The following is a 55,615-nucleotide window of genomic DNA, read 5'->3' as shown; positions in this document are numbered from 1 at the left end:
TAGAAAATTTTGTACGTTAATTACTCAACAAATAGTTATAAGATAAGTAACATAAGTTGTGGGATAAGAAATTAAAAATTTTTTGTTTGTATAGTTCAACTAACAAAAAATTAGGAGGGTAAATTTATGAATGCGCAACTATTAAAATTACTTAAGGGACAAATTGAGAGAATTGGACAACTGAAAAAGGAGGGTAAATTTATGGATGCTCGACTATTAGAGTTACTTAAGGGACAAATTAAGGAAATTGAACAATTGAAAAATTCTGAGAATTGGGGACCAGAATATCAAGTTTGGGAAAACACAACTGTAAAAATAGTTAAAAAACTTTTTGACGATGATTATTTAGAACTATTTAAGCGTTCAGATACAAGTGTATGTTCTCGTGTAGATTATGGTCTTAATCAGAAGCTATATCTTAAAGAACTTGACAAAAAGAAAAAACTTTTAGAAGGATTTGTAAGAGAAAAAACAAGGCTTGAAGCTGAATCATCTTTAAGTATTGGTAGGACGCTTGGCTTAAAATATTACGATTTGCATCATTCAATAAAAGAAGTAAGCCAGCAGAGATTTGAAGACGGTCATTATGCTGATGCGGTTGAAGCAGCATTTAAAGAAGTTATTAAGCGGGTTAAAGGATTTATAAGAGATAAAACAGGAGAAAATTTAGATGGCGATAAAGCAATGAATCGAGCTTTTGGATGTGAAAACCAAGTTCCTCTGATTAAGTTTAATGATTTACAACATGTTGGAGAAAAGGATGAGCAAAAAGGAATAATGTATCTATTTAAAGGCATTGTAGGTATTAGAAATCGTAAAGCACATGAAAATGTCATCTTAGATGATCCTTATAGAGCTATTGAATATTTAGCTTTAACCAGTTTATTAATGAGATTACTTGATGAATATGCAAAATAACTGGTCAACAAAAAATAAGAGAGATTTGCCAAATTATAAGGGTTGGTATTAAGCCTTATGCAAACTAAAATACAATATTGTGTTAACATCCAGATTTATTTAGAATGTGCTTAAAGAGATTATTTCTAAACAGAAATTTTAAAATTTTACATTGAGGTTTTTAAAAAATGGCAGTTAATGAGGAAAAGATTAACATAATCAACAAAGAGTTTGATGATTTGTGCAGAAAGTTTTCATCTTTTTGTGATAAATATGCAAAATTTTTAGCTATCCGTGGAATAATTGAAGACATTAGAGAAAAAGGAAGAAGTCTTCTTCTCCATGAAGGGAAATGGAGTAAATGGTGGAATAAGGGGAATGAATGGGATATTTGTGATGATTATTTTGTTAAAGAATTTATTGTAGGGAATTTTTGTACTTCCTGTATTATGAGTATAAGAGCTATAATATCTATGAATGACAAAGATCTAACAATTTGCAGAATTCTTAAAGACATTAAAGAGTTAGAAAATGATAGTATAACGTGTGAGATAGAAAAAATAATTTCTGAAATTAAAAAAGATTTTCATGAGGGTGAAGAAAACGAATATCATAAAATAAAAACTATTGCTAACAAAAGAATCGCTCATTTTAAATATAGTCCAGAAAAATATGAATTAGATATAAATGATATAAAAAAATATTATAAAAGAATACACGAAATACTCTGCAGAATTTATAGGTTACTTCTCACGAATAAATTACTTCGTGAGGATTACCATCCTCAAGCATATCTTTCTAATCTCTCTTCTTTCCAACCTAATATACTTGAATATTCTGATGAATATGAAAGCTTTAGAGAAGAATATAGAGAATGGTGGAAAAATTCTTAAAGATTCCTAGATTGTTGGGAAAATTCCCAAAGATTAGATTACTAGATTGTTAATAAATTATTAGTAAAGCCGGCGGGAAAAGAAATCGTTAAAAAATCAATGTAGATTTATATTTAAGAAGTGAAGATGATTATTAATATGGAAATATGAAAGGTTATCGTCCACTGATAGAATATAGTTAACAAACCAAAACTAGATGAATTTACAGAAAAATTGGATGTGATCAAAAACTACACCAGTAAGGCTTTTTTAAATTGCTGATAATAGAGCTTACACACTGAGGTTCAGGGTACTATGGTAGTGCTTAAGAACAAAAAGCAATACACCCCGAGCAAGATGCTCAGGGTACTATAGCTAATACTTCCACTTTATGGTATATTGCTTTAAACTAACTTCTTTGGGGGTATCACAATTTGGAAGACTTATTGCATGATGTAGATAGCATTAAGGATGCGCATGATAGATTCTTTAAGATGGTATTTTCAGAGGAAAATAACACAAGAACGTTTATAAAAAAGTTTTTTCCATATGAGTTAAGAAAAAACATAGATATAGAATCTCTTAAACTAATAGACAACGAAAAATTATCAAAAGAGTATAAGAAATATCAGTTGGATCTATCTTTTGAATGCAACTTTAAGGGAAATAAGTCTATGTTATACATAATATTTGAACACAAGTCAGACTTAGACAGATTTGTTTTTTAAGAACTTTTCAATTGAAGACATAGTCTCTATACTGAACTATATTGCTATAAATTATGGATTAGAAAGAACAAACCAGATAATATCAGAAGTTGGAGGTGATAAAAAGATGATTATGACCTTAACCAAGAAATGGATGATGGAAGGTGAAAAGAAAGGAAGAAAAGAAGGTGAAAAGATAGGAAGAAAAGAAGGTGAAAAGATAGGAAGAAAAGAAGGTGAAAAGATAGGAAAATTGCTTAGTGCTCAGGAAATGGTAATAAATGCTATTGAGGCAAAATTTGATACAGTTCCAGAAAATATTGAAAATAAGGTTAAGAGTATTTCTGATAGAGAAAGGCTAAAAAAAATATTAAAGGCAATGTTTAAGATAAAAAATATAGAAGAACTCGAAGATCTATTGTAATATAAATACACCCCGAGCAAGATGCTCAGGGTACTATGGCTCAACACTCTGCTTGGTAGCCCTCTTTTCGGTTAGCTCTGCACTTATGGTATATAGCACCACTGCTGAGGTAGCTTTGCCTTTATGGTAAGCCAAGCATCCTGCTTGGTAGCTTTTAAAAAATCTCAAAAGTAATACACCCCGAGCAAGATGCTCAGGGTACTATAAGGGCTTAGGAATATTGACTATTTATTATCGCTTTCTTATACTATTACTAAGCAGTACTTAAAAGGAGGTAAGAAATTATGAGATCATCTACTAATAAATCTGTTCTTACTAAAAAATCACAGGTTACTTTGCCAAAACAGATAAGAGATTTTCTTGGGGTCAAGGCTGGCGAGAGAATTTCTTTTGTTATAGAAGACAATACAGTTAAGATTGTTCCAATAAAGTCAAAACTTGAAGAAAATTTTGGAAAAGTAAAGCCAATACAAAAACCAGAAGATTTCAAACAAATCAGAGAGTTTGTCGAACAAAAAATTGTGCAAGAAGCTGCCAATGAAATCTAAAGAGAAATTTCTTGATACAAATATACTTATTAGATATTTTACAAAAGACGACGAAAAGAAAGCCTATGATGTTCTGGAACTATTAAAAAGAATAGAGAAAAATGAAGAAAAAGTTATAACCACTCCACTGGTAATCTTTGAAGTAATTTTTACTCTCCAAAACTATTACAAACTGCCCAGAGAAGAAATTAAAGAGTTACTTTTGCCAATATTGAATCTAAGAGGATTGAGGCTAACTTTTAAACCGATATTTGAAAAAGCTCTTGAAATGTATCCTCAGGTGAATATCTCCTTTGCAGACATTTTTAACTATTGTTTTATGCTTGAGGAAGGAATAAATGAAATATATAGCTACGATGGGGATTTTGATAATCTTGTAGGGGTGAAGAGAGTTTTACCATAAATGCGTAGAAAGAGTAAGCCAAGTATCCTTGCTTGGTAGCAGTAAGAGCAAAAAAAGCAAAAAACTGTCCACGAGCAGGATGCTCGTGATACTATGAAGAACGTCCACGAGCAGGATGCTCGTGATACTATGAAGAACGGCCGCGAGCAAGGATGCTCGCGATACTATAACTGAAGCCTCCTGTAGCACCTTTACATAAGCGCTATTGATTTAAATTGGTATATGATGTATAAATATGATGTCACATATAGATATCGAAAGGAGGAGGTATTATATGAAAGATGTTGCAAGTCTCACTATAAGGATTCCTAGAACATTGCATAAGAAGGTAAAAGAGATAGGAAAATTGGAGAATAAGTCTCTTAATGAAATAATAAGGGAACTTCTGAATAATTGGTCAAAAAAAGAAGAAGAAAAAATGCTTTACGACGCATTTAGCAAAGTTTATGAAGATGACGTGGAATATGCATTTCATGCACAAAAAGAAGTAGTTCTTAGCAATGAAAACTCTGAAGAGGTTTGAAATCTGGCTTGTTAACTGGAATCCAAGAAGAGGCTCAGAACAAGAAGGTTTAAGGCCATCTCTTATAATTCAGACAGATGCAGGAAACACAAACCAGAATTACCCAAATACAATTGTTATTGCAATAAGTACAAAAGGAAGAGATATTCCCTTTCATATTAAGGTTAGTCCTTCAAAGGAAAATGGTCTAAAAAGCGTATCTTATATAAAGTGCGAACAAATTATTACTATTTCAAAAGAAAGGCTTGTAGAAAAAATGGGGACATTGGAAGAACTATATAAAGAGAAGGTTGAAGAGGCCTTAAAATGTGTATTGAATTTAGAGTAGTGATTTCTAATCGCGAGCAGGTGCTCGTGATACTATACTCCACGAGCAAGATGCTCGTGATACTATAAGATGCTCGTGATACTATAAGATGCTCGCGTTACTATGAGATGCTCGTGGTACTGTGACCAAGGTGCTAGGGTATAATAATTAATAATTATTGTTGGCATAGATAACAATCCTTTTACGGGGTATTAGTACAATAAGTGGATAGAATGATAAATGATGATGACTTCTGGGAGTTTTTAAGTTTTTATAAAGAAATAGAAACGTATAAGCGTAATTTACCTCACTGGCAGCAAGGTAGTGTATGGTATTTTGTAACCTTTCGTTTGGCAGATTCTATCCCAAATCACATTAATGAGAAGATTTTATCTGAACGTAAACTCTGGATGAAGAAACACCGTGATTTAACAAAACTTACTAGAGAAGAAAAAATTGAATATTATCGATTGTTTTCCAAAAGAATTGAAAATTTATTAGATGATAATAGGGGTAGCTGTATACTTAAAGATAAAACGATAGCGGAAATTGTAGCTAGGACGTTACTTTATTTTGATAATCAAAGATACAAATTAGATGAATGGGTAATTATGCCTAACCATGTCCATGTACTTGTAAAACCTTTGTTAAATTATAAGTTGTTAACAATATTACATAGCTGGAAATCTTTTTCGGCTAATGAGATTAACAAATTGCTTGGTAAAAATGGACAGATATGGATGTATGAATCTTATGACCATATAGTACGAAACGAAAATGCTTTTGAGGCAATTCGTAAATATATTAGAGAAAATCCAACAAAGGCAAAAACTATAGGGTATAGTAGAGAAAATTTTGGTGAACTGTGAAAAACTTTTCGCGAGCAAGGATGCTCGCGTTACTATGAGATGCTCGAGATACTATACTCCACGAGCAAGATGCTCGTGGTACTATACAAAAAGCTTTTCGCGAGCAAGATGCTCGCGTTACTATGAGATGCTCGAGATACTATAATTTTTTAATTGCTTTTAATAGCTCATCCTTTTTCTTATATACATCTCCCAGATAGGACTCTTCGTGCGGGAGCTCAAATCCTAAAAGTTCTTCTTTGTTTAATTCCTTTTCAAATATATATTTGTTATTTTTAAAATCATAATGTAAAAGGCTAGTTTTCCCCTTGAGAACAATATCTCTCATAGTGCTCTTGCCTAAAATGTAGTCTAATATCACGAATGGACTTTGGGATAGAAACCAATTTTCGTGTTCATCATTGTCGTCGCACCAAACTAGAGCAGTGGTAGCAGTTCTGTCTATCATTACCCTAGGTCCATAATACCAAACTAATATTTCAAAATCTGCTTCTAAAACACAATTTCCTTCTTTATCTTCTACTTTTATTCTGTAATCAAACAAGTAAACTCCCTCACTTTTTTAATTTTGTATAAAAAGTATAGAACAAAAAGATATGGATGAGAAGAACATTTCGCGAGCAAGGATGCTTGCGATACTATAAATTGTCTGACAATATTTAAAAATAGCTATTTAATAGGATTTTTTAAAATATCAGAAATGCTTGACAAGTCTGACAATTAAATGTATCATTGTCAGACATACTTATGAAAGGAGGTTGACAATGTTAGATGAGATTAATTTTGCCTTTTTTGATTCAGAGGTGTCTTTATTTTGTGAATCTAATCTTAGGTTGAGTAACATTGTCAACCTAAGAGACTCTGCCAAAAAATTTTTGGAGGTGAAAGAATTATGCAAATTTTTCTAGATACTGCGAAAATTGACGAAATTAGAAAGTTAGTTCCTACTGGTGTGGTAGACGGCGTAACCACCAATCCTTCACTTCTTGCTAAGGCGGGTTGTAAGGATATTAAGAGTGCTATTCAAGAAATCTGTTCTATGGTAAAAGAGCCTGTTAGCGTTGAGGTTATAGGCACAAAGGCCGATGAGATGATAAGTGAAGCAAGAGAATATTCATTGTGGAAATTAAATACTGCAATAAAGATTCCTATGACAGACGAGGGCTTAAAGGCTGTAAGTGTCCTATCTAAGGAAGGCATTAAAACGAACGTCACCCTTATATTTTCCACTAGCCAGGGATTGCTCGCAGCTAAAGCGGGCGCTACATTTGTGAGCCCTTTTGTAGGAAGATTGGATGATATTTCTCATAATGGTCTAGAAGTGGTAAGAGACCTTTCTCACATATTCAAGATATATGGATTTAGTACCAGAATTATAGCGGCAAGCATAAGGCATCCAATTCACGTAATAGAGTCTGCAAAGGCAGGCGCTCATATAGCTACCGTGCCCACAAAGGTTTTAGAGGCAATGTTCAAGCATCCTTTGACAGACATTGGTATTGAGAGGTTTCTAAGCGATTGGAAGAGTCTTCAGGCTTCTAAATAGGCTTTTTACAAAATAAAAAAATATGAGGTGGAATTATGAATATTATGAATATTAAATATACGAATTTTTTGGATTTGAATTACGTCCCAGGCAAAAATGACGTTTTGGCAGCCTTTTATGTAGAGCCTGCTCCTGGAACAGATATAAAAGAGGCAGCTGGAGCAGTGGCTTCTGAGTCTTCTATAGGTACCTGGACAGATCTTGCTACTATGAAACAGTCAATATGGGATGAACTAAGGGCAAGGGTTTACTCAATAGAGGGCAATATTGTGAGGATAGCCTATCCTGACGTGCTCTTTGAGGCGAGTAATCTTCCTCAATTCTTAAGTAGCGTTGCAGGAAACGTGTTTGGCATGAAGGCAGTAGAAAATCTCAGATTGATAGATATTATGCTTACTCAAAAATTTTTAAAGGATTTGCCAGGTCCTGCTTTCGGAATAGATGGAGTAAGAGAGGTTCTTGGCGTGAAGGATAGACCATTGGTTGGCACAATTGTTAAACCTAAACTTGGTTTAAATCCAAAAGAACAGGCGCAGGTTGTGTACGACTCTTTGGTTGGTGGTCTGGATCTGGTAAAAGATGATGAAAACCTCTCTCATCAAGATTTTTCGAATTTTGACGAGAGGATAAAGTACTCACTTGAAGCAGTTGCTAGGGCTGAAAAGGAAACCGGTGAAAAGAAGGCATATTTACCAAACGTTACAGCACCTACAGAGGAGATGCTCAGAAGGGCTGACCTTGTTAAAAAAGAGGGCGGAAAGTATGCGATGGTTGACGTTGTGACTACTGGCTTTGCGGGCGTTCAAAGCTTGAGAAATGCAAATACAGGCCTGATATTGCACGCTCATCGCGCAATGTATGCAAGTTTTGCGAGAAATAAGAGACATGGCATACACATGTTAGTGCTTTCAAAACTCTTAAGATTTGCGGGATTAGATCAACTTCATATAGGCACTGTGGTTGGCAAGATGGAAGGGGATAGGGACGACGTTTTAGTTTGTCACGAGGCTCTTGGTGCTAGTAAAGAGATGAAGGTAAAGACCTATTTACCATATCAGAATTGGGGAAATATGAAGGGAGTATTTTCTGTAGCATCGGGCGGACTACATCCCGGGCATACAGCAGAACTTTATAAAATCTTTGGAAAGAACGCTGTTTTCCAGTACGGCGGAGGAGTTCACGGCCATCCAGAAGGCACTAAAATGGGAGCAAGAGCTGTAAGGGATTCGGTAGAATGCGCTGTAGCTGGTAAGTCTCTCAAAGAAGGAGCCAAAAGCAGCAAAGCGCTTGAGATGGCATTATCAAAATGGGGAGGTGCTTAATTATGGTTGATCCTGTCTTTATTGGTATAGCTGGAGATAGTGGAGCAGGAAAGAGCACCTTTGTAAAGGATATTGCTACTTTACTTGGAAAGGATAAGGTTAGGACCATATCATTTGACGATTATCACTCTTTGGATAGGGTTGAGAGAAAGGCTGTAGGAATTACCCCTCTTCACCCTAGGGCAAATAACCTGGGTCTTGCTATAGAACATCTGTTCTTATTAAAACAGGGCAAAAAGGTCTTAAAACCCGTCTACGATCACTCCACAGGCAATTTTGGGGATCCTGAATGGGTAGTTCCAATGCCATATATAATATGCGAGGGACTGCATCCGTTTTTCTTCAAATCGCTTGCAGAACTTTATGATATGAAGGTTTACTACGATACGGAGATGGATCTGAAGTTTAACTGGAAGGTAAAGAGAGATACTGCAGAGAGGGGATATACAGTAGAGCAGGTTGCAAAGGAGATTAGGTTAAGACAAAGGGATATCAGAAATTTTGTAGAGCCTCAGTGTGCTCTCGCAGACATCATAATCAAATTAAAAATATCAAAAAATAGTTCCTCTGCAATTGGGGTTGATTGGAAAGAACCAGTTGACGATCCCTGGATTAGAAAGTGTTTGAAATCTTGTAATTTTGATAATTGGAAATGCTTTACAGAATGGCATGCGGGCAGAAAGATGAATGTTTTTGGGATATATGACGACCTGAATCAGGAACAACTAAAGGAGCTAAGCGGCATATTTTCAATAAGTAGGGATCTTTTGTCTAAGGTTCAGGAAAAGGAGGTAGTGCCGTATCGAACTATGTTACTTTTGTTTGCTGCCAGGATAAAACAGATCAGGGCAGCTAAAGACAAAGATAATGAGGTGGTGTTAAAAAATGCCGTTTAGCAGGATAGTATATAAGCCAGAATATGAAGAGCTTGAAAAAAAGGCTTTGATTATAAGAAAAAATGTAATAAAGATGATTGGCAAGGCTCAATCAGGGCATCCTGGAGGATCTCTTTCATGCGTTGATATTCTAACAGCACTTTACTTTAGGATATTAAGAATTAGCCCCAAATATCCCAAGGATCCTGAAAGGGATAGGTTTGTTCTGTCAAAGGGTCATGCTGCTCCAGCTTTGTACGCTACCCTTGCTGAGACTGGGTTTATTCCTTATGAATGGCTTGATGATTTGAGAAAGTTTGGATCTCCTTTACAGGGGCATCCTGATATGAAAAAGGTTCCGGGGGTGGAAATGTCTACAGGATCCTTGGGACAAGGGCTGAGCGTGGGCGTTGGAATGGCACTGGCTGCGAAAATCTTTGAAAGCGGTTACAGAGTTTTTGTTCTTCTTGGAGATGGAGAGTGTCAAGAAGGACAGGTGTGGGAGGCTGCTATGTCGGCCTCTCACTATAAGCTTACAAACATTGTGGCTATTGTAGATAGAAATAGATTACAAATTGATGGTTGCACAGAGGACGTCATGGGTATTGATCCTATAGGAGCTAAGTGGAAGGCTTTTGGATGGACTGTCATAGAGGTAGACGGTCATGATTTTCTTGAGCTGATTCCTGCTTTGGAGGCAATATCGTATACGTCAAAGCCCACTGCAATAATTGCCAATACAGTAAAGGGTAAGGGAGTATGCTTTATGGAGAACAACGTTGATTGGCACGGAAAGGCGCCAAAGGGAGATCAATTAGAAGAGGCGCTTAAGGGTTTTGATGAGATTGAATTTATGGAATCTGAGGACGTGAGCTTAGATTCTAAAAATTAAGTCAAAAAAATAAATGAAAGGGGCTGTTCTGTGTGGCCATTATATCTGATAGGGAAATAGCTACAAGAGAGGCTTATGGAAGAGCTTTAGTAGAACTTGGTAGACAAAACAATAATGTAGTAGTCTTAGATGCCGATCTTGCTAAGTCTACTCAGACTATAAAGTTTGGAAAGGAATTTCCAGATAGGTTTTTCGACGTTGGGATAGCAGAAGCAAATATGATAGGGATATCAGCTGGACTAGCGGCTTGTGGAATGGTGGTTTTTTGTTCATCCTTTGCAATATTTGCTACTCAAAGAGTTTTGAATCAAATTTTTCAGTCGATAGCCTACCCAAATCTAAATGTAAAGATTGCAGCTTCTCATGCAGGCATATCTGTAGGTGAGGATGGCGCTACCCATCAATCAATTGATGACATATCAATTATGAGATCTATTCCAAATATGACTATCGTTGTCCCGGCTGATGCACATGAGGCCTATGAGGCTACGTTTGCAGCTGCCAATTTCGAAGGCCCTATGTATATAAGACTAAGTAGGATGGCTACTCCAGTAGTAACTCCTCCTGGCAAGCCTTTTGAAATTGGAAAGGCAATTGTTCTTAGAGAGGGAAAGGATATTACTATAGCTGCGTGTGGAATAATGGTCTATGAGGCTCTTGGGGCAGCTGAGAGGTTGTCTGAATTAGGTGTAGAGGCTGAGGTAATAAATTTTAATACTATTAAGCCATTTGACAAGGAAACCCTCATAGAATCTGTAATAAAAACAAGGGCTGCGTTGACTGTAGAAGAGCACAGCATAATTGGTGGTTTGGGAAGTGCGGTGGCTGAAGCTTTATGTGAAGAGTTTCCTGTGGCTATGTCAAGAATGGGCGTAAGGGATCAATTCGGTCAGTCTGGCAAACCAGTAGATCTTTTGAAACACTATAAACTCACATCAGATGACATAGCAAAGGAAGTTTTAAGGGTGCTTGAGACGAGGAGAAAGGCAAATGAGATATACGAGATCTCGGCTTCAACTAGAAGTGATTTTGGCGCATTAAAAGCTGAGAATGAGGTAGGGATGGCAGATGAGAGTAGCAATTAACGGTTTTGGGAGAATTGGACGTCTTGTTACTCGCCTTGCAAGCGATGAAAGCGATGTTGATATAGTTGCAGTAAACAGCTCAAAAAATACCGCTATGCTTGCCAATTTGCTAAAGCACGATTCTGTATATAGGTCCTTTGATAAAGAAGTTAGCTATGATAGCGACTCGTTATATATAAATAATAAGAAAATTCTAATTTATGAAGAGAGAAGCGATATTACAAAATTGCCCTGGAAAGAACTTGGAATTGAAGTAGTAGTAGAGTCAACGGGTAAGTTTACAAAGAGAGATGATGCGTATAAACACATAATTGCGGGATGCAAAAAGGTACTTATTAGCGCTCCATCAAAGGATGCTGACATAATGGTGGTTTATGGCGTAAATCACAAGAATATTTCAGCATCTCATGAAGTCATCTCAGCGGCTTCCTGTACGACCAATTGTTTAGCTCCCGTTTGTAAGGTCTTAAACGATGAATTTGGAATAGAAAAGGGCGTTATGACTACCGTTCACGCATACACGTCCGATCAAAGGCTCCTTGACGGTACCCATAAAAAGGACATGAGAAGGGCAAGGTCTGCTGCTATAAATATGGTTCCAACTTCTACTGGGGCTGCAAGGGCTATTGGGAAGATATTTCCAGAGCTTGAAGGTAAGTTAGACGGCATATCTTTGAGGGTGCCAGTTCCTACGGCTTCTATAGTAGATCTTTCTGTAAATCTCAAAAAAAATCCAGATGTTTCAGAAATAAAGAATGCCTTCAAAGGGTATTCTGATGGCTCAATGAGAGGTGTTTTGTATTATTCAGAGGAACCTTTGGTTTCAAGCGATATAATAGGCAGCAAATATTCCTCTATTGTAGACGGGCTTTTGATATCAAAGGTTGAAGATATCTATAAAGTCTTTTCCTGGTATGACAACGAATTTGGATATGCGACGAGGATTGTTGACCTTATTAAGTTTATGTCAGGAGGGGGCGAGTAGTGTGACAGGTTTTGATAGGGCATCATTACTGGATTATCCGATATATAAACTTTGCGGCAAAAGGGTGTTTGTGAGGGCGGATCTAAATGACCCAGCTGACTCAGATGGAAATCTTACTGGAGATATGAGATTGAGAGCGGTAGTCCCTACATTGGCATATCTGTGTGCTGCAAAGGCTAAGGTAATTTTGGCATCTCACTTTGGGAGACCGAAGAATAAAGAATCCAATTTTTCTTTAAAAGGTGTGAGAAAAAAGTTATCAGAAATGCTTAACTTCAACATAAACTTTATTGCTGAGTGTAATGGAAAGGAGTTAGAGGATTTTATAGCTAATAGTTTAAAAGATGGCGAGATTTTGCTCATTGAAAACCTTAGGTTTTGCCCTGGAGAGACAAAAAATGACATGCACTATGCCAAATATCTTGCATCCTTAGCGGATATCTTTGTTCAGGAGGCTTTTGGGGCATGTCATAGGGAGCACGCTTCTATAGCGTCTATGCCAAAACTCTTGCCTTCTTTTGCGGGGTTTCTACTTGAAAAGGAGGTTGTTGCCTTGAGCAAGATTCTTAAAAGTCCAGAAAGGCCTTTTCTTTTGATTCTAGGGGGCAAAAAGGTTTCGGATAAAATAAAGTTGATAAATAACATGATTGAAAAAGTAGATACAATATGTATTGGTGGTGGAATGGCATTTGCCTTTTTGAGAGCAAGCGGATACGACGTAGGTAAGTCCTTTGTTGAGGATTCTATAGACGATGTTGCACGTCAAATTTTATATAAGGCTGGCGAAATTGGAAAGAAGATAATTTTACCAGTTGATGTGTTGGTTGCAAAGGATATATTTAGCGGTAGCGAGTGTAGGTTGGTGGATGCCCATAGAATTCCTGCAGATTGGTATGGAGTGGACATTGGACCTAAAACGCTTGAAATCTTTAAAGAAGAGATAATGAAAGCAAAGACAATTTTGTGGAATGGTCCAATGGGAATATTTGAAATTCCTGAGTTTTCTTGGGGATCAAGGGCGCTTGCCTTATCGATTGCTTTAAGCGATGCGGTAAGCGTTTGTGGTGGTGGTGACACAGCTGATGTCTTAAGGCTAACAAATCTTATTAACTACTTTTCTCACGTTTCTACTGGTGGTGGAGCTGCGCTTAAATTCTTGGAAGGTGAAAGGTTACCTGGAATTGATGCTCTACCAAAAAAGATGTAAGTTGAGCGGATAAGTGAAAATAAAAACATAAAAAATTTTTGGAAGTGGGTGTGTATATATTGAGAGTTCAAAAGGGTATAGATCTAAGCAGATTCATACTTGAAGAGGAAAGAAGGTATCCTTTGGCATCGGGTACACTCTCGCGCATACTTATATCAATTGAGAATGCTACCAAGATAATTTCATCGCATATAAGAAAAGCTGGTCTTGTGGACGTTCTTGGTAAGGTAGGCAGAATAAACGTTCAAGGTGAAGAGGTCCAAAAACTTGATGAACTGGCAAATAACTGGCTAGTTGAACACCTTGCATCTACGGGTGATTTTTTTGCTGTGGCATCGGAAGAAATGGAAAAGGCTTTTTTTCCTGCAAACGGAAGTGATGGTAAATACGTTATCAGCCTTGATCCTTTGGATGGATCTTCCAATGTGGACGTGAATATCAGCGTGGGCACTATATTTTCTATTCACAAAAGAATATCTGACGATGACGCCTCTTTTCTTCAAGAAGGACGAAAGCAGGTAGCTGCAGGTTATGTGATATATGGCTCTTCAACTATGTTAGTATATTCTACAGGAAACGGGGTAAATGGCTTTACTCTAGATCCGGCAGTGGGATCGTTTATCTTGTCTCATCCAAATATAAAGTTGCCAGAAAGAGGTAAGATATATGCGTTTAACGAGTCTAATTACAAGAGATGGTCGAATGGCATAAGAAGATATGTGGACACAGTAAAGGAGAAGGGTTATACGCTCAGATATGTGGCTTCAATGATAGCCGACGTACACAGAACCCTTTTGAAAGGCGGAATATTCGCATATCCAGCAGATAACGTAAACAAAAATGGAAAAATAAGAATACTCTATGAGGCCAATCCTTTAGGATTTTTAATAGAGCAAGCTGGTGGAATTGCGAGCAATGGGAATAGCAGCATTTTGGACGTAAAGCCAGAATCCCTTCATCAGAGGACGCCAATTTTTATGGGAAGTAAGGCTGATATGGAAGAACTGCTTGCTATCCTTAAAGAAGGGTAGAGGAAAGATTATGAGCAGGATGCTCGCGAATACTCCACGAGCAAGATGCTCGTGGTACTATGAAAAACTTTTCACGAGCAAGATGCTCGTGGTACTATGGGATGCTAGTGGTACTATATATGAAAATTTGGAGGTAAGATGAAAATTTCAATTGCTACTGACCACGGTGCTTTTGATCTGAAAAATAAAATTAAAGATTATCTGGAATCCCTTGGACATGAGGTAGTTGATTTTGGGTGTTTTAGCAATGATAGCGTAGACTATCCTCCAATTATAGCTAAAGCTGCGAATGCTGTTTCTACGGGGAAGTGTATGAGAGGGATAGTACTTTGTGGTTCGGGAATCGGTGCCTCGATTGTTGCTAACAAGATAAAGGGTATCAGATGTGCTTTAGTATATGCTCCTGAGCTTGCAAAGCTAGCAAGAGAACATAACAACGCAAATATGATAGCTCTTGGAGGCAGGTTTACTGACTTTGAAACTGCAAAGGAACTTGTAGACATATTTTTGAATACCGAATTTCAAGGAGGCAGACATCTTAGAAGAGTAGAGCAGATTGCGGAATTAGAAAAATTTTTATAAATCTTTAATGGAGGAAAGCAATGTTAATATCGGGTTCTATCCTGTCAGCTGACTTTTTGAATTTTGAGAAAAATATAAAGGAATTAGAACCATATGCTGATGCTTGGCATGTGGACGTTATGGATGGGCACTATGTGCCCAATATATCCTTTGGGCCACAATTTGGGACTTATTTGGCGAAGTGTTCGAAATTGCCAGTATCTGTTCACCTGATGGTAAGAGAGCCTGAAAAGTTTGTAGCCCTTGTTCCAAAGACTGTAAGGGAGGTTACATTTCACCAGGAGGCAACTGTTGCTCCAGTAAGATTTTGTGCAATGCTAAGGGAAATGGGCTTTTTGCCCGGGGTGAGTATTGGGCCAGGAGTACACGAAAGCTCTATACTCGAAATATTGCCTTTTGTGCACCACGTTCTCTTTATGAGCGTAGAACCTGGATTTGGAGGGCAAAGCTTTATAGAATCGGTTTTCGAAAAGATAAAGAGGCTGATTAAACTTTATCCTGATAGAAGTTTTGAAATATGGGTTGATGGTGGAGTGGATATGTTTTGGGGAGAGAAGTTAAAGGAAATTGGCGTAGATCTCGCTGTTATGGGCAGCGCATTTTTCAAGGCTAAGAATCCAGGAGAATTTAACAGGCTTAGAGGTTAAGTGCTTTGTAGTGTATAATAATGCTAAGTTTATACATTAATGGTGGGAGTATATATTGGAAATATTCTTTATATCACTGTTAATTGGCTTTTTGATCGGTGTTGCTCTGTACTTTATAAAGAATAGAAAAAAGCCTAATTAAAAGTTTGATTTTTTAAATCTATAGCCTCTTCCTTTTCTATTGGATGATTTATTAGGACATCAAGAGCTCTTAGTGCCGATCCACTATGGATTGGATTTTTATCAATTGAACCCATTAGCTTTTTTGCGTACTCTTCGATGAAATATTCGTACTTAATTTCTTCTGGGAAATTTCTTAAAAGCTCCATCATACTCATAAACATATATGGTCCTGGAGCTGATAGAGGCATGTCTAGTAAATACTCTATCTGATTGTATATGCCCATTTCACTTTCAACTTCAAAAAATCCACTTTTTCCCCTATTCCAAAACCTATTAAGAGCAATATCTATAATCTTTTTCGAGAAATTAAGGTATTTTTCTTCCTTTGTTATGTAAAATAATTTTAATAAACTATAGCCAAAGTATGCATAGTCAGACAATATGCCCGGTTTTTTTTGCGATCTTAAGAGGTGTGAATTTTGAAACCTTTTACTAAGGAGCATGTCTGCAGTTTTTAAAGCTTTTTCAAGAAAATATTTGTCTGAGGTTGCCAGATAGCTCTCACAAAAGGCCTCTACCACAAGGGAATTGACGTCAGTATATATTGATCTATCTACAAATTTTTTCCCGTCAATTTTAGAACTAGAAGTGTAGAATCCACCTTCCTCTGATTCATTTGCAGAAAAGTATTTTTTAAACTGATTTATCGTTTCCTTTAGATCAGGATTAACAAAAGTTCTAAAGGCTTTCGAATATAACCTCAATAGTTCTGCATTGTCTGCGGTTGTCTTTTCTTCCCTGACACACTGCCAAGCTTCATCGGCAGCACATCTATAAAATCCACCTTCTTCTCTATCGTGAATTTTGCTATTTGCCATAGTCTTTAGCACTAGTAAAACTGCCTTTTTGATCTCTTCTTTTGTATTTGGTTGGTTTTCGTGAAGGTATTGATTTACCATTATTTCAAAAAGAGATGGAAAGTAAAACTTTTGGTCCAAGGCAAGACTGCCAGATACATCATCCCAATTTTCAAGCACTTCCATTACGGAAAAGTGTATGATATTGTTATCTATTCCCATTGGTTCTGTGTGAAAGTGTTTTTGGATTAGCTCTTCGTTATTTTTCGAAAGCTCCTCTATTTTCTCTCTTGCTTCTTTAAACATTGCAAGAACTCTTTCAAGGATGTCTTTAAATCCTATTTCTTCGTTTGTTTTTCTATATACAAAGCCATAAAATGCCCTTCCCTCAGGAGTTAAAAATACTATTAGTGGCCATCCAGAATCTTTCATAATTACTGAGACGCTCTCCTGATATCTTCTATCAACTTCAGGATGTTCATCTCTATCTACAAGAACTGGAACGTAATTTTCGTTTAGAATGTTGAAAATATTTGGATCAAAAAATACCTCCTGTGTTATTTGGTGGCATTCCTTACACCATAGAGCGCATGAAACGAGAAATATTGGTTTGTCTTCACTTTTTGCTTTATCAAGGCATTCTTTAGACCACGGATACCAGTTGATAGGGTCATCTTTATGTAGTCTTAAAAATTCGCTGTCTGTATCAATAAGCTTGTTCATTCTTTAAGCCTCCATTTATTTTGGAAAAAAATTTTTTACAAATCTACATTATACATTAATAATTGAATTTCTAAAGTGTTGTTAAGAGTTGACCGATCAATCAACTTAATATCTTTTTGTTTTAAATAATCATAAGTGTTATGTTTTAGTACTCTACTCTTTCAACTTTGTAAGCAGTATCTTCTAAAGATTTATCCAATTCCTCCTTACTGATGTTTCTATTGCTTTTAATATCAACGATACCTGTTTTTAGGTCTACCTCAACCCTTTCAACTGAGTCTATTTGAGAAAACAACCTTTCAACTGTTTTCTTGCAGTGCATACATGTCATGCCTGATACGTAAGCTTTCATCTTTTCACCTCACGAAACTTTAAATATTTTTTCTAAATTTGGCTTTTGGTCCTTAAAAGTTCCGTAAAAAAATTGATCTTTAACTACTGTAATGGGGGCTATTCTAACTCCAAACCTTTTATAGGCTTCTTCTGCTTTGCCAGGGAGGGTAATGTCGATTTCGCTATAATGAATATTATTTTTCTTTAACCAGCTTTTGACAGCTGCACAGTCAGGACATCCTGGAGAAGTGTAGATAATAACTTCATCTTTCATTTTTTGCTCCTTTAATTTTTTTTTGGAAACCTACTTATCTAAAACTATAAACTTTCCGCACATGCCTTTTGGGCATGAACAAAAAACTTATATCTTAAAATTTCTAAGCCTAATAGAGTTTGTGACTACAAAAACAGAGCTTGTTGCCATTGCTGCTTCAGCTATGGCTGGGTGAAGCATTCCCAAGGCTGCAAAAGGGATTGCAATTATGTTATAGAAAAAGGCCCAGAAAAGGTTTTGTTTAATTTTTTTAAAGGTTGCAATTGATAATTTTATTGATCTAACTACATTTATAAGGTCATCATTCATCAACGTGATGTCGCTAGCTTCTTTAGCTATGTCTGTTCCTGTTCCTATTGAAATTCCTATATCTGCTTGTTTTAAAGACGGAGCATCATTAATGCCGTCACCAACCATTGCTACAACAAGCCCTATATCTTGAAGTTTTTTAATATGTGATATTTTATCTTGAGGCAATAAATTGGCAAAATATTCATCAATGCCTAATTGATTTGCAACGTATTTAGCAGTTTCTTCGTTGTCTCCTGTTAACATGACAGTTTTGATGCCCATATTTTTAATTTGTTTGATTGCCTCTTTTGCATTAGCTTTAATATTAAAGGAAAGAGCAATGAGCCCCAAAAAACCTCTTCCCTCTTCATAAGCTATTGCCAAAGTTTTGCCAGTAAATTCGGATTTATTTATGTCTATCTTAGGCGCAATATTTTCAATAAATTTAGGGCTTCCCACGATAATTTTCCTATTATTTAGATAACCTTCTACTCCTAATCCCGGAATTACTTTAACTTCCGTGAAGTCTATTTTTGAAATGTTGTAACTCTTTGCGTATTTATTTATTGCTAAGCCTATTGGGTGCTCACTGTAGCTTTCAAGCGACGCAACAAGAGCTATAAATTCATTTTTATCAATATTTGGAACTACATCGGTTACGTATAATTCTTTGTCCGTAATTGTTCCTGTCTTATCGAATACAAATACGTTTACGTCTTTTGCCCTTTCGAGTGCCTCACCCGATCTAATTAGGATTCCTTTAGATGCTCCGAGTCCTAATCCAACCATTAGTGCAGTTGGGGTGGCTAGCCCTAAGGCGCAAGGACAGGCTATGACAAGAGTTGCGACAGATGCGTATATTGATGCTGAAATTGGGTTGGGATTGGGATTTATCCATGGAAAAAAGGATTTAGCCCAAAAATCTATTGTACGTAGAGTGTCTGGGAATAACATCCAAATTATAAACGTTAAAACTGCTAAAACTATAACTGATGGGACAAAAATTGAGATAACTTTATCGGCAAACGCTTGAACGGGAACTTTAGTGCTTTGTGCCTCTTCTACCAATTTTGTGATCTTTGACAAAACAGTGTCTTCTCCTACTTGACAAACCTTTATCTTTATTGTGCCTAATTGATTTATTGTGCCACCAATTACTTTATCCTTCGGAGCTTTGGGTACTATTAGGCTTTCACCAGTAATTATCGACTCATCTACAGCGCTGTTACCCTCAATAACTATTGAATCTGACGGAATTTGTTCTGATGGCTTTACAAGAAGAATATCTCCTACTTTAACATCATCTATGTCTATTATTTCAATTGAACCATCTTGTTTTATTAGGTTAGCCTTTCTCGGACTTAAATTTAAGAGTTTTTTTATTTCTTCGGAAGCCTTTCCCTTTGCTTTTGTTTCTAAATATTGTCCAATAAGATAAAAGCTTGTGATCATAGCTCCTACTACTGAATAATCAGCAATTTTTTGACCAAATAAATTTAATAAACCTGTTAAATAAGAAGATGTTACCCCAAAGAAAATTAAGACGTCCATGTTGGTATTCTTGTGCAGTAATGCTTTTATAGCACTTTTTATAGGATCAAGACCAATTATAAAAATTACCGGAAATGATACGAGAACGTTTATTAGGGTATGATACTTTAACTCAACGTTGAATACCATGTGTAAAAACATGATAAGGCTTAAGGGAATAGTTATAACAAAGGCGTAGATCATCTTTATTTTTGCCTTTTTTACCTTTTCAATTAAATCGTCGGTTTTATCCTTTTTATGATATAAAACCTTAGAATCCATTGAATTAGCGCCCTTTGTTTCTCTAATTAGATCTGAAGTGGACTCTTGTTCAACATCTGTCTCAAATTTTTCTAGTTTTGATGAATAGCCAGCCCTTTCAATTGACTGAGAAAGCTTGTAAGGATCAAGATTTTCACCTTCTACAACAGCCCTTTCAGTTACAAGGTTAACGACTACGCTCTTTACTCCTTCAACCTTTTTTAATGCCTTTTCCACGTTTATAGTGCATGATGCGCAGCTCATACCTTCTATCTTTAAAATTATTTTCTGCATTTTATTTTAATCTCACCTTCGTGTAATTTAATATAAATATATAGTTTAGTATAACACTGTATTAATAGAATTTTTACACTCGACATTCCTCAAAAATAACTATAGTAACGCGAGCATCCTTGCTCGCGAAAGTTTTTTTATTTTGTAATCTATTCAGATAGATTTTATTTTGAGGAAAGACGCACTTTTTTTTGGTATTAGATGAAGCCGTGTTAAAATAAATTATGAATAGAATTGCTAAAATCTTACATTCCTCAAACAGAATAGGCTGATGTTTACTCTGAGAAAAAGAATAATTTTGTTAGCATGCATGTGTGCAGCCAGTTTTATGGTAAGTCTAGACGTTAGCGTTGTAAATATTGCCTATCCCTATTTGAGCAAGGTCTTTAACGTGACTATTGAAAGCATTTCAAGTCTTGCAATATTTTATCTACTCTCCCTTTGTTCAATGCTTATTATTTTTGGAAAGATTTCCGACCTTGTAGGCGCATCGAAGGTATTTTTGATAGGTTCTCTTTTGTTTTCAATTACTTCACTGCTGTGTGCAGTTTCTGGCACTTTTTATTTTATGTTGCTTGGGAGATTCTTGCAGGGTATAGCATCGAGCATGATCTCAGCTACCACAGGTGCACTGATTTTCCAGCGTTTGCCAAAAGAGTATATTGGTAGATCCTTTGCTGCAGTTACGGGATTGGGTGGGATTGGATTTGCATTTGGTCCTCCAATAGGTTCATTCTTGATAGAGAAGTTCGGATGGCATTCTATTTTTCTGATTAACGTGCCTATAGGTTTTTTGATCTTTTTCTTTGCCTATTTGTCTCTTTCAAAGGCTGAAGAAACAAGACCTAAAAGTAAGATTGATTTTTTTGATCTTTTTTTGATCTTTTTTATAATCTTCTTCCTGATATGCATATTAATTTTGCACAGAGTTATTTATGACTTTAATCTTCTCTTATTACCGTGGATTGTGTGGTTTTTGCTTTTAATTTTCTTTATACATTACGAAAAGGGTAAAAAAAACGCAGTTGTTGATTTCCTTGTCTTTAAGAACAAAAACATATCTTTAGCCCTTATATCAAGCCTTTTAATAGTTTCTTTATTTGATGGCTTTAATTTTATAATACCATTTTATGCAATCGGTGCTATGGGCTTTAGTCAAGAATTAACAGGTTTCTTAATTGGTCTTGCTAGTTTGATAATTATTTTTACTGTTCCTCTAATTGGTTTTTTGTCGGATAGATTCGGACACAGGAAGGTGTGCATCATTTCTTCACTTAGCGTATTTATATCCTCCTTTTTGTTCTTTTTTATAGAAAGGTTTGATTTTATATTTTATTTTGTAATTGCCATTGTTTTTGCAGGAATTGGCGTGGTTGGGTTTTTTATTGCTAGCCCATCTCTTATTTTGGGACATGTTAAGAAGGCGCAAAGCGGTTTTGTGTCTTCTTTTATTCAGGTAGTTCAGAATCTTGGAGCGATAATTGGCATATATATTTTTAGTGATTTTTATGGGAAAATAGATATAGACGTGGCGAAAAATTTGTTAGAAACTGGATTTCACAACGCTTGTATTTTTGGGATATTTTTAAGTTTGACCGTGATAGTATTATCTTTTTTTACTTTTGAAAAGGGGTAGTTATGAATATTAAAGTGTGTCCTTTTCAGGTTCTTGTTTCAAAGGTGAACGGAAAGTCTTTGATATGTATAAATTGTCTAAGTGAAGAGAAAGAAAAGATCAAGTTATTTGATGAGCACTTTAAGCCAAGCTTTTATGTGCTTGACGAGGGTAATAGTGAAGAAATAGAAAAAACTATAAATTCCTCTTTGAATGAGGGAGCGCTACATTTTGATATAGAAAACAAGTTGTATTTTGGGATGAATAAAAAGTTTTATAGGGTTTATTATGATTTTTCTGAGGACAAGGATGTACAGAGTTTGAAATTCTTTAAAAGATTCAAAGAGTTTAGCGTATTTCACCATGATTTGAGGCCTTCGGTTCAATATATCCTTGAAAAGAACTTAACCTTTTGTGCCTTTAATGAAGTTCAGGTTAATAGAGTTTTAGGAAAGAATATTGTGGGTAGTGAATTTTTTCTGCACAGTTATGATTATCCGAACTTTAGGTCAATGTCATTTTATTTTTTGACTGACAGTAAGGTTCTTAATCCAGATCCTGAACTGAACAGGGTTATATATATGTCTATTTCCACTTCTGAAAGAGAAATATTATTTGATGGGGAAGAAAAGAGCATTTTTGAAAGGTTCTTATCGTTTGTTAGGGAGTTTAGACCGGATATTATATACACCTTTAACATCGAACAAGATGATTTCGACTTTTTGATAGCTAGAGCTAAGAGTTATGGAATAAATTTAAAATTTAATGACAGTTTGCCCGTTAAGGGTTTGTTCGGTTCAATCCAGCTGGATGGTATTGTGTTGTTCGATCTGTTCTGTTATGCCCAAACTCTTTATGAACTAAAGCAGAAAGAGCTTAAAAGAGTCTTGAAGTTTTTGAATATTAGCTCTCGAGAAAACCTCATTCTCGATCATATTGAACTAGTGAAGGCAATTGAGCTTTTGGATAGCGAAAAGCTTACTATGCATTGTCAAGCTTCAGCAAGATCGATCTTTGATCTTGGAGAGCTAGCCAAGCAATTATACTTTCCCCTCTCGCAAATTACTTTTATGCCGCTTGATATTGTAATTTTTGCGCCTACAGGATTTAGAGTAGAACAGTTATTTATGAAAAAGAGTTATTTGCAAAATATGATCGTACTACCTAAAAAGCGTCATGTTAGCGATTCTTACGAAGGAGGTATGGTTTTAAAGACCTCTCCTGGGCTGTATAAAGGCGTTGTGGTTCTTGATTTCAAAAGCATGCTCCCCTCGATTATGATTAGGTACAACATATCTTTTGATACCTTTGTTGAAGGTGATACCAATGAAGAATGTTTTGAGTCTCCGAAGAAGGGCTATAAGTTTAAGAAGAGTCCAGATGGGTTTTATAAAAAAATTTTACAGGATCTGATTTCTGAGCGAGATAAAATAAAGAGGAGCATGAAGAACTTTGCTGATTCTACAAAGGAATACATCTTCTTAAACGCTAAGCAGAAGACCTTGAAGATAATTACAAATGCGTGTTACGGTTATGCTGGATGGCAGAACGCTAGATGGTTCAAAAAGGAAGTTGCGGAAGCTACGTCAGAGTGGGGCAGGAAGACGCTTGCAGATGCAATTGAAATGGCTAATAATTTGGGGCTCAAGATTATATACGGTGATACGGACAGCTTGTTCGTTAAGGAAGACGAAAAAATTAATAAATTTCTCTCAGAATTGAAATTGAGAGGGGAAGAAGTTAAAGTTGATGAAGTTTTTAAGTCAATTATCTTTACTGAAGCCAAAAAGAAATATGCTGGAATAAACGATAAAGGAGAACTAGTTTTAGTAGGCTTTGAGGGGGTACACGGTGATGTGCCTGAAATGATTAAGATGGTGCAGGAAAGAATATTGCAATCCGTTTTGAATTTTGAAGATTTTAGTGCTGCAATAAATATCTTAAAGGATGAAATAGATAAGCTGAAAAGAAATGAATATCCATTGATGTCTTTTGTTATTTACAAGTCAGTTAACAAGAATATCAACTCATATGAAGTGAAAGCTCCTCACGTTGAGGCTGCAAAAAGGTATATCCAAATGGGATTTAAACTAAGATCAGACAATCTTTTCGGATATGTGATAAAAAAGGGAAGCGGTCCTATCAATTCTAGAGCCATGCCATACTTTTTTGTAAAAGTTGAGGATATAGATGTTGATTATTATATAAAAAATCTGTTGGTGCCTTCGGTTTCGAGGATTTTGTACGGTGCCTTTGGTAAAGAGATTTCCTTTAAGAACGACAAATTAGTTGTAAAGGAAGAAAATAACGTAAAAGATTATCTCTTCTCTTAGGGAAAGTTGGTTATAATTAAAAATTAAAGTGTGTTCTAGTTGAGGTGAAGAATGTACGTAAAGATGTTGAAATCAAAGATCCATAGGGCTAGGGTGACTGAGACCAATCTTAATTATGAGGGGAGTATAAGCATAGACAGGGCTCTAATGGACGAAGCTGACATAGTACCAGGGGAGGCAGTTAGCGTTTATAACGTAAATAATGGTGAAAGATTTGAGACGTACGTTATTGAAGGGGAAAGAAATTCTGGCATAATAGGTTTAAACGGCGCTGCTGCAAGATTGGCCGTGCCTGGAGACTTGATTATTATTGTGTCATATTGTTGGCTTGAGAAAAGTGAAATAAAGGATTTTGTGGCAAGAGTTGTACATGTCGATGAGCAAAACAGAATAGTATGAACGATATAAATCAAGATGAATTAAAAAAATACATACGTAAGAATTCGATACTAATAGCAATAGTCTCAGTCTTTATTACTTTCATTTTATTTTTATCTGATTATTTGAATCAGGGGTTTATTTTTAAACTTGTTTTATTAACTCTTTCTTTGTTAGTTATATTATTAATTCTTTCAAGAGCCTTCAGGAGAGGTAATATGAGTTTTATTTTGTACAACACGAAAGTAAGGCCATATAGAATTGCTGAAGAGCTTTCCAAAGAGTTAGAGTCAATTCCTGAAGATTCTTTAGTTTATACTCACTTTCCAGGCAAATATGGTGATTTGCTATATTTATTGGTAATTCAGGGCTCTGGTATTTTCATTATAAATGTCTGTTATACAAAAGGTTCCTTCTCAATAAAGGGTAATGAATTTTTTTTAGATAACGTTAAGCCAAAAAGGGATATTTTAACAATGTCTTTGAGAAACAAAGTTTGGTTGGAAAATATAATTAGAGAAACTTTGAAAGAGGAGATTAGCGTCTTTTCTGTGATTGTTTTTATTAATTCTGACATAAATGGCATTATTGAGTTAAATAATGTATATTTAATGAATAGGGAAAGCTTGGTAAATTTTTTGAATAAAAATAGAAATATAAAGATAAACATGAAGGATATTTCGAAGCTGTTGAGAAAAATTATAGAAAAATATAGCTTAAAGGAGTAGATAAGCCGTGAAAAGCGATGAAAACTTTGAACAGAGCATAACAGATAGGGTTGGAAATCTTGATGCAGGAAGACCAAATCTTGGTTTATTGATGCCTGTATTTATGTGCAGGTTTTTCTTAATTTCTGTGCAAGAGAAATTAAGGGAAAAATTTGGTCAACTTGAAGCTGACAAAGTATTTTACGAAGCCTTCTTTTTGGCTGGAAACGAATTTTGCGAAAAATTTGTTTCGCACGAGGGAGACGTTAAGAAATTTTTGATTTCTTTACAGACATCCTTCAAAGACCAAAGGCTTGGAATCTTGCAATTAGAAGATATTGACTTAAACTCTTTATATTTTGAAGTTAGTCTCTTAGAAGACGTTTTTTGTTCTGGAATTCAACAAGAAGAACATCTTTTAAGCCTGAGCGAGGGGTTCTTGGCAGGAATATTTAGTTTTTATTTCAAAAGGATCTTTGAGGCTAGAGCGCTGAGTTTATGGAACGGTTTAAATCCTAAAAGCACATTTGAGATAAAGCCAAAGAGGGCTATAAAATCTTCTTGATGCTTAAGCGGCAGTTTGAAAAGATTAAGGATAGACTTGTATATTGTGGCTTCCTGGTAAAAGATATTAAAGAAATTCAATACGGTTTTCAAATGAGGGTTGCTTATGGGGAGGAGGAAGGGGTTATAAGAGTTTTTGAAAGCAAGAAATACGGGGTAAAATTGGATACCTCTTTAATTAGAGGTTATAATCTAGCAAAAAAGGTTGATATTTGTCTGGGTAACAACAAAACTGAGTCAGATTTAACAAAACTTGAAGAAGAAGGTCAGTTTGACTTTTATGTTGGATCTGACGAAAGCGGAAAGGGTGATTATTTTGGTCCTCTTGTGATTGCTGGCACAATGGTTTCTAATGAAAATTTAAATCGTTTGGAGTCTCTTGGGATTAAAGATAGCAAACTTTTAAAAGAAGATAGGATCTTTTACCTTGAATCCGAAATCCTTAGATTACGAATTCCATATAAAATAATAACCTTACTGCCAGAAAGGTACAACGATTTGTATGAAGCCTATTCTTCAAGAGGTTGTAATTTAAACGATATTCTTACTAAATTTCATTTCGAGGTAATAAATTCTTTCATTGATGACGAGAAAAGATTTAAAGTTGTAGTTGATAGATTTTCTATTAATAGTGGTTTGGAAGAGATGTTTAAGAGCTATAAAAACGTAAAATTTTGTGAAGTAGAAAGGTCTGAGAGTAAGTTTTTATATGTGGCTGCAGCCTCAATTTTGGCTCGTGCGAAATTTTTAAAGGAGATGAAAAGGCTTTCAGGTGAAATAGGATTTACCTTAAAAAGAGGGAGCGTGGGCGTTATGGATTTGGCGCAAAAAATTGTTGATACTTATGGCCTCTTTGGGTTAAAAAAGGTTGCAAAGTTACACTTTAAAATAACAAGAGAGCTTAAGTCTTGAAGACAGTTGAACTCTACACCCTTGCAAGTTCAAGTGCAGGCAATGCGACCTTACTTAGAATAGGAGATTATAGATTTCTAATTGATGTAGGGGTTAGTACTTTATATCTTAAAAGATCCTTAGAGAGACTCCTAATTAGAGTTGAAGATATAGATGCAGTTTTTATTACTCATGAGCATATAGACCACGTGAGGGGGTTAGAAACCTTTACAAGAAACTATAGAATTCCTGTTTTTATTAGAGAAGGTTGTCTTAATGTAATTTCAAAAAGGATCTTAAATAAAAATAATTTCCAGGTTTTAGATGATGATGTGAAGTTCGGTGATGTGTGCGTCTCCTTTTTTCCAACTCCGCATGATGCAGTTGATCCAGTTGGCTATAAGTTTTCCTATAAAGATTTTTGTTTTTCTTACGTTACTGATCTAGGAGAGGTTACCAGCGATATAAAGTATGCAATTGATTGTTCGGATTTGCTAGTTTTAGAGTCAAATCACGATATTGAAATGCTTAAAAGCGGCTCATATCCATATTATTTAAAAAAAAGAATTCTTTCTTCAAATGGACATCTTTCCAACAAAGATGCAGCTTTAGCGTTATTGAATTCTAAATTAAAGAGAAGAAACATTATTCTTGCTCACCTGAGCGAGAAGAATAATTGTATTGATTTGTTAAAGAAAACCTATAAGGAAATTTTAGGGAAAACAAGATTGCCCTTTAAGATAAAGGTTGCACAACCGAGAGATATCGTTGGCATTAAAATCAGCATATGACCCTTTTTAAATTGATTTTATTTAATATTTTGGAATTTATATTATAATAAAACTTGAGGAAAATATCGAAAAACATAAGGTATCTTTATTGACTAAAAAGGGGTGTTTGGATGGATTCAGAAATAAGAATAGAGTGGACCCCTGATTTTGAGACAGGAATAGAGATTATTGATAACCAGCACATGGAGTTATTTAAAAATATCAATGAACTATTGGACTCTTGTGAGAGGGGCGAGGCCAAAGAGGGTGTTAGTAAGATGTTTGACTTTTTAGAAAAATATATAATATTCCACTTTGGTACTGAAGAGGATCTTATGATTAAATATAGATATCCAAATTACTATCAGCACAGGATGCTTCACGATAGGTTTGTTATAGATATGAATGGGCTTAAAAGGGAATTTCTGAAAAATGGTATTAGTGAAAGTTTGCTTGCTTTAATAAAGCACTTTGTTATAGATTGGTTAAAGTATCACATAGGCGGTGAAGATAAAAGATTGGGGATTTACTTATATAGGTTTCCAGAAGTTATACATAATTCATCTGTGTGAAAGAAAATGTTGCTGCCATTAAAGGTATTATACATAGATGTTACGAGGACATTCAATACCCAAATTTTTAATTTGGTTAAAAGTAACGTTGAGTTCCTTGAGGCATGTACGAAATCAGAGGATATCTTCTCAAAGATTAGCGAAACTCGGCCTGATCTGGTTATATTTAGATCAAAGAATAGTTCTGAAATTCCGATTTTTATAAATAAAATTAAAAAAGATTTTCCGGATATATTTATTTTGCTTATTCTTGGAAAAGGAGTCACCTTAAAGTTTTGTTCTTGTATTAGCTTTTATTATATAGATGAGCACTTTAATCAACTTACGTTTTTGGATTATTTCCTTGGTCTTGCTAAAGAGATTAACGAGAAAAAGATATTAATTTCAGATTTAAATTTCTATAAAGGAGTTTGTTTCGGTATTCCAGATTTACTTTTTGTATGCCAGTATGATGAGATTGTTTTTATGAACCAAAGTCTCTTAAACTATATTGGGCTTTCAAGCTTTGAAGAATTTAGTAAAAGGAATTTTGATATTTATGACTTCCTTTATCCTGACAAAAAGAGCCTTTACAAGGGTGAGGGATTAAAGGAGTGGCTCATTAAGGTTAAAGATAAAAACTTTAAAAAAGATGAAAGTGTCGTCTTTCTAAAAAACAGTCCCTTTTTAAAAGAGTTTTCGGTTGAGCCGTTCTGGCTTGATTTTTCTGAGATAAAGGATAGCGACTTAGTTATATTTTCATTATTTAAAATGTCAAATTTGGATAAATATAAGGGCTTTAAAATTGTTAAACGTGCTAGAAATCCCATAACCAATCTATATGACAAGAAGGTTTTTTATGAAGAATTAAAAAAGGAGATTCAAAGGGCTTTGAGATATAAAAGGCCACTTAGTTTAATTTACTTATCAAATGACAGTTATAATAGTATTTATTCAAAATATGGCAAGGAGATAGCCCATAAAGTCTTAAGAGAGTTTTGCAACAGAATAAACGATTCTATAAGGAGTCTTGATCTCTTTTGCAGTTTTTCGAAAAATAGGTTTGTAATTCTATGTCCCGAAACAGATGTATTTGCAGCCCTATTTGTTGCTAAGAGAATTAAAACTATGATAACAACACAGACCTTTTCTCATGGAGAAAATCTCGAGTGTACCCTTGGGGTAACTCAATATCAACCTCAAGAAGATGAGAATATCTTCCTCCAAAGAGCTATAGAAGCATGGGATAAGTCTAAAAAGAGTCCCACCAAAAATATAGAAGCGATTCTAGTTCCAATTAATTTCTAACTCTAAGGCGCCGTGTTGGCGCCTTAGAGGATTTGTTTTAATACGGTTCTGTAAAGAGTTCGTAATAAGCTTGAGGATGTAGACACGTTGGACAAACTGAAGGGGCTTCATTTCCCTCGTGAAGGTAACCGCAGTTTCTGCACTTCCATATTGTTTTAACTGTTTTTTTGAATACCTCATTTGTTTGAAGGTTTGTAAGCAATTTTCTATATCTTATTTCGTGAGCTATTTCGACTTTAGCTACATTTCTAAATAGATTAGCGATTTCTGGAAAGCCTTCGGTTTCTGCAATTTCTGCTGCTTTAGGGTATAACACGGTATGCTCTAAATGTTCTCCTTCTGCTGCAGCCTTTAAGTTCTCAAGTGTATTTCCAATTACTCCAGCTGGATATGAAGCTGTAATCTCCACGTCTCCGCCCTCGAGAAAGCTAAAAAATCTCTTAGCATGTTCCTTTTCGTTATCTGCAGTTTCTAAGAATATTGCAGCAATTTGTTCATATCCTTCTTTTTTTGCCTGTGAAGCAAAAAAGGTGTATCTATTCCTTGCTTGGGATTCACCTGCAAATGAGGCAAGCAAATTTTTCTCTGTTAGAGTACCCTTTACGCTCATTCAGTTTCCCTCCTATTCTTGTTTTTTGAAATCAGATTTTGAAGCTCCGCAGACTGGGCATTGCCAATCGTCAGGTATTTTCTCAAACGGAGTATTTGGTTCTATTCCACCATCTGGATCGCCAACTGCTGGGTCGTATACGTAACCGCAAATTGTGCAAACATATTTATCCATAAAATTTACCTCCTTTGTAATATAAATGATATCTATTATTATAAAGTAAAATTTATTAAATCTTTATAAATATATATTGCGTGATTAAATAAATAAAATTTATAGTTAAATAAGAATTTAACTTATGTGAGTTAATGGTTATTCCTTGTTGGATTACCTACTATAATTGCATTTACATTTTTGTTCTTATTTATTTTGCCTGGATTTCTCAAAAGATAGCCCAATTGGCGTTTAACCCTCTTTTATAGTTTTGAGTTTATAACTATATATGTTTATGGGATGGTTCTTTATTGTCAATTATGAGGAAACAAGGGTATTTCGAATAGATTACAAAATAAAAAAACTTTCGCGAGCAAGATGCTCGCGTTACTATAGTTATTTTTGAGGAATATCGCTTGCTTGACTCTTTTCGTTTTATAGTGTAATATTTCGTTATTCAAATGGGCGGTTAGTTCAGTGGTTGGAACGCTTGCTTGACATGCAAGAGGTCGTAGGTTCGATTCCTACACCGCCCACCATGTAGCCTCGTTTTGAATAACCAGCCTTCAATTCTTCTTACTCAAAAGCAAAAACAATAAGTTTTAAAACAATTTTGTGATATACTTAGTTATCCATAATTACTGATATTTGCGGAGGTTTTCATGTCTCAAATTATTTGCTATTCAATTAACGACAAACTTATTGATTTTAGAGATTTTAAAGAAGGTGAATCTTTAAAACCTATCACTGATAAAGATAAAGAATCATTAAATGTTCTTAGGCATTCAGCAGCTCATTTGCTTGCTCAAGCTGTAAAGGAATTATATCCAGATTCAAAGTTAGCGATTGGACCATCTATAGAAAATGGTTTTTACTACGATATATTCAGAAATGAACCATTTACACCAGATGATCTTGAAAAAATAGAAGAAAAAATGAGAGAAATATCGAAAAGAGATTTAGAAATAACAAAAATATGTATGAAGAAGGAAGATGCAATTAAATTATTTTCTGAATTAAAAGAAGATTATAAATTAGAACTGATAGAGGGTATCCCTGATAATGAGGTATGCGTATATAAACAGGGAGATTTTGTAGATCTTTGTAGAGGGCCTCATCTTTCTTCTACTGGTCAAATAAAGCACTTCAAATTGTTAAACGTTGCAGGGGCTTACTGGAGGGGTGATGAAAAAAGAGAGATGCTTCAAAGGATATATGGTACAGCCTTTTGGACAGAAGATGATTTGAAAAAACACCTTGAATGGCTTGAAGAGATTTCAAAAAGGGACCACAGAAAACTTGGTAAAGAACTTGATTTGTATAGTATTGCCGATGAAGTAGGCGCTGGGTTTATTTTGTGGCATCCTAATGGAGGAGTAATTAGAACCATTATTGAGGACTATTTGAGAAAGGAACATATAAAAAGAGGTTATGAAATAGTTTATACGCCTCATATGATGAACCTGAAGATTTGGAAAATATCTGGACATTATGATTTTTACAAAGAAAATATGTACATATTTGAAAATGACGGTCAAGAATATGCAATAAAGCCAATGAACTGCCCGGGTCATATGATGATATACAACTCTAAAACAAGAAGTTATAGAGACCTTCCTATTAGGTTTTTTGAGCTTGGAACGGTATATAGATTTGAAAGATCTGGCACGCTACATGGACTCCTAAGAGTAAGGGGATTTACCCAGGACGATGCTCATATATTTTGTACAGAAAGACAACTTCAAGATGAAATAATAGGAGTTCTTAACTTTGCAAAGGATATGATGGATCTATTTGGTTTTAAATATACAGTATCAGTAGGAACAAGACCTGAGGGTTCAATAGGTACTGATGAACAGTGGAAGCTTGCAACAGATTCGTTAATTAATGCACTAAAAGAGAAGAATATTGATTTTGAAATAATTGAGGGAGATGGAGCCTTTTATGGTCCAAAAATTCAGGTTGAGTTAATAGATGCACTTGGGAGAAAGTGGACAGGTCCTACTATTCAAGTAGATTTTGCTCTACCAGAGAGATTTAACCTTGAATATGCAGATAAAGATGGCACGAAGAAAAGGCCTGTGATGATTCATAGAACAGTTGTAGGGAGTATGGAAAGGTTTCTTGGCGCTTTGATTGAAAATTATGCTGGAGTATTTCCAGCATGGCTTTCTCCGGTTCAGGTGGTTATTATTCCTGTTAAAGAGGAAGGAGTTCTTTTAAAATATTCTTCTCAGATTGAAAAAATATTATTTGACGAAGGTTATAGAGTAAAGATTGATAGTAGAAATGAAACGCTAAAATATAGGATAAGAGATGCAGAGATGAACAGGATCCCTTATATTTTAGTAGTTGGCAAAAAAGAATATGAAGGAAAGTTGGTTTCTCTTAGGACACGAGGTATGAACGATGAAGGCCAGATGAATATTGAAGACTTGCTGAAAAGGTTATCTCTTGAAGCAAGAATCCCATCAGGTAAATGATTTAAGGTGTTCTAAAATAGGGGGGATAGTATTTGATGATAGATGATAAAGATAGAGCTTTAGTAATTGTCAATAATCTTTATGATGTTGCATTTGTATGTGATTTTGCAATCTCTGATAAAAATTTATCTTTATCTAATATATTCTTTTTAAATAATCAGAAAAATCAAACAATTTGTGGTTTTACTGATAAAGAGTTGGTTGACAAGAATTTCTTTTTTATAAATGTTCACCCTGATAATAGATTAAAACTTATAGAAAATATTATTGCTTTAGAAATAGGAGAAAGCTTAAAATTTGAATTTCGATTTAAAACAAAAGAAGGTAATTATACCTGGTTAAAATTAAACTTAGTTATCTTTAATAAAGATAAAAATTTTATTGAAGCTGGCGGCATTATAGAGTATATAAGCAAAGAAAAAAACCTTGGAGCCATTTTGTATACAATAAAAGAAATCAATCGACTTGCTGTAAAAACATACAGTGAAGAGGAACTTCTTCAAAATTTATGCGATTTATTAGTTGATAAACTTGGTTATGTTGGCGTTTTTGTGGGAGATATAGATTCTTGCAAACTATTTAGATTAAAATACTTTGCTAAGAATACGTCAGAAGAACTAGTTAACACATTTAAAAAGGTTATTATATCAGTTGATGAGACAATTCCAGAAGGTCAGGGCACTGTTGGGAATGCCTATAGAACGGGAAAAATTTTTCTAATTTCTGATACGTTAAGTTCTCCAAAAATGAGAGCATGGGTAACATATCATAAAAAATATGGCATTCGCTCTACTTGCTCTATACCTTTGATTAAATCTGGAAAAGTAGAGTTTGTTTTAGTAATATACTCCAAAACGCCAGGTCTTTTCAGTGAAGAATATATGGAAGTTCTCGATGAGATAAAGATAGACATATCTTTTGCACTCGAAAAGATTGAAAAAGAAAAGAATATGAAACTTCTAAGCGATGCAATAGATGAATCCTCTGAGTGGTTTTTGGTGGCAGATGAGAGGGGCACTATTTTACACGCAAATAAAGCCGTTGAGAGGCTTTCTGGTTATAATCTGGATGAAATTATTGGCAAAAATATTTTGGAGTTTAATTTTGGCAACTTAAGTGAACATTACAAGGGACTTTTTGATAAGGTTTTATCAGGAGAGAAATGTCAGTGTGAAATTGCAAAACAGGCTAAAGATAAAAGTATACTTTACCTAAGTAATATAATTGTCCCAATTTTTTTTAATAACAAGATATATAGATTGGTTCAACTCTCAAGAGATATAACCAAAGAAAAGCTTCAACAGGAGAGGATATCAGAATTAACAAGGTTGTATATGACGCTGTCAGATATAAACCAGCTGATCATAAGGACTGATTCTGTAAATGAATTATATACAAAGATGAACGAAATATTAGTCAAAGATGCTAATTTTTCAATTGCTTACCTTTCTGTTATTGATGAAGGAAACAAGTTAAAGCTATTTAATTATTATTATTTGGAAGATGATAAAAAAGATAATTATGTTGAATTTCTTAAATTTATTGAGGAAAATTATAAATTTAAAGAAATACCCCTTTTAGTTAAAGAGTGTTTTGTCAGTGCAATTGCAATAGAAAAGAAAGAAATATCTTGTTATAACGATCTTGCTACATCATTGAAAGCTGACGAAATAAAAGATAAATTTAAAGATTACGAATTTTTAAGATCTGGGGTTGCTATACCTATATTTAAAAACAATAAGGTTTTGGGATCAATTTTTTGTGGTTCTAGTAAAAAAGACTTCTTTACTTCTGATGTATTAAGACTTTTAAATGAAATAGGATCTGATATAAGTTTTGCTCTGGGAAAGATTGAACTAGAGAGATTTAACGCTATGACATCCTTAGCTTTAAATTCAGGCAGTGATTTTGTAATGATTACTGATAAAAATTTTAAGATTGTTTACGTAAACGACAATACCCAAAAGATATTTGGATATTCAAGAGATGAACTTATCGGTCAGCATCATTCTATAATATCGTCCAAATTACAGGGTTTTGGTTTTGCAAGAAGGTTTTATAGGACAATTAAAAGTGGTAAAAGATTTTCTGATTTTTTTATATATAAAAATAAAGCAGGCGAAAAAGTTTATTGTTATACTACAATTACCCCATATTTAATTAGAAACGAAATAAGATATTATGTTGCAGTTGGCAAAGACATTACACATACAAAGTCTCTGGAGGACAGCTTAAAAAAGTTAAAGGACTATGATCCTTTAACGGGACTACTAAACAGGAACAAGTTTATTGAAAGTGCTGATGATTTTATCAAATTTGCAAAGTATGAAAAAAAGCTTGCGTGTATGTGTATTATAAATCCAATAAACTTTTCTGCAATAAATCAAGCTTATGGGTTTTATACCGGGGATTTGATTTTATGTGATATAGCCAAAAGGATTAAAGAGACTCTAAGAGATTACGATTTGGTAGCAAAATTAGAATCTGATATGTTTGCAATTTTTCTAAAGGACATTGCAACTTTGGAAGATGTGATAAACATAATTTCAAAGCTAAATCTTGTCCTTGAGAAACCATACAACAATCCAAAGGGAGAGGATGTTCTAGCATCTTTTAATTACGGTGCAAGCCTTTTTCCAAATGATGGTGATAATGCCCAGATTCTTTTTGAAAGAGCAAACATTGCGCTGGGAAGCATTAAAAATATTAAAAATAAGAAAGTAGGTTTTTATAAGAAGGACTTCGAGCAAGAGGCAAGGAAAAAATTGGATCTGAAATCTAAATTAGAAAAGGCTATCTCAAATAAAGAATTTTTCCTCTATTATCAACCTGTTTTTTCAGTGAAAGATAAAAGTATTATCGGAGCAGAGGCGCTTCTTAGATGGAAAGATAATGATAGAATAATTTTGCCCATGGAATTTATTCCGATATTAGAAGATATGGATCGCTTAATAGAAGTTGAAAGATTTGTAGTTGATAGCGTGTGTAGTAAATTGCGACAGTGGGAAGAAAAGGGAAATTCAAGCGTTTTTATTTCGATTAATCTCTCTGAAAGAAGTTTTAAAGATGAAAATTTTAGACAATATATAATCTATTCTGTTAAAAAATATGCTATTCGCAGGAAAGTGCTTTCCATCGAACTGCTTGAGAGGATGTTTGTAGAGGATTTCGAATGCTGTTTAGCGATCTTAAAGAGATTTAAAAGAGAGGGTATTTCGATATCGTTGGATGACTTTGGTACTGGATATTCATCTCTTAACTATCTTTACAAACTTCAATTTGATTATATAAAGATCGATAAATCCTTTATAGACAATATTGCAAATGATATAAGAGCACAACATATTGTTGAGAGCATTATCTTTTTAAGTAAAAAATTAGATTTGATAACTGTGGCTGAAGGTGTTGAAAAGCCTGAGCAGCTTAGGATATTAGAAAGTTTGGGATGCGATGGCGTACAGGGTTATCTTTTTGCAAAACCTATGTCTGAAAAAGAATTTGAAAAGTTTATAGTTATTAAATAAAAGTATAATCCATTGTAAAAGAAGAATTTAATATCGTATAAATTAAATTTACTAATCTAAGAAATTAATTTAGGTTATTAAATTTAGGGCAGTTTTTAAAATATGCACAAGAATAATGTCAGGTTTATATTACTATAGGCAGCTCTTAAAAGAAAAGAATAAGAACAAAAACATTTATTGACATTGAGTAGGTTAAGATTTTTTTTTTAAATGAGGTTGAGTATAACTGATTCTATCAGTTGGATGAATTTACAGAAAAAATTTGACGTGATCAAAATTATATTTTATATTATATATAATATAAATATTTATTTTGAGTGGGGTAAGAAAAAAAGGGTAATGTATAATTAATTGTGTCATTGAAATCCCCCTTGAAGGGCTGTATTATCTAACTACAGTAAATTAAACAAAAACCCTATCAAGGAGGAATTTAAATGGACAATGTAATTATAGAACAATCATCCAAGTATTTCAAAGAGATGATAGAGGAAATAATGCTAAAATAGAGAGAAGCATATTTAAAAGAGCACGTTGAAACAAGAGGTAACGGTTACTATACCAGGACACCCAAGACGATATTTAAAGATACGGAGCTTGAGATACCTCGAACTCGAGATGGGAATTTTAAACCATCTATAATCCCTGAGCGCAAAAGGGTTACTTTTATATTGGATGATGTAGTAAGAGACGTTATTTTTTGCAGGCTTAAGTGCTAGAAAGACAGGAGATGTAATAAAAAATCTTGTAGGTAGCTCTGTATCTGCCTCATTCGTAAGTGCTAATTTGGAAATACCTGAAGATATAATAGATAAATTTATCAATAGAACTTTTACAGAGGAGTACCTTGTAATTTATATAGACGCAACCTATATTTCCCTGATGCGGGATAATGTAAGCAAAGAAGCAGTATATGCTGTGTTAGGACTTACTAAAGACGGTAGACGAGAAGTCTTGAGTTATCTTTTACCCGGAGGTGATGAGAAATCATCAGTATGGAAAGAGATATTTATCAATTTAAAAGATAGGGGTTTATCTGGTGTCAAAATGATAATTAGCGATGATTTGCCCGGATTAACCAGAGGTTATAGAGGAAATGTTTCCTGAAGCAAAGCATCAGCTTTGCTGGTTTCATTTGAAGAAAAATATTAAGAACAAAGTCAGAAAAACACATTTTGATCAGATATTAAGGGAATTGGAGTATATTTTTGAATCAGAAACTGAAAGTGAGGTTAAAAATAGGCTTCTTGCATTTATTAATAAATGGAGCAAGCTTTACAGATATTTTAATAATCTTAGAGGTAAAATAGATAACTACACTTATTTTTTCAAATTTTCCCATAAACTAAGAAGCTATTTTAGTACGACTAACTGGATAGAGAGGTGTTTTAAGGAGCTTAAGGATAATATTCGTGTTAGGGGATATTTTCACTCTGAGGAGATTGCAAATAAATTCTTGTATATATTTTTTAGAGATAAGAACTTAAAATATCAAAACAGGAAATTAAGGTACTCAAATATTCTTGAAGAGACATTTAATGGATAAAAATCTTTCAAGAGGGATCTCTGACACAATTAAGTTGACACTACCAAAAAAAGTTTTTGGAGGGATTTTTTATGAAAATATTTTGTAAAGATCTTATTAAGGAAAACAAAGAACTAAAGCTTAAAATCGAGGTTTTAGAAAAAGAAAAAGAGATGTTACAACAAGATTTAGAGACTTTTAAGAAAAAAGCAAAGCTTGGATTTGATCTGCTAAATGCCCTTCAGTCTGAAGGTGTTTTTGTAGCAACACCAGAGATTAAAACGGGCAAAGAAGGAAATGAACTTACTTATATCAATAGAAGGGGGATTGAAATACTTAAGAAAGAAGGGGATAATTTAAACAAGACATATGGTTACAACATAGACTGGTCAAACCCTTTGGGCATATCTATACATAAGTTCCAAAGAGATCCAGAGCGAACAAAAGAGCTATTAAAATCTCTAAGACCCGGAGAAATATTGAAAAACGCAGATATTCATATTGGCGACAACGTCGTAGAATCTTACAGAACAGCCATATATGATGAAGAAAGTAATTTAATAAATTACGCCTCTATTTGGAAAGATGCTACCTTTGAAAGACATATGGATAGTACTATACATGCAATTATGCCGGCAATTTCTAAGCTTTTTCATACCTTATCTTTGGTGGAAATCTATAGGTTTGGGATAGATAATCAAGTGAAAAATTTTGAAGAAAATTTAAACTTCATCATAAATTCTATAACTGAGGTGAACCAGAGCATAACAGATATTACAAACGCCATATACGGCATACAAAACGTTGAAACAGAGCTTGCAAAAAACGTTGAATCAGGTTTGAAGAAGCTTGAAGATACCACAAAAAATGTAGAACTATCTGTGGATGCTATAGAAGATGCTGCTAAAAGTTCAGAAAAGCTTGGAAAAAGCATAGTCTCAGTAAACCAAATAGTTGAGGTGATTATGGAGATCGCTGAGCAGACAAATTTGCTTTCTTTAAATGCTGCTATAGAAGCTGCCCGTGCTGGTGAGGTTGGAAGAGGGTTTGCTGTTGTGGCAGATGAGGTGAGAAAGCTTGCTGACAAAACGTCGAAATCCGCTATCAATATAAAAGATTTAATAACAGGTATCTTAAAAGAAACAGAAATGTCTTTGTCTACAACAGTAAAAGCGAGAAATATAATTATCAAAAATAAAGATTATATAGAAGAACTAAAGCAAGGCTTTTCCAGCATCAAAAACAGCTTTGAAAGTCTTTCTATGCTTATAGAACAACAAAGTGCTACTACAGAAGAACAGTCGGCGGCTATAAACGATATAACAAACAACACACAATCCTTTACCGAATACTTAGAAACAATAAAGAAAACTATAGAAAAACAAAAACCTATTGTTGAAAACGCCACAAAACTTGCAGAAGGTTCTTTTGAGCATTTAGTGAATATAAAACCAGGAGCTTTTTCAGAACTTTACAAGAGGATTGTAGAGCATGAAAAATTTATGCTTAATATACTAAAAATGGTCGAAGGTGAACTTGATTTTAAGATATTAGACCATACCCAATGTAACTTTGGAAGATGGTATTACGATCCAAATACCAAGAATATAATTCAGGAATGCGGTGGTCCATCGGCAAGTGCGATATTTTCAGATATTGAGCATCCTCACAAAATATATCACCAAATAGGTAAAGAGATAGAAGAACTGAATAAGCAAGGTAAGAATAAAGAAATTAACGATAAGCTTTTAGAGCTTGCTGAACTTTCTTTTGATGTAATAGCTAAAATATCTTCCCTTGCGGATGTTATAGAAGGCTGTAAAGTACATGAGGAATAAGATATATGATATAAATTTAGAAGAGCTTTTTAAATGTAATAAAGTGAACAAGATAATACCCAAAAACGATGAGGAAAAATATATTTTAAATGCATATAATAAACACTAAAAAGTTTTTTAGAAAACGCTTTATACTTTGTGTAAATTACTTTTATCAAATCATCTATTTTATGATCCTGTCAAATATTTTGTGCAAAATAAACTTTGATTTTTTAAGAGATTCTTTTATTATATTGAAACACTGATATAAGTTTGAATGACTAAAAAACGCTTCAAAGTTTCTTGAGATTAACTTAAAAACAAAATTTTAAATGGTGCCGAGGGTGGGACTCGAACCCACACATCCGTGAGGATACTGGATTTTGAGTCCAGCGCGTCTGCCAATTTCACCACCTCGGCCTATATGATAGAGAAAATATATAATAAAAAACGCAAAAAGTCAAACATATTTCCAACCATCAATTACCAATTGATATTTTCCAAACGATCTTTTAAGCCTTATTGTTAAATCTCGATTATACTGTACATCCTTTGGAAGATAGACAGTGATTTCGCCTAATTGAGTAGCCTCAAACTTTGAGGGGTCTTTCGGCACGCCCAATTTTATTGATGGTGGAAATTTTATGTCTCCAACACAAGTCCCAATTGATGGGTAGTCGTCAAAATAAATAATATTTCCATTTTTACTAATATATAATTTTGCGTCATCAGTAATTGATAAAGTCATGCTTGACCTCATTATATAAATTTAATGGTGCCGAAGGTGGGATTTGAACCCACATGAGGTTAAACCTCACTACGCCCTGAACGTAGCGCGTCTGCCGTTTCGCCACTTCGGCTTATTATGATAAATTACAATAATTATAGATTACTGTCAAATATCTATGTTTTTTATTTTATAATATTTAATCTGATTTTGATAAAATCTTTTTTTAATTGACGATCTATTTAAAGTAGTTTTTAATTGTATTTATTTATGTTAATATTATATAAAAGTAATATGAATGTTATTTGACAATTAAATACTAACCATATTTAGTATATTTACAAAAAGGTTTTTTTGATTTAGAATTTATAAAATCTGACTGATTGGTCATAAATGGAGAGTATGAGCATAGAAGATAGAATTTTGAAGGTTGCTCTTGAGCATTTCTCTCAAAAGGGATATGCTCAAGTTAGAGTTAGTGACATTGCACAAGAGGCAAATATAGGTAAAGGTACGATATATTTGTATTTTAATTCCAAAAGGGATTTATTTTATTTGACTATAGAGTATGCATTTAGAAAGCTAGCAGAAATACTTTGGTCAGACAAAGATTTTAGTAGCATATTGAGTTTAAGAACTTTTGTTTATGACTACTTTGAAAACTGGGAGCTTGCAAGTAAATTGGGAAGTTTAGTTTTAGATGGGCTTTCTCTAGGGGATAGAACATTTTATAGTGAGTTAAGAAAAATGAGAGATAAATATATAATTGAGAACTTAGATAAAATTGTTGAAAAGCTTATAAAGGCAAATATAATTAAAGAAGCTAATCAGAGAATAATCTCTCTTTTTATATGGGGTAACCTTGTGTTTTTTACAACTTTAGTATTGAAAGGGGAAGAGATTAAATTGGACAAGAAGGAAATTTGGCAGATGATCTTTTCAGGTATTACTTCGGGGTTGATTAAATGAAAAAAAGAATAAATTATGTTATTGTATTTTTTTTGGTTTCTTTATTTATATCTCTTCCTACTATAGCATATTCAAAGGAGGATGTTTTAGAATATAAACCAACTAATCCACCTAAGGAATTAAATTTGACTCTTGATAAGGCAATCGAGCTTGCAAAGAATTACAGTCCTATATTAAAAATGGATAGAGAGAAGATCGGCAATGCAAGGATGCAAGCACACGAAGTTTCAGGTTATCTTGTTCCACATCTTAACTGGCAGTCTACTTATACTGAGCTTAAAAGTGCGCCATCAATTATGATTCCTGGTGTGGGTAAAGTGCCAACAGGATATAAAACAACATATGATCATAGAGCTGTTTTGACTTATGAGTTTGATGTTTGGAGAAAAATTTGGGAGCAACGATCAGCTGCCTGGTTAAATGTGAGGGAGGCAGAAGAAAACTATAGAAGCGCAGTACAGGATTTGACTTATCAAGTAACAAGAGCTTATTTTCAATGCCTACAAGCAGAAGATAATGTGGCATCTCAAGAAGCTGATTTAAAACAAATTGAAGAGCAGTTAAGGGTTACACAGGCTATGTATAATGCTGGCACAGCTGCTAAAATTGACGTGCTAAGAGTTCAGGTAGCATTAGCTCAAATAAAGCAGAACTTGCTAGATGCTGAGAATCAAAGAGATTTAGCTTATTCTTCATTAAATAATCTTATTGGCTATCCAATGAATACTAAACTAGTACTGGCAAAAGATCAAGACGTACCAAATATAACTGGTAGTATTGATGATTTGACCGCTAAGGCTGTTTCTTTCAGACCTGATCTTAGAGCTGCTAGATTAGCTGCAGAGGTAGCTAAAAAGCTTATATGGGTGGCAGAAACTAAAAGACTTCCAGATTTTTCTATTACTGCTTATAAGGAATGGGTAGATAACCACTTTTTCCCAAATAATCAGGATTGGGGAGCTGTTGTTCAGATGACTATACCAATTTATAATGGTGGTGTGATAAGAAGTCAGATTCAACAGGCAGTAATTGCTTATAGAACTCAAAAGGATTATGAAAGACAAATTTTTGATCAAGTTAAGCTTGACGTTAAGCAGGCAGTTTTGAACTTATTGTCTGCAAAACAAAGAATTGATACAATTGCACAATCTGTTTCTGAAGCTGAAGAAAGCTTGAGGTTGGCTAGAGTTCGATATCAGGCTGGTGTAAACACCATATCAGAGGTATTGGATGCTGAGGCTCAGCTTTCTACCTCTCAAACTCAGTACGCACAGGCAAAATTTGATTATCAGGTTGCAAAGGCGTCGCTTTACAAGGCAATAGGGTTAGATTAAGTATGTTAAAAAGAATACAGGGAATGCTTAGGACATTCTTGAAAAGAAAAGTTTTCATAATTGCTTTGCTATTGGGAGTTATTTTAATTGTAATTTTGTCTCTTAACCTTTTTAGTAAAAGGAATATGCCAATAAATCAGCCTGTTGTAGTTAAAGCTATGAAAGTTATTGTAAAGGATACCGACGTTTATCAGGACTATGTAGGTCAAGTGGAAGCTGTAAATGACGTTCAAATTAGATCCAAGGTGTCGGGCTATATTGTTGCAAAGTATATAAAGGGGGGTGACATTGTAAAGGAAGGTCAACCTCTTTTTCAGATTGATAAAAGAACCTATGAGGCTGCAGTTTCGAATGCTAAAGCACAGTTAGCTCAGGCTATTGCAAATTATGAAAATGCAAAACTTGATGCAGACAGATATAAAATTTTGGCTGCTCAGGATGCTGTTCCTCAGCAGACTTCTGATACTGCTACATCAATTGCCAAACAAGATTATCAGATTGTTGAAGCAATGAGGGCTAACCTAAAACAAGCAGAGGATAATTTAAGCGATACCTTAATTGTTGCACCTTTTAGCGGTAAGTTAGGTGTTGGAGATGATTTAAGCATTGGTGCATTCGTGACTGCTGGTCAAACTGTATTGTGTACCTTATCGTCGCCAGATCCGATGTATGTTTTGTTCAGTATTTCTGAGAATGATTACCTAAATATGATTAAAAATGGTATTGACCCAATGAAGAGTGATGTAGGGAAAAGCGTCAAGCTAATATTATCTGATGGTACAACTTATAAATATTTTGGGAAAATAACTGAGATAAATAGAGGGCTCACCCAAAATACTGGAACTCTCTCAATAAAAGCGCTTTTTCCAAATCCTGATAATATTTTAGTTCCTGGCATGTTTGCTAAAGTGGTTCTTCTAGAGGGACATTTAAAAAATGCTATTCTTGTTCCTCAAATGGCTGTTCAACAAATACTAGACAAGACGTTTGTTACTATTGTTGATAGTAATAACAAGACCGAAATGGTACCTGTTAAGATGGGACCAAGAATAGGATCTCTTTGGGTTGTGGAAGAAGGTTTAAAACCTGGTGACAACGTAGTAGTTGAAGGATTTCAAAAAGCTCCTTCAGGAACTACTGTTAAGGTTGAAGAAGTAAACTTAAAGTCATTGGGTTTACAGTAATTTATGGCTCAGTTTTTTATTAAAAATCCAATTTTTGCAATTGTTGTTTCGTTGATAATTGTTTTGGTGGGGTTTCTTGCAATGGTAAACTTGCCGATTGCAGTTTATCCACAGATAACCCCTCCTCAGGTAAATGTTATAGCAAGTTATCCTGCTGCTAATGCTCAAACTGTAGAACAAACTGTTGCCCAGCAGATGGAAGACCAGGTAAATGGGGTAGAGGGCATGGTTTCAATGTTATCTACTAGTACTGATGCGGGGAGTTATACCCTACAAGTTCAATTCGAACTTGGTAAAGATCCAGATATCGCTACAGTGCAAACCCAAAATAGAGTTGGTCAGGCCTCTCCTTTATTACCACCTGAAGTGGTTCAAACTGGCATTAATGTGATGAAGGTTACTCCTCAAAACGCGCTTGTTTTTTCTCTATATTCTCCTAAGGGGACATATGATTCAACCTTTCTTGCTAATTATGGAAATATAAATATAGTTCAACAACTGCAGAGAGTCAAAGGTGTAGGTCAGGTAATGATGTATGGAGCTCCCTTTGGTATGAGGATCTGGTTAAATCCTGAGAAGATGGCACAATTGGGAATAACTACAACTGATGTTTACAATGCAATCAAAGAACAAAATGTACAGGCAGCATCAGGTACCATTGGTCAAATGCCAATTCCTTCAAGTCAGGCATTCCAATACGTTACAAGAGTAAAGGGTAGATTGAACACCCCCCAAGAGTTTGAGAACATTATTGTTAGGGCTAATCCTGACGGATCCATTGTAAGATTGGGTGATATTGCTCGAGTTAATTTGGGCGGCAGGTTCTATGTTTATAACTCAACTATGAACGGATATAATGCTGCTGCTTTTGGAGTTCAATTAACTCCAGACGCAGATGCTTTAAAAACCGTCGATGAGTGTAAAGCAATTATAGCAAAGGCTGAAAAGAGCTTTCCACCTGATATGAAGGCTGAAATTATAGTGGATAATACCCTTTTTATTAGAGAATCCCTTAAAGAAGTCTTAAAAACTTTATTTGAAGCTTTAATCTTAGTTATGATAGTAATTTTTATCTTTTTACATTCATGGAAAGCAACTCTTATACCAATGCTTGCCGTGCCAGTTTCGTTGATCGGTACATTCGCAACCTTTTTGATTTTTGGTTTCTCAATAAATACTCTTACACTTTTCGCAATGGTTCTTGCAATTGGTCTGGTAGTTGATGATGCAATTGTAGTTATCGAAGCTGTGGAACATCATATTAGATATGATAATATGAGTCCTTTTGAAGCAGCACAGAAAGCTATGAAAGAGGTTTCAGCCGCAATAGTAGCAATCGCATTTGTTTTGGCTTCTGTTTTTATCCCTGTTGCCTTTTTTGGTGGAACTATGGGAGTTTTGTATAAGCAATTTGCATTAACTATTACTGTTTCTATGATACTTTCTGTAATAGTAGCCCTTTCTCTTACACCAACGCTATGTGCAAGAATGCTTACGCCATACAATCCAAACAAGCATAAGGGTATTTTGGCTAGATGTTTTGATAAATTTAATAACGCATTTGAAAGGGTTATCTCTGAATATTCTAAGATTGTTTATAAATTTGTTAGAAAAGCAAAATTAGGTCTCATTTTTATTTTATTATTGACTGCTGCTACTTTCTTTATCATATCTCATTTGCCAACTTCTTTTGTTCCAAATGAAGATCAGGGATATCTTATCGCTGCAATTTCTTTACCAGAAGGGACTAGTTTAAACGTTACGTCTAATGAAATAAATGCTATAGGTGAAGTAATTAGACAGATTCCTGGAGTTTTAGCTGTTACATGCGTTAATGGAGTCAACTTTTTGACCTTTGCTGCCGACTCAAGTACGGGTGTAATATTTATAAGGCTTAAACCATGGGATGAACGAACTTCTCCGCAATTATCTGCTCAAAGCATTTTAAGACAAATATTTATCAGATCTCAACAATTCCCTAATGCAACTGTTTTGCCGCTGCTGCCATCTTCTTTGCCAGGAATAGGTACAAGGGGTGGTTTTACTATGATGCTTGAAGATAGAGGTGGGACAGCAAGTTTTCAAGAAATGGATAAGATTTCCAAAGAGTTTATTGGAGAAGCAAAAAAGATGCCTGCAATAGGTACTATTTATTCGACGTTTAATGCAAACACACCTGGTTATACTTATGATATTGATAGAGATAAGGTTAAGAAACTTGGCATACCTCTTACTGACGTGTTCAACACAATGCAAACCTTTTATGGAGGGCTTGAAGTTAATGATATCAATCTTTATGGGAAAACTTACAAAGTAATAATGCAAGCCTTACCACAATTTAGAACAAATCCTGACGATATAAAATATTTTTACGTTAGAAATTCTGAAGGGAAAATGATTCCATTGAGTACTCTTGCTACTGCGAAGCTCACTGATGGTCCATCGGTAATACAAAGATTTGATGATTATAGGGCGATTCAAATCGGTGGTAACCCTGCTCCCGGATACAGTTCTGGTCAGGCAATGCAAGCTTTGGTTGAAGTAGCCAAAAAAGTTTTGCCTTCATCCTTTTCTTATGATTGGGCGGATCTGAGCTTAGAAGAACAAAAGTCTGGGCAGAAAGCGCCAATACTTTTTGCACTATCTCTTATTTTTGCTTTTTTGTGTCTTGCAGCATTGTATGAGAGTTGGTTTGTTCCAATAAGTGTAATTTTGTCAGTTCCTACTGCTATCTTTGGAGCAACCTTTTTCCAATATGTAAGGCATCTTGACAACAACGTTTATATGCAAATTGGACTTGTTATGCTTATTGGACTTGCAGCGAAAAATGCAATTCTAATAATTCAATTTTCAAGGTTAAGAGAAGAAGCTGGCATGAGTCAGCTTGAGGCAGTTGTGGAGGCTGCAAAAGTAAGATTAAGGCCAATTCTTATGACTTCCTTTGCTTTTATTTTCGGTTGTTTGCCATTAGCAATTGCAACGGGTGCAGGTTCAGGTGCAAGAATTGCTATGGGTACATCAGTAGTTGGTGGTATGTTTACAGGTACATTTATAGGTGTATTTATTATTCCAGTCTTATATATTGCAGTAGAAAAGGTTGCTTATAAAGTATTTAGAAGAAAGTAATTGTTATAAATAATATTATAATTATAGTATTTAAAATTCAACCGATTAAAAAGGAGAAATGAAACTTGGCTTTGTTAGAGTTTGTATTTAGAAATAATATTGGTTCTTTTCCTGTAATACATGAAATTTTTGAAGTTTATAGAGTAAAATATGGCAATCCGATCCGATTTCCAAACTATAGAATTTTACAGCTATCAAGTATAGAGGATGAACTAGAAAATATAAATGTCTCTCCCTTTTTTTCGATACTTTTTGGTTCTGGCAAAGCCTTTATTTCGAAAGGAATAAGGTTTGACGTTAAGGGAGTAAGTTTTTATAACATGTCAAGAAATTTGTTTTCTTTGAACGATATTTTAGATAATCTTGACGTGTGTAAGTTTAACTATAGAAATTTTTCTAAAAATTTGAAGAACTTTCTTTTCGAATTGGATCAGAGCTTTTTTAACGAGAGACAAGTTGATGTACGCTGCTTGTATCTTTTTGATCTGTTTGAAGAGTTGTTTGCTCCTTTAAAAAAGGAGGAATTGATTTTTGAAAATAAACTTGGCAATTTTAAATTTGAATGTGAATTTAATAATATATTGGGATAAATAAAAATGGATTTTTCTCAAATTCCTTCTGTATCTTACGTGCTTGAAGAAATAAAGAAGAGCAATTTCAGCGTCCCTCACGATTTGTGTGTATTGATAAGTCAAAAAGAAATAGAAAGAGCAAGAAAAATAATAAAAAAGGGAGAAAATATTAGTAAAGAAAAAATTTTAGAAAACATAAAGACAAAATTAAATTTTTATGATAAATCGGCGCTTAAAAGAGTTATTAATGCTACAGGAATTATTGTGCATACTAATCTTGGCAGGTCTCCTTTAAATGAATTGATAGCAAAAAAGATAGTGGAAACTGCTACTAATTATTCAAATCTTGAATATGATTTGCTTAATAATAAAAGAGGTAAAAGGGATTCGTTAATTAGAGATATACTCATAGCATTAACTGGAGCTGAAGATGCTACTGTTGTAAACAATAACGCTGCTGCTGTCTATATAACTTTGAATACCCTTGCTAATAAAAAAGAAGTTTTAATTTCACGATCTGAGCTTATTGAAATTGGAGGATCATTTAGAATACCAGATGTTATTGCCTCTTCTGGTGCGATTCTTAGGGAGGTAGGTACAACTAATAAGACTCATTTGAGGGATTATGAAAGCAATATAAACGAGTTAACTGGGGTTATTATGAAAGCTCATCAAAGCAATTTTTATCAAGAGGGCTTTGTTGAAAGCGTAGAAATCGATAAACTATCAGATCTTGCTAAAAGGAGGAAGATACTACTATATGAAGATTTAGGTAGCGGTTGTTTAGTAGATTTAAGAAAATACGGTTTGAGCTATGAGCCAACCGTACAAGATAGTATTCGAAAGGGTGTAGATATAGTTAGTTTTTCTGGAGATAAGCTTCTTGGAGCTGGTCAATGCGGGATTATATTGGGGAGAAATGAATTAATTGAAAAAATCAGGAAGAATCCATTGATGAGGGTTTTGAGAGTTGATAAGATGACTTTATGTGCTCTTGAGGGAACCCTAAGACTATATTTAGATAAGAGACATGAAGAAATACCAGTTTATAAGATACTTGCTAAAAATGTGGATGAAATGAGAAGTGACGCAAATAGGATTATCAGTAACGTCAAAAATGATAATTTAATGTTAAAAATTCTTGAAAGCGATGGTAGGCTTGGCGGTGGTTCAACTCCTAAGAGTTCTTTTAAAACTATTGGAGTAGGGTTGATTCACAAAAAATTATCAACAAAAGAGATTGAAGTTTTTCTAGCAAGAAGGACTGTACCTATTGTTGGTAGAGTTTTGGATGAATATTATTTTCTCGATATGAAAACGGTTTGTGGCGATGACATTGAGTTTATTTTAAATGCACTAAATGAAATGTTATAACTTGAATTAGCTAACCCCTATGTGATTTCAATATCATGAGCGTCATTTTAACGTTTATTATTATAAATTTAATTAATTGCCAGAGAAGAAATGTCCTTAAAAATTTTGTAAACCAAAGCGGTTTTGACGCAAAAAAGGCTTGTTCATAAGGTTTTCTATTTTCTACCATTTTTAATACCTCACTATTCTGGAATTATATACCAAAATGGTTTCTGTTTGGCTTTGTATATAAATGCATAGTGCAAAAGAAGTTTAATCCAATGTCCTGCTAGCCCTATTTCTCCAAAGGTATATTTTAGATCTCTGCCGTATTCTGGAAATTTTTTAAAGTCTGGGACAATTGGATAGACCGTAATAGAAACTGCTGTACCAGAAAAGAGTCCTGTTCCTGTTGAAGCTACGCATGCGGCACCTAATTTTGCCATGCTAGCAGTATGCAAAGGTTTATTCTTCCCTTTTATTAAATTTGCTATACTCTGAGCTACAGCTTTGCCCATCATTGCTGATGGCATTCCGGTTCGAGGGGCTGTTGGAGAGATCGTTGTCTTGTTAGGACTTTGCATTGGCTTGCTTATGGGATGTGGGGGTGCAAAAGCAATACCTATCGCAAAAATATTTTTGTATGTCGGATTTTGAAGTGTTTTTGGCCAATCTTCTGCATCCCATTCTGAATATGGTTTAGGATTGTAATTTCCATCGACTTTCATAAAGCCATTAGGTAAGAATAAAGAACTAGTAATATCTTCTCCATTTTTATTAAAAGCTTTTAATCCTACACCAGCAAATGGCGGTATTAACATTGCAAAGTCAAACTCTTGCTCATGAAAAGCTCCATCGAGGGTTTCATATTCTATTTTGTTTTTATCAATTTTTATTGGATGAGCTCTCTTTATCCAAAAAATTTCTCTTTCCGCAAAAAGTGACTCTGTAAAGGTCTTACTATGGACTATATATCCGCCATATTTTAAATGCATTCCGCCCATTCCAAAATCACCTAGTTCATATTCATTGGTCATATAAATTATTTTTGCTCTCTCTCTTACTCCTTCTCTTTTTAATTTTGATTCAACATTAAAAAGATACTCAAAGGCAGCTCCCTGGCAGGTAGCCATACCGTGCCCTATTCCAATTACAATAGTTTTATTCTTGCCAGCTTTCATTTCTTTAATTTGAGAGCTTAGATTTTCCCAGGCTTGCACAGCATGAGTTGCAGAGCAAATTGATTGAGAATTTTTTGATGGGCCTAATCCTTCTGTAGCGTCAAAATTAAGTTTTGGTCCGGTAGCGTTTATGAGATAGTCGTATTCAATAATTTTTTCACTTTTTGACGCTATTTCTTCAACGACTACAAAGGGGGATGCTATATTGTTACTACCTTCTGGATATATCTTTGTTGCCTTTGCGTTTATGTATTCAATATTAGCTTTTTTATAAATTGGTTCTAAATCAAATAATACCTGTTCTGGTTTCATATCTCCTACTCCGACCCAGACATTTGAAGGTATCCAATTATACTTTTTCGCGGGAGAAATTACAGTAATCTGATGGTTTTTTGCTAAATATTTCCTTAAAAAACAAGCAGCAGTATGTCCTGATATTCCGGACCCTAAAACTACAATTTTTGACACTTAGTATCCCACCTTTTTTAAAAAAATGCTTAATATATTATATATTATTTATTGATATTTGAATATAAAAATCATTAGCAGGAAAAAATCAGTAGTTTGACAGTTAAGCAGAGATAAAACTATAGTAACACAAGCATCCTGCTTGTGGTTTATTGCTATTTGTTCTTAAGCACTACTATAGTACCCTGAGCATCCTATAGTAACGCGAGCATCTTGCTCGCGAACAGTTTTTTGCTTTTAAAGCTACCAAGCAAGATGCTTGGTTTACTGTGCGTGCGCTGAGAAACTTGATAGTGTTCTGCGCTTTTTAAGATTACATATTATTTATTTGTATTTTAATATAAAAATTATTAGCAGAAAATAAAAATTTATAAAATAATTTTACTTATTTAAATTAAAACAAACCAAAAATATATAATAAATATTGAAATAGCTAATATTGCAATCCAAAAGTTTAAAATTCCTGTTGGAACTAATGTACTTAATAAAAACCAGTGGATAAGTATTTTTTTATTATTTTGAAATTTTTGCTGGATATCTAGATTTTTAATAATTACAATCAAGCCTGAGAGCGACCATCCATACAAGGCTAAATATCCATGCATTTGGAGCAATAAACTGTTTAGGAATTGATATCTAGGAATGTTTGAATAAAAAGATTGAAGAAATATCATTGAGAGTCCTGTGAGTGAAGTCAAAACAAGAAAGAACATTCCAGATATTAAGAGCTTTTTGTTTCTAAAATAACTAGTACTTTTAAAAAATAAATAAATAGTTAATAATATGAATATTGTTAATAAAACTGCACAAAAAATCTCGCCTATCACCATCTTAAAGATTATAAATATAAAAAATATAATAACACCAATATTTACAAACCAAAAACTGACTTCTTTTTGTAATTTAAGCTTTGGGTTATCTTTTTGATCTATTATGTCGTAAATAATTGAAAATATTATCAAAGATAATGGAAAGGAAAAGCCTAAATAAAAGTAATTTAAAGGTAAGATGTTAGATGGTATTATTTGTAGGTAATAATTATTTAAAATTGTTAATTCAGCTAAAATTAAGCCAATTGAGAGACATAGCAAGGAAGCTAAGTGAAACTTTCTCCCAACGGGAACTTTATAATCAAAAAAAGAAAAGGGGAAAAACCCAAAGTGATGAATTCTGACTCTTTCAACAAGAAAAACTAATATGATTCCTGAAATTAATGAAATAATGTAAAGATTTAGAAAAACGCTTGTACTAAAAATAAACGATGTTGTTAAATAAAGCCATGTATTTTTAGAGAATTTACTTTCTTTATTTGTAAACCATAATATAACTGTTCCACCTACAATTAGATTAAAGAAAAATATATGTAGACGCTGAGCTTGAAACGAGCTAGAAGATGTCCAAATTAGTAGGTCTTTTTGATGTGGGAAAACTAGACCTGCAAAACCAAATATAAAGCCTAATGTCGTGAGGAAAAAAATAGTTAATTTTTCGTATATAGTCAAATTATCACCATGTTTATATATTTTTTTTATATACAACATCAATAATTTTAGCATAAAAATGTTTTAGAGATTGTTTAATACCATCTTTGATAATATAAAAATACTTTTAGTTGTTTTTAAAATTAAATAAAGAAACGTATTAAAAACCCCGTACCTGTTGCTTCACATAAAAATTTAAACATAAGCATAACGTGAATTACTCCTTTTACTATGGCAAACAGGTTTTTAGGTTTTTCTTATATGTAATCATTTCAATTAGCTGTTCTTGAAGTCTCGCAATCTGTCTATATAGTTCTGCTGGATTTAAAAGCTCATATTGTTCCTTGAGTTTCTTTTTGGCAGTGTCAGTTATGTTAGTAGATTCTAATAGTCTCTGAACCACTGAATAGTTCTTCTGCTCTACATAACAATTATCGTTTTTTCTATATTTTCTTGACATTGTAAAGGATATCTTATTAGAAAGACAGTATCTATAAAGATGAGCATTTATGAATTTTTTCCCCAGGAAAATATTTTGATATTTTTCGTTTAGATTTTTCAAATGGGCAACGATTTGTTGTCTTTTAGATTTTTGATGAGGCAATTCGCCGTCTTGACGTAGGTGTAGTATCTTATATATAATATCAAAAATTTTTAAGGGGGCAAACTATGAAGGGGAAATTTAAGTTTCAAGATGGTTATATCTATAAGATGCCAGTGCATTTTGGAGGTTCTCAATTTTATCAATGGAGTGTGGTGCACGGTGACATGTTTTGTATTATTGTGCAATATAAAACTGATCCGGAAGCACTTCTCCAGTACCTGCCTGAAGTATTTGATCTTTGTGAACCAATTATAACTGTTCAGTATAGCAACTGTAGAGAAGTAGAGTGGAGGTCGAATGGTGAATATAGACTTATCCAGATTTCTATACCTGTGAAATATAAATCTAAATCTGAAGAAATTTCTGGTGAATATGCTCTCGTAGTTTGGGAAAACAAGACCTGTCCTATTATTGGGGGACGAGAAGAGGATGGGGTTCCAAAGATTTTTGCTGAAATTGCTCATGAACGCCATGTGGGAGATCATTGGTTCACTACTGCAAGTTACGAAAGCTGTACATTTCTTCAAATTGATATTAACAAAAAGAACGAATTATCACCAGAAGATATTAGTAAAATGAATGAAAATTCGAAAATAAACCTGTTTGGGTGGCGTTATTTGCCCAATATTGGAAAGGGAGGGGCTGCCTTGAGCCATCCAACCCTTTATCCTCAGGAAATGCATATAAAACAAGCATGGAATGGTGAAGGGAGTGTTAGGTGGAACAAACTCACTTTTGAACAACATCCTTTGCAGCATTATATTATCCAGGCATTGGCTGATTTACCAGTAATAGGATACACCAATTCAATAGTGTTAAAGGGTACAGCAAGGCTCAATGTAGGCGATTCAAGGATTTTATCTTAAATTAGGGGGAAAATATATGAGCGGATATTTTGAAAATAAGGTGGCAGTTGTAACTGGTGCTGCATCGGGTATAGGTTTGGGAATTACTGAACATTTGCTTGCAAGAGGGGCTAGTGCAGTATTTATGTGTGATATAAAGGAAGAAAATCTTAGTAAAGAATCTGCTCGACTAAATCAGATATATCCCGGGAAGGTTATACCGCAACTGACAGATGTTACTAAGTTGGAACAGGTTGAAAAACTGATTCATGCTGCCAAAGCTTTTGAAGGACATCTTGACTTTATGTTCAACAATGCTGGTATAGGTATGACACTTCCCACTGAAAAGATCACTTTTGAGATATGGAAGTTTGTCATGGATTTAAATTTTATGGGTGTTTTATACGGAACATATACTGCAATACCAATAATGCGTGAACAGGGTTTTGGACACATTGTCAATACAGCTTCCATTGTCGGAAGGGTTCCAGCACCTTATCAAGCAGTATATGCAGCGAGTAAAGGTGCGGTCATAATGATGACTGAGAGTTTACAATATGAGCTGGAAACAGAAGGCTTAAATTTTAGCCTAATTTGTCCTGGCAATGTCAGAACTCCTATATTTGATGATATTGCACCACCGCCTGACTCTGTAAGCGTTGATGAAGCGGTAGAGTATATCTTCCAAGAGCTTGAAAAGAAATCGTTAGTTATAATCTTTCCCCAGAAGATGCGAGATTTTGATACTTTATACAGGGAATACCATCAGGAATTTGAAAAGGTAGTTCGATCTTTAGCTGCTGAACGAAGGGAGAACTATCGTTTAAAAGGCACATATTGTTAGAGTATATTTTGTTATATGTATAAAATAAGGATTTTAGAAGAAGCGAATCTTCCTTTGGAAGTGGCGATATTGTTGATTGCTGCTTTAGCAATGCTAATTACAGGAATATTACTTTTTCCTGTATCAATCGGTGTGATTCCCTATTATGAAAATGGACTATATGGATTGCTCCTTTTTATTTTTGCCATACAGATAGTAACTATAGGTAAAACCCCATTTTGGGATATGAGTCGGTCAATGCCATTAATTATCATCGGTACAATTATTGCATCAGTAGGCATTGTGACCTGCTTTATTCCTGTTTTTTTGAGTCAAATTCCTGGTATTATGTTGTTTATCTTTTTTACTCCAGGAGGTTTCTTTCTTCTTTTTAGAACATTGCTTTCAAGAGAAAAACTACGTTCATGGTTAAAATATAAAGGGATTTTTAATCATCTGATTTTTAGTAGCATAGCTGTTTACTTTCTATCAATTTTAATTGGTCTACTTGTTTTGATGCACAATTTGCTAAATATAACCATGACTGCTGTGGTGGCTTTGCTTTTTGGTATTTTACTTATTTATCTATCCTTTGTACTTTGGAAAATATATATTATCTATCCTGAGGCAGAGAATGTTAATAAGGGAACAGTTAATCTTTCTGCCGATAAAATGCTACTTCTATTAACAGGTGTTTTTATGCTAATTTTGGGAGTATTGTTGATACCTGTGAGTTTAGGGGAACTTCCTTTTTCTGGCAGTGCCCAGTTAGGGTTGCTGATGATTATCTTCGCTATCCAGATAATGTCTTCTGGCAGTACTCCCATTGGCCTTTTTCCTAAAAGCTGGTTGATAATTATAATTGGACTTTTTTTCGCAGTACTTGGAATTATTTCGAATATTGTTCCGGACATTCTTGTTATGCCCTTGACTATTCTCATTGGAGTATTAAATATTGCTGGCGGTATTATTACTTTAACTAATACCTTTTTACCTCTACTGAAAAAAACACAAAACTATATTGGCAGTGTGCCTTTAATACTAAAGAAGCTTTTTTTTACTCAAATAATTATGGGTTGTCTTTCAATTTTATTCGGATTATCAATGTTAATTTCTTATCTAATTCCAGGATTAGTTGTTGGTGTGGTACTATTCGCCAACGGATGTGTTCTCTTATATTTGATTAAAATTTTACTTGTCATAGATAAGATGAGAAATCAAAATGAAACTATAAAGAATACACTTTAGAACAAGATTTGACATTTTTATGATGCTCAAGTTGTTTTTTTGCCAAACTACAGATATTTGATCAAG

Annotated in this window: 52 protein-coding genes, 3 tRNA genes and 2 pseudogenes; 44 read left to right on the top strand and 13 right to left on the bottom strand. The window is 34.3% G+C overall.

Features of this window, described 5'->3' with window-relative positions; all coding sequences use genetic code 11:
* The first annotated feature begins 126 nt into the window (after window positions 1–126).
* The 9 genes from ACWIUX_RS03855 to ACWIUX_RS03815 all read left to right on the top strand — a co-directional run bounded on the left by ACWIUX_RS03855 (window position 127) and on the right by ACWIUX_RS03815 (window position 5,550).
* A complete protein-coding gene (locus ACWIUX_RS03855; RefSeq protein ID WP_448589406.1) occupies window positions 127–918 on the top strand; it encodes a TIGR02391 family protein in 792 nt (263 codons plus the stop codon).
* Between the two features lie 167 nt (window positions 919–1,085).
* A complete protein-coding gene (locus ACWIUX_RS03850) occupies window positions 1,086–1,790 on the top strand; it encodes a hypothetical protein (RefSeq protein WP_448589405.1) in 705 nt (234 codons plus the stop codon).
* Between the two features lie 413 nt (window positions 1,791–2,203).
* Window positions 2,204–2,497 (top strand): Rpn family recombination-promoting nuclease/putative transposase, encoded by a 294-nt coding sequence (locus ACWIUX_RS03845; RefSeq protein WP_448589404.1) that lies wholly within the window; start codon window positions 2,204–2,206, stop codon window positions 2,495–2,497.
* The gene (locus tag ACWIUX_RS03840; protein ID WP_448589403.1) at window positions 2,487–2,900 is read left to right on the top strand and encodes a hypothetical protein; all 414 of its coding nucleotides are present in this window, start codon (window positions 2,487–2,489) and stop codon (window positions 2,898–2,900) included. Before ACWIUX_RS03845 ends, ACWIUX_RS03840 begins: the two co-directional genes overlap by 11 nt.
* Window positions 2,901–3,184: 284 nt before the next feature.
* Window positions 3,185–3,448 carry an AbrB/MazE/SpoVT family DNA-binding domain-containing protein gene (locus tag ACWIUX_RS03835; RefSeq protein ID WP_448589402.1) on the top strand — a complete coding sequence of 88 codons (264 nt, stop codon included), beginning with the start codon at window positions 3,185–3,187 and terminating at the stop codon, window positions 3,446–3,448.
* Window positions 3,438–3,851 carry a PIN domain-containing protein gene (locus ACWIUX_RS03830; RefSeq protein WP_448589401.1) on the top strand — a complete coding sequence of 138 codons (414 nt, stop codon included), beginning with the start codon at window positions 3,438–3,440 and terminating at the stop codon, window positions 3,849–3,851. The genes ACWIUX_RS03835 and ACWIUX_RS03830 overlap by 11 nt, the downstream gene beginning before the upstream one ends.
* A gap of 274 nt (window positions 3,852–4,125) precedes the next feature.
* Window positions 4,126–4,374, top strand: coding sequence for a hypothetical protein (locus ACWIUX_RS03825; RefSeq protein ID WP_448589400.1), 249 nt, complete (start codon window positions 4,126–4,128; stop codon window positions 4,372–4,374).
* Window positions 4,352–4,702: a type II toxin-antitoxin system PemK/MazF family toxin gene (locus ACWIUX_RS03820; RefSeq protein WP_448589399.1), complete on the top strand. Its 351-nt coding sequence runs from the start codon at window positions 4,352–4,354 to the stop codon at window positions 4,700–4,702. Before ACWIUX_RS03825 ends, ACWIUX_RS03820 begins: the two co-directional genes overlap by 23 nt.
* Before the next feature lie 212 nt (window positions 4,703–4,914).
* Window positions 4,915–5,550 (top strand): transposase, encoded by a 636-nt coding sequence (locus ACWIUX_RS03815; protein WP_448589398.1) that lies wholly within the window; start codon window positions 4,915–4,917, stop codon window positions 5,548–5,550.
* 139 nt (window positions 5,551–5,689) lie between these two features.
* Here the strand turns inward: ACWIUX_RS03815 and ACWIUX_RS03810 are convergent, their stop codons facing one another.
* A complete protein-coding gene (locus ACWIUX_RS03810) occupies window positions 5,690–6,094 on the bottom strand; it encodes a hypothetical protein (protein WP_448589397.1) in 405 nt (134 codons plus the stop codon).
* Between the two features lie 220 nt (window positions 6,095–6,314).
* Here ACWIUX_RS03810 and ACWIUX_RS03805 point away from each other — a divergent pair, with 220 nt between their 5' ends.
* Genes ACWIUX_RS03805 through ACWIUX_RS03750 form a run of 12 tightly spaced genes read left to right on the top strand, consistent with a single transcriptional unit; the run spans window position 6,315 to window position 15,722 of the window.
* Complete coding sequence (locus ACWIUX_RS03805; protein WP_448589396.1) at window positions 6,315–6,458, top strand: hypothetical protein; 144 nt, start codon at window positions 6,315–6,317, stop codon at window positions 6,456–6,458.
* Window positions 6,443–7,096 carry a fructose-6-phosphate aldolase gene (gene fsa, locus ACWIUX_RS03800; protein WP_448589395.1) on the top strand — a complete coding sequence of 218 codons (654 nt, stop codon included), beginning with the start codon at window positions 6,443–6,445 and terminating at the stop codon, window positions 7,094–7,096. Before ACWIUX_RS03805 ends, fsa begins: the two co-directional genes overlap by 16 nt.
* A gap of 35 nt (window positions 7,097–7,131) precedes the next feature.
* Entirely contained in the window at window positions 7,132–8,418 is a 1,287-nt protein-coding gene (gene rbcL / locus ACWIUX_RS03795; protein ID WP_448589394.1) for a type III ribulose-bisphosphate carboxylase, read from the top strand.
* A 2-nt stretch (window positions 8,419–8,420) separates the two neighbouring features.
* On the top strand, window positions 8,421–9,314 hold the full coding sequence (locus ACWIUX_RS03790) for a phosphoribulokinase (RefSeq protein WP_448589393.1): 894 nt from the start codon (window positions 8,421–8,423) through the stop codon (window positions 9,312–9,314).
* Window positions 9,304–10,185 carry a transketolase gene (locus ACWIUX_RS03785; RefSeq protein WP_448589392.1) on the top strand — a complete coding sequence of 294 codons (882 nt, stop codon included), beginning with the start codon at window positions 9,304–9,306 and terminating at the stop codon, window positions 10,183–10,185. The genes ACWIUX_RS03790 and ACWIUX_RS03785 overlap by 11 nt, the downstream gene beginning before the upstream one ends.
* A 32-nt stretch (window positions 10,186–10,217) precedes the next feature.
* A complete protein-coding gene (locus ACWIUX_RS03780) occupies window positions 10,218–11,270 on the top strand; it encodes a transketolase family protein (protein WP_448589391.1) in 1,053 nt (350 codons plus the stop codon).
* Window positions 11,254–12,255, top strand: a complete 1,002-nt coding sequence (gap, locus tag ACWIUX_RS03775) for a type I glyceraldehyde-3-phosphate dehydrogenase (RefSeq protein WP_448589390.1) — start codon at window positions 11,254–11,256, stop codon at window positions 12,253–12,255. The genes ACWIUX_RS03780 and gap overlap by 17 nt, the downstream gene beginning before the upstream one ends.
* Before the next feature lies 1 nt (window position 12,256).
* Entirely contained in the window at window positions 12,257–13,462 is a 1,206-nt protein-coding gene (locus ACWIUX_RS03770; RefSeq protein WP_448589389.1) for a phosphoglycerate kinase, read from the top strand.
* A 59-nt stretch (window positions 13,463–13,521) separates the two neighbouring features.
* The gene (gene fbp, locus ACWIUX_RS03765; protein WP_448589388.1) at window positions 13,522–14,493 is read left to right on the top strand and encodes a class 1 fructose-bisphosphatase; all 972 of its coding nucleotides are present in this window, start codon (window positions 13,522–13,524) and stop codon (window positions 14,491–14,493) included.
* Between the two features lie 10 nt (window positions 14,494–14,503).
* Window positions 14,504–14,635: a hypothetical protein gene (locus ACWIUX_RS03760; RefSeq protein WP_448589387.1), complete on the top strand. Its 132-nt coding sequence runs from the start codon at window positions 14,504–14,506 to the stop codon at window positions 14,633–14,635.
* On the top strand, window positions 14,632–15,075 hold the full coding sequence (gene rpiB, locus ACWIUX_RS03755; RefSeq protein WP_448589386.1) for a ribose 5-phosphate isomerase B: 444 nt from the start codon (window positions 14,632–14,634) through the stop codon (window positions 15,073–15,075). Before ACWIUX_RS03760 ends, rpiB begins: the two co-directional genes overlap by 4 nt.
* A gap of 20 nt (window positions 15,076–15,095) precedes the next feature.
* On the top strand, window positions 15,096–15,722 hold the full coding sequence (locus tag ACWIUX_RS03750; protein WP_448589385.1) for a ribulose-phosphate 3-epimerase: 627 nt from the start codon (window positions 15,096–15,098) through the stop codon (window positions 15,720–15,722).
* Window positions 15,723–15,856: 134 nt separating this feature from the next.
* Here the strand turns inward: ACWIUX_RS03750 and ACWIUX_RS03745 are convergent, their stop codons facing one another.
* The 4 genes from ACWIUX_RS03745 to ACWIUX_RS03730 form a co-directional block, all read right to left on the bottom strand.
* Entirely contained in the window at window positions 15,857–17,425 is a 1,569-nt protein-coding gene (locus tag ACWIUX_RS03745; RefSeq protein ID WP_448589384.1) for a DUF255 domain-containing protein, read from the bottom strand.
* 145 nt (window positions 17,426–17,570) lie between these two features.
* A complete protein-coding gene (locus ACWIUX_RS03740) occupies window positions 17,571–17,777 on the bottom strand; it encodes a heavy-metal-associated domain-containing protein (protein WP_448589383.1) in 207 nt (68 codons plus the stop codon).
* A 9-nt stretch (window positions 17,778–17,786) separates the two neighbouring features.
* Window positions 17,787–18,032 carry a glutaredoxin family protein gene (locus ACWIUX_RS03735; RefSeq protein ID WP_448589382.1) on the bottom strand — a complete coding sequence of 82 codons (246 nt, stop codon included), beginning with the start codon at window positions 18,030–18,032 and terminating at the stop codon, window positions 17,787–17,789.
* Between the two features lie 87 nt (window positions 18,033–18,119).
* The gene (locus ACWIUX_RS03730; RefSeq protein WP_448589381.1) at window positions 18,120–20,408 is read right to left on the bottom strand and encodes a heavy metal translocating P-type ATPase; all 2,289 of its coding nucleotides are present in this window, start codon (window positions 20,406–20,408) and stop codon (window positions 18,120–18,122) included.
* Between the two features lie 271 nt (window positions 20,409–20,679).
* Here ACWIUX_RS03730 and ACWIUX_RS03725 point away from each other — a divergent pair, with 271 nt between their 5' ends.
* The 9 genes from ACWIUX_RS03725 (at window position 20,680) to ACWIUX_RS03685 (ending at window position 29,525) form a co-directional block, all read left to right on the top strand.
* The gene (locus ACWIUX_RS03725; RefSeq protein WP_448589380.1) at window positions 20,680–22,044 is read left to right on the top strand and encodes an MFS transporter; all 1,365 of its coding nucleotides are present in this window, start codon (window positions 20,680–20,682) and stop codon (window positions 22,042–22,044) included.
* Window positions 22,045–22,046: 2 nt separating this feature from the next.
* Window positions 22,047–24,356, top strand: coding sequence for a DNA polymerase domain-containing protein (locus tag ACWIUX_RS03720; RefSeq protein ID WP_448589379.1), 2,310 nt, complete (start codon window positions 22,047–22,049; stop codon window positions 24,354–24,356).
* A 51-nt stretch (window positions 24,357–24,407) separates the two neighbouring features.
* Window positions 24,408–24,755 (top strand): aspartate 1-decarboxylase, encoded by a 348-nt coding sequence (gene panD / locus ACWIUX_RS03715; RefSeq protein WP_448589378.1) that lies wholly within the window; start codon window positions 24,408–24,410, stop codon window positions 24,753–24,755.
* A 197-nt stretch (window positions 24,756–24,952) separates the two neighbouring features.
* Entirely contained in the window at window positions 24,953–25,462 is a 510-nt protein-coding gene (locus ACWIUX_RS03710) for a hypothetical protein (protein WP_448589377.1), read from the top strand.
* A gap of 7 nt (window positions 25,463–25,469) precedes the next feature.
* Complete coding sequence (locus ACWIUX_RS03705) at window positions 25,470–26,006, top strand: hypothetical protein (protein WP_448589376.1); 537 nt, start codon at window positions 25,470–25,472, stop codon at window positions 26,004–26,006.
* Window positions 26,006–26,917 carry a ribonuclease HIII gene (locus tag ACWIUX_RS03700; RefSeq protein ID WP_448589408.1) on the top strand — a complete coding sequence of 304 codons (912 nt, stop codon included), beginning with the start codon at window positions 26,006–26,008 and terminating at the stop codon, window positions 26,915–26,917. The genes ACWIUX_RS03705 and ACWIUX_RS03700 overlap by 1 nt, the downstream gene beginning before the upstream one ends.
* Window positions 26,914–27,687, top strand: a complete 774-nt coding sequence (locus ACWIUX_RS03695; protein WP_448589375.1) for an MBL fold metallo-hydrolase — start codon at window positions 26,914–26,916, stop codon at window positions 27,685–27,687. The genes ACWIUX_RS03700 and ACWIUX_RS03695 overlap by 4 nt, the downstream gene beginning before the upstream one ends.
* Before the next feature lie 110 nt (window positions 27,688–27,797).
* On the top strand, window positions 27,798–28,238 hold the full coding sequence (locus tag ACWIUX_RS03690) for a bacteriohemerythrin (protein WP_448589374.1): 441 nt from the start codon (window positions 27,798–27,800) through the stop codon (window positions 28,236–28,238).
* Between the two features lie 6 nt (window positions 28,239–28,244).
* Window positions 28,245–29,525 (top strand): GGDEF domain-containing protein, encoded by a 1,281-nt coding sequence (locus ACWIUX_RS03685; protein ID WP_448589373.1) that lies wholly within the window; start codon window positions 28,245–28,247, stop codon window positions 29,523–29,525.
* Between the two features lie 37 nt (window positions 29,526–29,562).
* On the opposite strand, the gene rbr is transcribed toward ACWIUX_RS03685, so the two are convergent.
* Both rbr and rd read right to left on the bottom strand, forming a co-directional pair.
* Entirely contained in the window at window positions 29,563–30,135 is a 573-nt protein-coding gene (rbr, locus tag ACWIUX_RS03680) for a rubrerythrin (RefSeq protein WP_448589372.1), read from the bottom strand.
* A gap of 12 nt (window positions 30,136–30,147) precedes the next feature.
* On the bottom strand, window positions 30,148–30,309 hold the full coding sequence (gene rd, locus ACWIUX_RS03675; protein WP_448589371.1) for a rubredoxin: 162 nt from the start codon (window positions 30,307–30,309) through the stop codon (window positions 30,148–30,150).
* A 442-nt stretch (window positions 30,310–30,751) separates the two neighbouring features.
* Here rd and ACWIUX_RS03670 point away from each other — a divergent pair.
* The 5 genes and pseudogenes from ACWIUX_RS03670 to ACWIUX_RS03650 all read left to right on the top strand — a co-directional run.
* Window positions 30,752–30,827 (top strand) — tRNA-Val (locus ACWIUX_RS03670).
* Between the two features lie 123 nt (window positions 30,828–30,950).
* Window positions 30,951–32,771 carry a threonine--tRNA ligase gene (gene thrS, locus ACWIUX_RS03665; protein WP_448589370.1) on the top strand — a complete coding sequence of 607 codons (1,821 nt, stop codon included), beginning with the start codon at window positions 30,951–30,953 and terminating at the stop codon, window positions 32,769–32,771.
* A gap of 35 nt (window positions 32,772–32,806) precedes the next feature.
* Window positions 32,807–36,295 carry an EAL domain-containing protein gene (locus ACWIUX_RS03660; RefSeq protein WP_448589407.1) on the top strand — a complete coding sequence of 1,163 codons (3,489 nt, stop codon included), beginning with the start codon at window positions 32,807–32,809 and terminating at the stop codon, window positions 36,293–36,295.
* Between the two features lie 434 nt (window positions 36,296–36,729).
* Window positions 36,730–37,838 (top strand): annotated as a pseudogene (locus ACWIUX_RS03655) (IS256 family transposase).
* 71 nt (window positions 37,839–37,909) lie between these two features.
* Window positions 37,910–39,505 (top strand): annotated as a pseudogene (locus ACWIUX_RS03650) (methyl-accepting chemotaxis protein); the annotation flags it as partial.
* Between the two features lie 462 nt (window positions 39,506–39,967).
* Here the strand turns inward: ACWIUX_RS03650 and ACWIUX_RS03645 are convergent.
* The 3 genes from ACWIUX_RS03645 to ACWIUX_RS03635 form a co-directional block, all read right to left on the bottom strand.
* Window positions 39,968–40,054 (bottom strand) — tRNA-Leu (locus tag ACWIUX_RS03645).
* A gap of 40 nt (window positions 40,055–40,094) precedes the next feature.
* Entirely contained in the window at window positions 40,095–40,382 is a 288-nt protein-coding gene (locus ACWIUX_RS03640; protein WP_448589369.1) for a CC/Se motif family (seleno)protein, read from the bottom strand.
* 25 nt (window positions 40,383–40,407) lie between these two features.
* A tRNA-Leu gene (locus tag ACWIUX_RS03635) sits at window positions 40,408–40,494 on the bottom strand.
* Window positions 40,495–40,763: 269 nt separating this feature from the next.
* Between ACWIUX_RS03635 and ACWIUX_RS03630 the strand changes: the two genes are divergently transcribed.
* The 6 genes from ACWIUX_RS03630 to selA all read left to right on the top strand — a co-directional run bounded on the left by ACWIUX_RS03630 (window position 40,764) and on the right by selA (window position 48,920).
* The gene (locus tag ACWIUX_RS03630; RefSeq protein WP_448589368.1) at window positions 40,764–41,330 is read left to right on the top strand and encodes a TetR/AcrR family transcriptional regulator; all 567 of its coding nucleotides are present in this window, start codon (window positions 40,764–40,766) and stop codon (window positions 41,328–41,330) included.
* A complete protein-coding gene (locus tag ACWIUX_RS03625) occupies window positions 41,327–42,664 on the top strand; it encodes a TolC family protein (RefSeq protein WP_448589367.1) in 1,338 nt (445 codons plus the stop codon). The genes ACWIUX_RS03630 and ACWIUX_RS03625 overlap by 4 nt, the downstream gene beginning before the upstream one ends.
* Before the next feature lie 2 nt (window positions 42,665–42,666).
* A complete protein-coding gene (locus tag ACWIUX_RS03620; protein WP_448589366.1) occupies window positions 42,667–43,848 on the top strand; it encodes an efflux RND transporter periplasmic adaptor subunit in 1,182 nt (393 codons plus the stop codon).
* A gap of 3 nt (window positions 43,849–43,851) precedes the next feature.
* Complete coding sequence (locus ACWIUX_RS03615; RefSeq protein ID WP_448589365.1) at window positions 43,852–46,974, top strand: efflux RND transporter permease subunit; 3,123 nt, start codon at window positions 43,852–43,854, stop codon at window positions 46,972–46,974.
* 65 nt (window positions 46,975–47,039) lie between these two features.
* Window positions 47,040–47,564, top strand: a complete 525-nt coding sequence (locus ACWIUX_RS03610) for a hypothetical protein (protein WP_448589364.1) — start codon at window positions 47,040–47,042, stop codon at window positions 47,562–47,564.
* Window positions 47,565–47,570: 6 nt separating this feature from the next.
* On the top strand, window positions 47,571–48,920 hold the full coding sequence (gene selA, locus ACWIUX_RS03605; protein ID WP_448589363.1) for an L-seryl-tRNA(Sec) selenium transferase: 1,350 nt from the start codon (window positions 47,571–47,573) through the stop codon (window positions 48,918–48,920).
* A 182-nt stretch (window positions 48,921–49,102) separates the two neighbouring features.
* Here the strand turns inward: selA and ACWIUX_RS03600 are convergent, their stop codons facing one another.
* The 3 genes from ACWIUX_RS03600 to ACWIUX_RS03590 all read right to left on the bottom strand — a co-directional run bounded on the left by ACWIUX_RS03600 (window position 49,103) and on the right by ACWIUX_RS03590 (window position 52,633).
* Complete coding sequence (locus tag ACWIUX_RS03600; protein WP_448589362.1) at window positions 49,103–50,548, bottom strand: NAD(P)/FAD-dependent oxidoreductase; 1,446 nt, start codon at window positions 50,546–50,548, stop codon at window positions 49,103–49,105.
* A gap of 389 nt (window positions 50,549–50,937) precedes the next feature.
* Window positions 50,938–52,050, bottom strand: a complete 1,113-nt coding sequence (locus ACWIUX_RS03595) for a hypothetical protein (RefSeq protein WP_448589361.1) — start codon at window positions 52,048–52,050, stop codon at window positions 50,938–50,940.
* 208 nt (window positions 52,051–52,258) lie between these two features.
* Entirely contained in the window at window positions 52,259–52,633 is a 375-nt protein-coding gene (locus ACWIUX_RS03590; protein WP_448589360.1) for a hypothetical protein, read from the bottom strand.
* A gap of 65 nt (window positions 52,634–52,698) precedes the next feature.
* Between ACWIUX_RS03590 and ACWIUX_RS03585 the strand changes: the two genes are divergently transcribed.
* From ACWIUX_RS03585 to ACWIUX_RS03575, 3 genes are read left to right on the top strand one after another with little or no spacing between them, the layout of a single operon-like run.
* Window positions 52,699–53,499 carry an acetoacetate decarboxylase family protein gene (locus ACWIUX_RS03585; protein WP_448589359.1) on the top strand — a complete coding sequence of 267 codons (801 nt, stop codon included), beginning with the start codon at window positions 52,699–52,701 and terminating at the stop codon, window positions 53,497–53,499.
* A 16-nt stretch (window positions 53,500–53,515) separates the two neighbouring features.
* A complete protein-coding gene (locus ACWIUX_RS03580; protein ID WP_448589358.1) occupies window positions 53,516–54,322 on the top strand; it encodes an SDR family NAD(P)-dependent oxidoreductase in 807 nt (268 codons plus the stop codon).
* 15 nt (window positions 54,323–54,337) lie between these two features.
* Entirely contained in the window at window positions 54,338–55,549 is a 1,212-nt protein-coding gene (locus ACWIUX_RS03575; RefSeq protein WP_448589357.1) for a hypothetical protein, read from the top strand.
* Window positions 55,550–55,615: the final 66 nt, after the last annotated feature.

Source organism: Thermodesulfobium sp., from assembly GCF_053498235.1.
Note: the sequence above shows the minus strand (reverse complement) of the source record. Positions and strands in the feature narration are given on the sequence as shown.

Excerpts from the sequence above, each read along its gene's own strand:
- ACWIUX_RS03720 (WP_448589379.1), top strand. The coding sequence starts at position 22,047 with ATGAATATTAAAGTGTGTCCTTTTCAGGTTCTTGTTTCAAAGGTGAAC.
- ACWIUX_RS03700 (WP_448589408.1), top strand. The coding sequence starts at position 26,006 with ATGCTTAAGCGGCAGTTTGAAAAGATTAAGGATAGACTTGTATATTGT.
- rbcL (WP_448589394.1), top strand. The coding sequence starts at position 7,132 with ATGAATATTATGAATATTAAATATACGAATTTTTTGGATTTGAATTAC.
- ACWIUX_RS03685 (WP_448589373.1), top strand. The coding sequence starts at position 28,245 with ATGTTGCTGCCATTAAAGGTATTATACATAGATGTTACGAGGACATTC.
- ACWIUX_RS03745 (WP_448589384.1), bottom strand. The coding sequence starts at position 17,425 with ATGAACAAGCTTATTGATACAGACAGCGAATTTTTAAGACTACATAAA.
- ACWIUX_RS03615 (WP_448589365.1), top strand. The coding sequence starts at position 43,852 with ATGGCTCAGTTTTTTATTAAAAATCCAATTTTTGCAATTGTTGTTTCG.
- ACWIUX_RS03730 (WP_448589381.1), bottom strand. The coding sequence starts at position 20,408 with ATGCAGAAAATAATTTTAAAGATAGAAGGTATGAGCTGCGCATCATGC.
- ACWIUX_RS03585 (WP_448589359.1), top strand. The coding sequence starts at position 52,699 with ATGAAGGGGAAATTTAAGTTTCAAGATGGTTATATCTATAAGATGCCA.
- ACWIUX_RS03660 (WP_448589407.1), top strand. The coding sequence starts at position 32,807 with ATGATAGATGATAAAGATAGAGCTTTAGTAATTGTCAATAATCTTTAT.
- ACWIUX_RS03690 (WP_448589374.1), top strand. The coding sequence starts at position 27,798 with ATGGATTCAGAAATAAGAATAGAGTGGACCCCTGATTTTGAGACAGGA.
- ACWIUX_RS03630 (WP_448589368.1), top strand. The coding sequence starts at position 40,764 with ATGAGCATAGAAGATAGAATTTTGAAGGTTGCTCTTGAGCATTTCTCT.
- ACWIUX_RS03835 (WP_448589402.1), top strand. The coding sequence starts at position 3,185 with ATGAGATCATCTACTAATAAATCTGTTCTTACTAAAAAATCACAGGTT.
- panD (WP_448589378.1), top strand. The coding sequence starts at position 24,408 with ATGTACGTAAAGATGTTGAAATCAAAGATCCATAGGGCTAGGGTGACT.
- ACWIUX_RS03750 (WP_448589385.1), top strand. The coding sequence starts at position 15,096 with ATGTTAATATCGGGTTCTATCCTGTCAGCTGACTTTTTGAATTTTGAG.
- ACWIUX_RS03625 (WP_448589367.1), top strand. The coding sequence starts at position 41,327 with ATGAAAAAAAGAATAAATTATGTTATTGTATTTTTTTTGGTTTCTTTA.
- ACWIUX_RS03790 (WP_448589393.1), top strand. The coding sequence starts at position 8,421 with ATGGTTGATCCTGTCTTTATTGGTATAGCTGGAGATAGTGGAGCAGGA.
- ACWIUX_RS03850 (WP_448589405.1), top strand. The coding sequence starts at position 1,086 with ATGGCAGTTAATGAGGAAAAGATTAACATAATCAACAAAGAGTTTGAT.
- ACWIUX_RS03640 (WP_448589369.1), bottom strand. The coding sequence starts at position 40,382 with ATGACTTTATCAATTACTGATGACGCAAAATTATATATTAGTAAAAAT.
- ACWIUX_RS03735 (WP_448589382.1), bottom strand. The coding sequence starts at position 18,032 with ATGAAAGATGAAGTTATTATCTACACTTCTCCAGGATGTCCTGACTGT.
- ACWIUX_RS03815 (WP_448589398.1), top strand. The coding sequence starts at position 4,915 with ATGATAAATGATGATGACTTCTGGGAGTTTTTAAGTTTTTATAAAGAA.
- ACWIUX_RS03710 (WP_448589377.1), top strand. The coding sequence starts at position 24,953 with ATGAGTTTTATTTTGTACAACACGAAAGTAAGGCCATATAGAATTGCT.
- thrS (WP_448589370.1), top strand. The coding sequence starts at position 30,951 with ATGTCTCAAATTATTTGCTATTCAATTAACGACAAACTTATTGATTTT.
- selA (WP_448589363.1), top strand. The coding sequence starts at position 47,571 with ATGGATTTTTCTCAAATTCCTTCTGTATCTTACGTGCTTGAAGAAATA.
- ACWIUX_RS03725 (WP_448589380.1), top strand. The coding sequence starts at position 20,680 with ATGTTTACTCTGAGAAAAAGAATAATTTTGTTAGCATGCATGTGTGCA.
- rd (WP_448589371.1), bottom strand. The coding sequence starts at position 30,309 with ATGGATAAATATGTTTGCACAATTTGCGGTTACGTATACGACCCAGCA.
- gap (WP_448589390.1), top strand. The coding sequence starts at position 11,254 with ATGAGAGTAGCAATTAACGGTTTTGGGAGAATTGGACGTCTTGTTACT.
- ACWIUX_RS03620 (WP_448589366.1), top strand. The coding sequence starts at position 42,667 with ATGTTAAAAAGAATACAGGGAATGCTTAGGACATTCTTGAAAAGAAAA.
- ACWIUX_RS03580 (WP_448589358.1), top strand. The coding sequence starts at position 53,516 with ATGAGCGGATATTTTGAAAATAAGGTGGCAGTTGTAACTGGTGCTGCA.
- ACWIUX_RS03785 (WP_448589392.1), top strand. The coding sequence starts at position 9,304 with ATGCCGTTTAGCAGGATAGTATATAAGCCAGAATATGAAGAGCTTGAA.
- ACWIUX_RS03760 (WP_448589387.1), top strand. The coding sequence starts at position 14,504 with ATGAGCAGGATGCTCGCGAATACTCCACGAGCAAGATGCTCGTGGTAC.
- ACWIUX_RS03805 (WP_448589396.1), top strand. The coding sequence starts at position 6,315 with ATGTTAGATGAGATTAATTTTGCCTTTTTTGATTCAGAGGTGTCTTTA.
- rbr (WP_448589372.1), bottom strand. The coding sequence starts at position 30,135 with ATGAGCGTAAAGGGTACTCTAACAGAGAAAAATTTGCTTGCCTCATTT.
- fsa (WP_448589395.1), top strand. The coding sequence starts at position 6,443 with ATGCAAATTTTTCTAGATACTGCGAAAATTGACGAAATTAGAAAGTTA.
- ACWIUX_RS03820 (WP_448589399.1), top strand. The coding sequence starts at position 4,352 with ATGAAAACTCTGAAGAGGTTTGAAATCTGGCTTGTTAACTGGAATCCA.
- ACWIUX_RS03575 (WP_448589357.1), top strand. The coding sequence starts at position 54,338 with ATGTATAAAATAAGGATTTTAGAAGAAGCGAATCTTCCTTTGGAAGTG.
- ACWIUX_RS03855 (WP_448589406.1), top strand. The coding sequence starts at position 127 with ATGAATGCGCAACTATTAAAATTACTTAAGGGACAAATTGAGAGAATT.
- ACWIUX_RS03830 (WP_448589401.1), top strand. The coding sequence starts at position 3,438 with ATGAAATCTAAAGAGAAATTTCTTGATACAAATATACTTATTAGATAT.
- ACWIUX_RS03825 (WP_448589400.1), top strand. The coding sequence starts at position 4,126 with ATGAAAGATGTTGCAAGTCTCACTATAAGGATTCCTAGAACATTGCAT.
- rpiB (WP_448589386.1), top strand. The coding sequence starts at position 14,632 with ATGAAAATTTCAATTGCTACTGACCACGGTGCTTTTGATCTGAAAAAT.
- ACWIUX_RS03740 (WP_448589383.1), bottom strand. The coding sequence starts at position 17,777 with ATGAAAGCTTACGTATCAGGCATGACATGTATGCACTGCAAGAAAACA.